Annotated in this window: 33 protein-coding genes and 1 pseudogene; 4 read left to right on the top strand and 30 right to left on the bottom strand. The window is 36.6% G+C overall.

Going from position 1 to position 44,991, the window contains the following annotated elements:
* Positions 1 to 352 precede the first annotated feature (352 nt).
* The 10 genes from CJ191_RS07030 to CJ191_RS06985 form a co-directional block, all read right to left on the bottom strand.
* Positions 353 to 7,291, bottom strand: coding sequence for a G5 domain-containing protein (locus CJ191_RS07030; protein WP_102199386.1), 6,939 nt, complete (start codon positions 7,289 to 7,291; stop codon positions 353 to 355).
* Positions 7,292 to 7,965: 674 nt separating this feature from the next.
* On the bottom strand, positions 7,966 to 9,705 hold the full coding sequence (locus CJ191_RS07025; protein WP_102199385.1) for an ABC transporter ATP-binding protein: 1,740 nt from the start codon (positions 9,703 to 9,705) through the stop codon (positions 7,966 to 7,968).
* 3 nt (positions 9,706 to 9,708) lie between these two features.
* On the bottom strand, positions 9,709 to 11,418 hold the full coding sequence (locus tag CJ191_RS07020) for an ABC transporter ATP-binding protein (protein WP_102199384.1): 1,710 nt from the start codon (positions 11,416 to 11,418) through the stop codon (positions 9,709 to 9,711).
* 290 nt (positions 11,419 to 11,708) lie between these two features.
* Entirely contained in the window at positions 11,709 to 13,619 is a 1,911-nt protein-coding gene (locus CJ191_RS07015) for a PTS fructose transporter subunit IIABC (RefSeq protein WP_102199383.1), read from the bottom strand.
* A gap of 30 nt (positions 13,620 to 13,649) precedes the next feature.
* Positions 13,650 to 14,567 (bottom strand): 1-phosphofructokinase, encoded by a 918-nt coding sequence (pfkB, locus tag CJ191_RS07010; RefSeq protein ID WP_102199382.1) that lies wholly within the window; start codon positions 14,565 to 14,567, stop codon positions 13,650 to 13,652.
* The gene (locus tag CJ191_RS07005; RefSeq protein WP_070467883.1) at positions 14,564 to 15,334 is read right to left on the bottom strand and encodes a DeoR/GlpR family DNA-binding transcription regulator; all 771 of its coding nucleotides are present in this window, start codon (positions 15,332 to 15,334) and stop codon (positions 14,564 to 14,566) included. The genes pfkB and CJ191_RS07005 overlap by 4 nt, the downstream gene beginning before the upstream one ends.
* Positions 15,335 to 15,491: 157 nt before the next feature.
* Positions 15,492 to 15,965, bottom strand: a complete 474-nt coding sequence (locus tag CJ191_RS07000; RefSeq protein WP_257994146.1) for an NUDIX hydrolase — start codon at positions 15,963 to 15,965, stop codon at positions 15,492 to 15,494.
* A gap of 10 nt (positions 15,966 to 15,975) precedes the next feature.
* Positions 15,976 to 16,857 carry an NAD(P)H-hydrate dehydratase gene (locus tag CJ191_RS06995; protein ID WP_070467881.1) on the bottom strand — a complete coding sequence of 294 codons (882 nt, stop codon included), beginning with the start codon at positions 16,855 to 16,857 and terminating at the stop codon, positions 15,976 to 15,978.
* A 203-nt stretch (positions 16,858 to 17,060) separates the two neighbouring features.
* Positions 17,061 to 18,404, bottom strand: coding sequence for an NADP-specific glutamate dehydrogenase (gene gdhA / locus CJ191_RS06990; protein ID WP_070467880.1), 1,344 nt, complete (start codon positions 18,402 to 18,404; stop codon positions 17,061 to 17,063).
* 167 nt (positions 18,405 to 18,571) lie between these two features.
* Positions 18,572 to 20,179 carry a peptide ABC transporter substrate-binding protein gene (locus tag CJ191_RS06985; protein ID WP_102199380.1) on the bottom strand — a complete coding sequence of 536 codons (1,608 nt, stop codon included), beginning with the start codon at positions 20,177 to 20,179 and terminating at the stop codon, positions 18,572 to 18,574.
* A 333-nt stretch (positions 20,180 to 20,512) separates the two neighbouring features.
* Here CJ191_RS06985 and nrdH point away from each other — a divergent pair, with 333 nt between their 5' ends.
* On the top strand, positions 20,513 to 20,734 hold the full coding sequence (gene nrdH / locus CJ191_RS06980; protein ID WP_070467879.1) for a glutaredoxin-like protein NrdH: 222 nt from the start codon (positions 20,513 to 20,515) through the stop codon (positions 20,732 to 20,734).
* Positions 20,735 to 20,849: 115 nt separating this feature from the next.
* On the opposite strand, the gene CJ191_RS06975 is transcribed toward nrdH, so the two are convergent.
* Genes CJ191_RS06975 through trpX form a run of 3 tightly spaced genes read right to left on the bottom strand, consistent with a single transcriptional unit; the run spans position 20,850 to position 23,608 of the window.
* Complete coding sequence (locus CJ191_RS06975; RefSeq protein ID WP_102199379.1) at positions 20,850 to 21,638, bottom strand: ABC transporter ATP-binding protein; 789 nt, start codon at positions 21,636 to 21,638, stop codon at positions 20,850 to 20,852.
* The gene (locus CJ191_RS06970; RefSeq protein WP_070467877.1) at positions 21,635 to 22,528 is read right to left on the bottom strand and encodes an ABC transporter permease; all 894 of its coding nucleotides are present in this window, start codon (positions 22,526 to 22,528) and stop codon (positions 21,635 to 21,637) included. The genes CJ191_RS06975 and CJ191_RS06970 overlap by 4 nt, the downstream gene beginning before the upstream one ends.
* Positions 22,529 to 22,540: 12 nt before the next feature.
* On the bottom strand, positions 22,541 to 23,608 hold the full coding sequence (gene trpX / locus CJ191_RS06965; RefSeq protein WP_102199378.1) for a tryptophan ABC transporter substrate-binding protein: 1,068 nt from the start codon (positions 23,606 to 23,608) through the stop codon (positions 22,541 to 22,543).
* 427 nt (positions 23,609 to 24,035) lie between these two features.
* Here trpX and CJ191_RS06960 point away from each other — a divergent pair, with 427 nt between their 5' ends.
* A complete protein-coding gene (locus CJ191_RS06960) occupies positions 24,036 to 25,700 on the top strand; it encodes an NFACT RNA binding domain-containing protein (protein WP_070467875.1) in 1,665 nt (554 codons plus the stop codon).
* A 98-nt stretch (positions 25,701 to 25,798) separates the two neighbouring features.
* On the opposite strand, the gene CJ191_RS06955 is transcribed toward CJ191_RS06960, so the two are convergent.
* Positions 25,799 to 26,722 carry a diacylglycerol/lipid kinase family protein gene (locus CJ191_RS06955; protein ID WP_070467874.1) on the bottom strand — a complete coding sequence of 308 codons (924 nt, stop codon included), beginning with the start codon at positions 26,720 to 26,722 and terminating at the stop codon, positions 25,799 to 25,801.
* Between the two features lie 200 nt (positions 26,723 to 26,922).
* On the opposite strand from CJ191_RS06955, the gene lexA reads away from it, so the two are divergent.
* Positions 26,923 to 27,534 (top strand): transcriptional repressor LexA, encoded by a 612-nt coding sequence (gene lexA, locus CJ191_RS06950; protein ID WP_070467873.1) that lies wholly within the window; start codon positions 26,923 to 26,925, stop codon positions 27,532 to 27,534.
* Positions 27,535 to 27,688: 154 nt separating this feature from the next.
* Here the strand turns inward: lexA and CJ191_RS06945 are convergent, their stop codons facing one another.
* From CJ191_RS06945 to CJ191_RS06890, 12 genes are all read right to left on the bottom strand, one after another.
* Positions 27,689 to 28,201: an adenine phosphoribosyltransferase gene (locus tag CJ191_RS06945; protein ID WP_070467872.1), complete on the bottom strand. Its 513-nt coding sequence runs from the start codon at positions 28,199 to 28,201 to the stop codon at positions 27,689 to 27,691.
* The gene (recJ, locus tag CJ191_RS06940; RefSeq protein ID WP_083272749.1) at positions 28,201 to 30,546 is read right to left on the bottom strand and encodes a single-stranded-DNA-specific exonuclease RecJ; all 2,346 of its coding nucleotides are present in this window, start codon (positions 30,544 to 30,546) and stop codon (positions 28,201 to 28,203) included. The genes CJ191_RS06945 and recJ overlap by 1 nt, the downstream gene beginning before the upstream one ends.
* 33 nt (positions 30,547 to 30,579) lie before the next feature.
* A complete protein-coding gene (locus tag CJ191_RS06935) occupies positions 30,580 to 31,377 on the bottom strand; it encodes an SDR family NAD(P)-dependent oxidoreductase (protein ID WP_102199377.1) in 798 nt (265 codons plus the stop codon).
* A gap of 23 nt (positions 31,378 to 31,400) precedes the next feature.
* Positions 31,401 to 32,324: a ribonuclease Z gene (rnz, locus tag CJ191_RS06930; RefSeq protein WP_070467870.1), complete on the bottom strand. Its 924-nt coding sequence runs from the start codon at positions 32,322 to 32,324 to the stop codon at positions 31,401 to 31,403.
* Positions 32,325 to 32,428: 104 nt separating this feature from the next.
* A complete protein-coding gene (obgE, locus tag CJ191_RS06925) occupies positions 32,429 to 33,754 on the bottom strand; it encodes a GTPase ObgE (RefSeq protein ID WP_070467869.1) in 1,326 nt (441 codons plus the stop codon).
* 35 nt (positions 33,755 to 33,789) lie between these two features.
* Complete coding sequence (glyS, locus tag CJ191_RS06920) at positions 33,790 to 35,868, bottom strand: glycine--tRNA ligase subunit beta (protein WP_070467868.1); 2,079 nt, start codon at positions 35,866 to 35,868, stop codon at positions 33,790 to 33,792.
* Complete coding sequence (gene glyQ / locus CJ191_RS06915; RefSeq protein ID WP_102199376.1) at positions 35,868 to 36,785, bottom strand: glycine--tRNA ligase subunit alpha; 918 nt, start codon at positions 36,783 to 36,785, stop codon at positions 35,868 to 35,870. Before glyQ ends, glyS begins: the two co-directional genes overlap by 1 nt.
* A gap of 261 nt (positions 36,786 to 37,046) precedes the next feature.
* Entirely contained in the window at positions 37,047 to 37,847 is an 801-nt protein-coding gene (gene recO / locus CJ191_RS06910) for a DNA repair protein RecO (RefSeq protein WP_070467866.1), read from the bottom strand.
* Between the two features lie 52 nt (positions 37,848 to 37,899).
* Positions 37,900 to 38,898, bottom strand: a complete 999-nt coding sequence (gene era, locus CJ191_RS06905; RefSeq protein WP_102199375.1) for a GTPase Era — start codon at positions 38,896 to 38,898, stop codon at positions 37,900 to 37,902.
* 22 nt (positions 38,899 to 38,920) lie between these two features.
* Positions 38,921 to 39,340 carry a diacylglycerol kinase family protein gene (locus CJ191_RS06900; protein WP_070467865.1) on the bottom strand — a complete coding sequence of 140 codons (420 nt, stop codon included), beginning with the start codon at positions 39,338 to 39,340 and terminating at the stop codon, positions 38,921 to 38,923.
* Entirely contained in the window at positions 39,315 to 39,734 is a 420-nt protein-coding gene (ybeY, locus tag CJ191_RS06895; RefSeq protein WP_257994147.1) for an rRNA maturation RNase YbeY, read from the bottom strand. Before ybeY ends, CJ191_RS06900 begins: the two co-directional genes overlap by 26 nt.
* A gap of 75 nt (positions 39,735 to 39,809) precedes the next feature.
* Positions 39,810 to 40,784 (bottom strand): PhoH family protein, encoded by a 975-nt coding sequence (locus CJ191_RS06890; protein WP_102199374.1) that lies wholly within the window; start codon positions 40,782 to 40,784, stop codon positions 39,810 to 39,812.
* Between the two features lie 173 nt (positions 40,785 to 40,957).
* On the opposite strand from CJ191_RS06890, the gene CJ191_RS06885 reads away from it, so the two are divergent.
* On the top strand, positions 40,958 to 41,908 hold the full coding sequence (locus tag CJ191_RS06885) for a phosphoglycerate dehydrogenase (protein WP_070467862.1): 951 nt from the start codon (positions 40,958 to 40,960) through the stop codon (positions 41,906 to 41,908).
* Positions 41,909 to 41,990: 82 nt separating this feature from the next.
* Here CJ191_RS06885 and CJ191_RS06880 read toward each other — a convergent pair whose 3' ends face one another.
* The 4 genes and pseudogenes from CJ191_RS06880 to rpsU form a co-directional block, all read right to left on the bottom strand.
* The gene (locus tag CJ191_RS06880) at positions 41,991 to 42,755 is read right to left on the bottom strand and encodes a 2-keto-4-pentenoate hydratase (RefSeq protein ID WP_102199373.1); all 765 of its coding nucleotides are present in this window, start codon (positions 42,753 to 42,755) and stop codon (positions 41,991 to 41,993) included.
* Positions 42,756 to 42,773: 18 nt separating this feature from the next.
* Positions 42,774 to 43,562 carry an SDR family NAD(P)-dependent oxidoreductase gene (locus CJ191_RS06875; RefSeq protein WP_070467860.1) on the bottom strand — a complete coding sequence of 263 codons (789 nt, stop codon included), beginning with the start codon at positions 43,560 to 43,562 and terminating at the stop codon, positions 42,774 to 42,776.
* Positions 43,563 to 44,018: 456 nt separating this feature from the next.
* Positions 44,019 to 44,459: pseudogene (locus CJ191_RS06870) on the bottom strand (GatB/YqeY domain-containing protein).
* 29 nt (positions 44,460 to 44,488) lie between these two features.
* Complete coding sequence (gene rpsU, locus CJ191_RS06865; protein ID WP_003142732.1) at positions 44,489 to 44,662, bottom strand: 30S ribosomal protein S21; 174 nt, start codon at positions 44,660 to 44,662, stop codon at positions 44,489 to 44,491.
* Positions 44,663 to 44,991 lie beyond the last annotated feature (329 nt).

Raw genomic sequence — 44,991 nt, 5'->3', positions numbered from 1 at the left:
GCTTAAATATTAGACGATAACTCTTATCAGCTTTTATGATTAATTATCCAACTCTTGATCCGACTTTCTCGCCTAAGGGCGAGAAAAAAGGTCATGCTTATTTTATAAATAAACATGACCCTCCGTTATTAAAATTTTTATTTAAATCTTAACAGTGATTATTTATTTTTGATCACTAACACTATTTGACACAGAACCTGACTTTTTTCATCAGTCCTATATATTATACAGCCATTTATTATAAACCCAGAATTTTATTCGTCAAGAATAAAATTCTGGGTCTTTTTGAGACTTATCATACAGCCTCTATATGTATTAACTGAATAACTCGTTAGTGCACAATCAATTACTCTTACTCTTCTTCTTTGCGACGTTTTGTAGTAACAAGACCTAATCCAGAAAGAATTGAAAGTACTGCAGCGCCAAATGTATGATTCTCCATCTTTTGACCTGTTTCAGGTAACGCACCTGCTTTATCTACATGAGTTGCTGAATCAGTGATTGGAGTATCAGATTTTTCGGTTAAGTTATTTGAACCTGGTTGATCAGCACCTGGTTTAGTTGGATTTTCTGGATCTTTTGGATCTTCTTCACCTGGGGTTTCTGGATCTTTTGGATCTTCTTCACCTGGGGTTTCTGGATCTTTTGGATCTTCTTCACCTGGGGTTTCTGGATCTTTCGGATCTTCTTCACCTGGAGTTTCTGGATCTTTTGGATCTTCTTCACCTGGGGTTTCTGGATCTTTCGGATCTTCTTCACCTGGGGTTTCTGGATCTTTCGGATCTTCTTCACCTGGGGTTTCTGGATCTTTCGGATCTTCTTCACCTGGGGTTTCTGGATCTTTCGGATCTTCCTCACCTGGGGTTTCTGGATCTTTCGGGTCTTCCTCACCTGACGTCTCTGGATCTTTCAGATCTTCCTCACCTGGCATCTCTGGATCTTTCAGATCTTCCTCACCTGGCATCTCTGGATCTTTTGGATTTTCTTCGCCTGGTGTCCCTGGTTCTTCCGGATTCAGTGGTGGGATTTCACATTTACATTTAGTTCCGATTTTTACAATCTTCTTAACTGATTCTTCTATAATATTTTCTTTCCTAGAAACTTCTTTACTATTTTCTATCGTAATTATAGTTTCTTTTTTACCAATTTTTCCTTCTTGAACTGTTTCAGACTTACCAGCTTCCATTTCTGGATCTTCAATAATTTCGACTTCGAAAGGAACTTCATTTTCAACCGTTACTTTACCATCAGTCTTAGAACCATATTCATAGACTGCATCAGTCGGTTCGGTTCTTTCAACTTTCGTTTCAAACTTACCAGTTGCTTTATTGAAACTAGTCGTGATGATTGCTTTTCCTGGAGTACCATCCTGGATTTTTCTTACCTCTCCAGCTTTAAGCTCAGGATTATGTTTGTACTCAGTATTATTAGGAATTGGTTCTTCCTTAACTACTGGTTTAACACCAACTTTTACGACTCTCTTAACTGGATCATTTGTTTCTTCCTTAGTAACAAGTTTACCTTGATCCTTATCGTAAGAAGTAGTGATGGTAACTTTTCCATTTTCACCTGGAGTTACTTCTTCTTTGCCCATTTCAACGTTCTCATCATAAATGTACTCCGTTTCAAATTGTTTTTCTACCACTTTAACAATTGGTTTAGTACCGATTTTAATAACTTTCTCTACTGGATCTTTAATGGTATTAAATTCACCTTCTTTGGTTTCAATAACTTTACCATCTTTGATTACAAGCGTATTGGTTCTTTCTTGCTCACCTGGTTCGCCACCAGTCTCTTCACGTTGTCCAGCTTCAAGATTGTCATCATACTCAACTCTAGTCTCGAAAGATAGCTCTTTCTTCTCTTTAATTTCATGAGTACCTTCGGAAGTTCCCTTACCTACTTGGATTAGGGCATCTTCTGCTTGAACGATTTCTTCTTTTGGATCACCATCTACTTTAGAGTCTTTAATTGTCCAAGTTGTCGTTTTTGTTCCAACTTTACCTGGTTTCACAATTCTGTATTCACCTTTTTGAAGGTCGTCGACTTCCTCTACTTTATAGCCAAATGGTAATTCTTCTGTGTGTGTTACTTCACCTGTGGAACTGTCTTCACCAACTAAAATAATAGCCTTCTTAGGTTCTCTCGTTGTCTTAAATTCAGACTCTTCAGTTACTTTTGAGTTCACAATTGTAAGAGTTCTTTCTTTAAGTCCACTTTCACCTGTTTGTTGTACACCATCAACTTCGGCATATTTCCACTCACCTTTGGCTAATGATGGGTCTTTTCTAACTTCAACTTCAAATGGAATTGTTTCAGTTTCTTTGTATTGGCCATCCGTCTTAGATCCAACTCTAATTTTCCGAGTAACAGGATCTTTTGTTACGTTTGTTTCACCACGGACTTCTTCACTAGCTTCGCCATTTGTGATAGTTCTAGAAACCTTGGTTTCTTGTTCTCCAAGCTCACCTTTTTGATCTTCTACAATTTCACCTGGTTTCAGACTTGGGTCAACTGTTACTTCTGTTTCATATGGAATTGGGTCCTTGTCAACATAATTAATCTCACCAGTGAAATCTTGGCTACCAACTTCAATAATCTCTTTAACTGGAGATTTTGTCATAGCAACTTCAGAAGTCTCAGTTACTTTAGAATTTTCTATCGTAATTGTGTATTTTTCTTCCCCGGTTTCACCTTTTTGGACGACTTTGTGTTCGCCCTTCTTAAGTTCTGGGTTTACTCTAACCTCTACTTCAAACGGAATCGTATTAGTGTATTCATGGGTTCCATCCGTCTTAGCAGGTCCTACTTTTACAATTCGCTTAACTGGCGCTTTTGTTTGGTAAGTCGCTCCTTCTGTTGATTCGATTACTTGACCATTCACAATTGTATGGGTAACTTTTGTTTCTACCTCACCTAGTGAACCTTCTTGTTCAACTTTTGTTGTCCCTGGTTCCATTGAATTATCTACAATGTATTCTGTTTCAAATTCAATTGGTTTCGTATTAGTTGTTTCAAACTCACCTGTGAAATCTTTACTTCCCACTTTGATAATTGCATCCACAGGTTTAGTTTCAATAGTAGTTGGTACTCCTACAATCTTAGAGTTATTAATCGTCCAAATCGTTACTCTTTCACCATTTTTACCGGGTGTTACTTCTTCATATGTTCCGGCTGGCATTTCAGGATCATATATCACAGTATATTTAAATGGAATTTCTTCCTTATGTTGATGCGTTCCGTCTGTTTTAGATCCTACTCTGACTATTCTCTTTTCTGGCTCTGTTCGTTCAAGTACTTTTTCTTCATTAGACACTTGGTTACCATTTTCAAATTTGGCAATCACCTCATTTTTGATATTCCCTAATTTACCTGGTTGATCAACTTTTATAGTCCCTGAAGCTAATGTATCATCGAAAATTATCTCAGTTTCATAAGGTATTTGTTGGTTATATTCGTACTCAAACTCACCAGTATACTGTTTCACGCCGATAATGATTTCTTGCTTAGCATTTGTTACCACTGTTTTTTTAACAGATTCGATTTCTCCTGTTTCCGGGTTGTATTTATTAGTTACCACTGTCTTAACTTCCCCAGGAATCAAGTCTCCTTTTCTGGCAGTAGTTACTTCCATGTCAGGATCGTATTTATACATAATATCTACCGGCACACTACTATTTTCTTCAATATAATTTGTCGCTGGCTTCTTACCAACTCTTATGACATGTTCAACTGGCTCAGTTCTCGTAGTTTCTTCAGATTTTAACTCTCCATCCGCTTGGCCATTTTTAATAGTTTGAGTATATTTAGTTGTCTTAGTTCCTGGTTGACCTTGAGTTACCACTTCACTCTTACCAGCTTCTAGAGTTTCATCTTCAATGACTCTAACTGTAAATGGAATCTCTTCTTTTACTTCGTGACTAAATTCACCAGTGAAGTCTTTTTGACCAACTCTAATTACTGCATTGATTGGATTAGTTGTTTCAACTTTTGCTTCTCCGACAATTTCAGAGTTTTTAATCGTCCAGGTTGTTTTCTTAGTACCTTCAGTTCCTTCAACATCAATGACATATTCACCTGATTTTAAGTTTTTGTCATACGAGATATCGTATTTGAAAGGAATCTTCTCTTCATAAATATGCGTACCTTCAGTATTTCTACCTACTTTAATAATTTTTTTAACAGGTTCTGTTGTTGTTTTAAAGTCGGCTGTTGTTGTATCTACAACTTCACCATCTTGGATAGTTAGAGTTGTCGTTCTAGTTTTTTCTCCTGGAACGCCTTCTTGAGCTACTTTTTGTTCTCCTGGTTTGAGACTATCATCAAATTGTACTTCTACTTCAAATGGTACTTCTACTTTTTCTTCAATCGTGTGAGTACCATCATTTGTACCTTCACCTACGTAGATAAGACGCTCTTTCGGTTCTGTTAGTTTCTCTTCCTTAGTATCTATGATAATTGAATCTTCTATAATGTAAGTTACTTTCTTAGAACCTTTTTCTCCTTCAGTTATAACTTTAATTTCGCCCTTTTTAAGTTTTGAATCTTTTTCTACTCTAGTTTCAAAAGGTATTTCTAAAATTTTTTCAACCGTACCATTTGTACCATAAGCCATAAATTGAACTTCTGTTCTCTTTGTTCCAACTTCTAACTTACCATCTTCTTCATAATAATGAGCTGTTACTGGTACATTTAGTAGGGCTCCGTCAACGGTCTTGCCTTCTTCAGCATTTGGTACCGTTGCAGTTACCTTACCTGTGGTTTCATCGATTGAAACATTCCAAACATTGCCCTTATCATCTGTATAGGTATCAGAATCTAGAGTATACTTACCTGGTCTTCGGTTATAATTATCTTCGGTATTTAGGATAACATCTGAAGATAGTTTGTCTCCTTCTTGACCAACTTTTGCATTATAGCGTGGGGTCATATTTGTTTTTTCTTCGATTACGAAGTAAGCATTTACTTCTTCAATGATGTCTTCACCTGGTTTTTGTTCGTCTACATAGTGAGCTATTACCGGTACAGTAAGTTTTTCACCACCATTAAAGGCTGTAGGATCTACTGGTTTTGCAGTCACTTGACCTGTTTTTTCATTAAGTTTTACAGTCCATTTATTTCCACTATCATCTGTAACTAGCTGGTTGCCAGACTCGTCAGTTTCTAAAGTACCGGGAAGAGTATAGCTACTTGGTGGAATTCTCTTTCCATCTTCTGTTACTGTTGCTGGTGATGTTTGTTCTTTAGCTGGGTAATTTACCTGGGTTTCATATTCCGGCTTGATGTAATCAGATTCTTGAACAACAAAATGGAACCAGTGGATGTCTTTTGAACCATTTGTATAAGTATACTCAATAGGGATTGCCATAAAGTCTCCAGCCTTGGCTGATTTTGGTGGAGTAACGGTGAAGTTTGAGATATCTCCATCCTTTAATTCAATCTTCCATTGGTCTTCTGGTGCCTTGCCCTTGTTTTCACGGTCTATAAAGTCCATGATTAGCCTACCAGAAGCTTCCCCATTGCTTTCGGCAGCGTTCATTTCTTCTGCAGACTTATCAGTTTCACCTGGATTTTCTGGCTCTACTATACCTACCTTAAATTCCTCACCTGGTTTTACAGCAGATGATGTGACCTTTGTGGTATCGTCGCCATTGCCATCAACAAATCTTTGGTCATAGTATCTTGTATCATCTAGGTTTAGCTTGAAGTCGCCAATTAGGTTGTAGTGGTCGTAGCGATCGATGCCTTGCTTATCGATAGTGACACTCTTGCCTTTATGGTTGATCTCAGCAGTACCTGCTCCTGTTTCTACATAAGTTCCACTTTCCCATTCATTCTCAGCCGCTCCTGCTATAGCTTTAAATTCATCCGCTGTTCTTGGACGGGCAAAGAATTTTACATCTAGGTTTTGTAGGCCTTTATATTCTTGTTGATTAAAGATGGAGTCTTCATTGATAATAGTCTTGCCATTTTCATCTTTCTTTAGAGCACCAACTGGCAATTTAACATAGATGTTGCCATTATCACCAATATAGGCACTTGCGCCTGGGACAATCTTTCCTGTTACAGGGTTATACACTTGACCAACAAGTCTTTCTTTGGCACTTTCATCAATATTATCTACCTTGATGAAAGTGTCGATGTCTTGACCTTGGACAAAGTATTTTTGGGTTGAGTCGTAGTTGTTTTTGTTGAGTTTTAATTCTTCAAGCTTATCATTTTCATTTGGCCACGGGTTAACCTTGTAGGTTATGGCGAAGCTATCTCCGAAAAACTTAGTATTAGGATTATTTTGAGTGTACTTATCCTTAAAACCAAAAGAAGTCGAGTTATTATCCTTATTATTGATATGCTTTAAGGTTTCTTCACTAGCACCATAGCCTAAGTTTGTTTGTCGCCCACCTTTAGTTACTTCTGTATTTTCATTTGGCTTATAGGTCACTTTAGGAGTATCAGAAGTTAATCCCTCTCCTTGACCCATCATTGACTTATTTCCAGGATTTACAGGAATAAGACCACTATCAGTTACATCAATCCTAGTATAGGTTCTTTGGCCAGTCTTCTTATCGATGGTGATTTGGTAACCATATTCTGTCTTACTAGGAGATGTTTCAGATGGGTTCGCAGTATTGAATTCCAAACCATCTTTCACTTCTCCTTGATCAGTTATTAAATTATATTGGTTTGTATCTCCTCGCTCAAGGTCTGTTTGTTTATAACGTTCAGACTCGCTATAGTCTTTAATTTTACCTTCATCTACTGAGTAGTTTTCCTCATTACTATTTTGGGTAGCTCTAGTATCTGCCACAGGAACTTCTACCCCATAGGCTACAGCTTGGCCTTTTTGTGGTTTTTCTTCTACTGGCTCTGCTGGCTCTACTATTTGATCAGCTAATAATGCATTATCAGTTGAATCAGATTGTTGCGCTTCAACAGGTTTTTCTTCTAGAATTTCATGTCCTGAATTTTGACTTGAACTATCGCTCTCTGTAGCAAATACATTATCAGCTGAATCAGACTGTTGAGCTTCAATTGGTTTTTCTTCTGGAATTTCAAGTCCTGAATTTTGACTTGAACTATCGCTCTCTGCAGCAAATACATTATCAGCTGAATCAGACTGTTGAGCTTCAATTGGTTTTTCTTCTGGAATTTCAAGTCCTGAATTTTGTCTTGGACTATCGATCTCTGCAGCATATACGGTTGGTGTTTGACCAGCGATGAACGCTGCGATTGCCACACTGGCTAATCCCAGTGTCGTTTTGCGTAATGCGTATCTGTATTGTTTGTCCATATGGCCCACCTCTTACTTAATTTTTTTATATATTTTCACTTATAAGTATAGCATCAAAATCCAAAGTTACAAGCTGTAATCTTCGATTTGGTTGCATCAAGTTACTGTTGGATTTTACTTCCCCGGTTAATTTTATGCTTTTCTCTGCCTTAGACCATATAAGCGGAAGTTCCGCCTATATGGTCTAAGGCAGAATGCTGCTATATAGCTAAAAGTATGATTCAATACACCTAACGTTAAAGAAGATGAACCATAATTCACTATTGAGCCATTATGACCAGCTATATATTCGGCTTTCTTAGCAACAGTGATACGGTCATCTAGTTGAATAATCTTTCGTTCTTTTTGTTTCTACTTATTTGTAAATAATATTAACTGATCAATTTGTCCACCATTTAATTTATAGACTCTTAACTTAGCAATATTTTCAGCACCTCTTATAGACCATCCTAGGCGTCTTGAACTCAATCTGCTACTAAGATATGCCTAACGTGTCCCTCAGCACTACATGAAATATAACCAGGTCTATACTGATTTCTGAAAAAGATACCATCCAAAAACCATCAGATATTATCGGCATCGTGACTCAGCCCGATATTACCACCATTTTGAATTATTTATAGCAAAAGAAGCTAGAGAAATATTTTCCCTAGCTTCTTTACTTTTCGGTAGAACTATTCTGCTTGGTGATCAAACTGCGATTGATATAAGTTATAATATTTACCTTTTTTCGCTAATAAAGTCTGATGGTTACCTTGCTCCAACACATGACCATCTTCCATATAGAGAATTTGGTCAGCATTTTCAATAGTCGATAAACGATGAGCTACGATAAATGTAGCATGGTTCTCCATCATCATATCAAATGTTTCTTGAATAGCCTTCTCTGTCATTGTATCGATAGAAGAAGTTGCCTCATCTAAGATCAACATATCCGGATCGGTTAACATGATCCGTGCTATACATATTAATTGTTGCTGTCCTTTTGAGATGTTACTGCCACTCTCGCTTAATTTAAATTGATAATCTTGGTCCATCTGCATGATCATGTCATGAATTTGTGCTTTTTTAGCCACTTCAATTACTTCTTCCAAGCTAGCTCCAGATTTACCATAGGCAATATTATCAAAAATTGTCCCTTCAAAAATCCAAGAGTCTTGTAAAACCATCCCAAATTTTTGTCTCAAATAACTGCGTTGCATATCTAAGGTGTTCACACCATCAATATAAATACCGCCTGACACTGGGTCATAGAAACGCATTAATATATTGATCAAGGTTGTCTTCCCTGCTCCAGTTGGGCCAACAACTGCTACTGTATCACCAGCATTTACATGAACATTTAAATCTTCTATCAATGGATGGTGACTGTCATAATGGAATGTTACATCCTTAAATGCTACAGTACCATCAATATTTGCTAGTTCCATTTGATCGTGGGATGGCGCTTCTTCCTCAGCACTCATTAATTCAAATACACGACTTGCAGCAGCTATAGATGTTTGCATTTCATTGATAATAGAAGAAATATCATTAAACGGCTTGTTGTATTGGTTAGCATAAGTTAGAAAAGAAGAGAATATACCTACACTTAACTGGCCACTTAGTACTGTAAATGCACCCACTACACCGACAACAGCATAGACAATTGAGTTTAATACCCGAGATGTGGGGTTAATTAAAGCACCGTAAAATTGCGACCATAGGCCCGATTCATGTACTTTCCCATTAATATCAGTAAATTGATTGATCGCTTGGTCTTCAAAAGTAAAAGCGCGGACGATCATTTGTCCTTGAGCCATTTCATCTACGTAGCCACCTAATTCTCCACGTAAGTTTACTTGTTCCGTAAAGCGATGGTAGGTTTTACTAGCAATAAAATAGGATACAACAACGGAAATTGGCGTTAAAATGATAACGATTAATCCTATCTTTACATCTAAAGATAACATCATCGCAATAACACCAACAATTAAAATGACTCCTGAAAATAAGTTATTAAAACTTTGGAGTAAGCCATTACCAACTAAATCCACATCATTTATCACACGACTGACTAAATCACCTAATGAGTGATTATCTACATATGATAGGGGTAATTTTTGAATCTTATTAAATGCATCGCTATGTAAGTCAGCAATAATATGATAAGTTAATCGGTTAGACATCTGGTTTTGAAAGTATTGGGCTAAGGCAGCGATTAAAGCAAAAATCCCTAACCAAATGATGGCTTGCCACAAGGCTTGGTAGTTTACCTTGCCTAGACCAACAATTTCATTGATTGCTCGTCCAATCTGGATGGGTATCAGTACTTGAAAGACGACAGTAATCGTTGAAAATAAAAATAAACTAATTGTCGTCCATCGATATTGTTTGATATAGTTCATCAACCAAGAGAAAGTCGTTTTATCCATATCCTATTCCTCCTTCTCTTCTTGCATTTGCGAAGCAACGATAGCTTGATAAATCTCACTAGATACCAATAATTCCTCATGAGTTCCAATACCCGCGCTCCGGCCCTTATTCATGACTAAAATTTGATCAGCATGTTGCACTGAGGAAACGCGCTGTGAAATCATAATAATAGTCGTATCTAATTTGGCCAAGGCTTGCCGCAGTTTTGATTCTGTTCTAAAGTCTAATGCACTAGATGAATCGTCAAGAATTAAAACTTGTGGTTTACCAACTAACGCTCGTGCAATTGTTAAACGTTGTTTTTGACCACCTGAAAAGTTTTTACCGCCTTGTCGAACTGGCATATCTAAACCTAATGTATTTTGTTCAACGAATTCTTTAGCTTGTGCTATTTCTAACGCTTGCCATAGATCTTGATCAGTAATATCCTGTTTACCCATGAGTAAATTTTCTCTCAATGTGCCGGTAAATAGGGATGCTGATTGAGGGACCAAACCAATTTTTTGACGATAATTATTTAGGTCTAAATCTTGTATCAACATATTATTAATCATTATTTTCCCCTGATTAACATCATCATTGCGTAATAACAAATTAACCAAAGTCGATTTTCCGGATGCCGTCCCTCCGATAATACCAAAGAAGGAACCAGGTTGAATATCCGCATTTATATCCTCTATAGTATTACGTTCACCATAGGCAAAAGAAACATTATCAAAGTGTATAGCAAGAGGTGTATGATCTAAAATTTGTTTATCACCACTTAAAATTTCTGGCTTAATTTCTAATACCTCATCAATTCGATGAATACCGGCAACGCCTCGACTAAATACCAATAAAATATTCACCAATACATTCAAAGCTAGCAAAATATTATTCATATATTGTATTAAGGCAACGACATCCCCTTGCATAAATTGACCGTTATTCACTAACCTTCCACCAAAGAATAGGATGAAGGCAATCGCTAAGTTTACTAACAACAAACTTGAAGGATTGGCCAAGGCTTGAACCCCTCCCATAGTTAATTGCTCAGCTCTAAGGATAATATTTTGTTTTTCAAAGCGATCAACTTCATGTTTTTCATTGGCAAAAGCGCGAATATCACGTATACCAGAAAAGTTTTCCCGTACAATTCGAGATAATTGATCCATTCGCCGTTGGATTTGTCCGTTTTGTTTATTGGTAAACATATTGATATACACTAAAATAACACCAATTATTAAGCCACCTATAATGAAAATAGGTGCTAAAGCCGGGCTAACATAGAAGGCCATGACAATAGATCCGATAAGTAATACGGGCACACGAGAACCTAGTCGAATCATTAAAGCAATCGCTAGTTGAAGGTTTTGTGTATCATTTTCAATTCTGACAACTACTGAAGAAGCTGTAATTTTATCCAATTGTTTTCTATCCATATGGTTTAATGTTTTGAACATCTCTAGGCGTACTTCTGTCCCAATATCTTGAGCAACCTTAGATGCTAAATATTGACATATTAATGCTGCAAAATAGCCTAATAGTGGTAAGACCACTAACAGCATACCTTGTCTCCTAATGACGGACTGATCATTTTGATTTATACCCATATTAATTAAAGTTGCCATGACAACAGGAACTAACAATTCTAATATTGCTTCTACTACCTTAGCGATAAAGGCTAAAAAAGCTACGCCTTTATTTTTAAGTATAATATCTTTAACCCGCATACATTCTCTCCTAACACCTTTTTTCATTCTAAAATATCATACCACTATTTTTTAAAAGTTGTCTTGATTCAATCTCAATAATTCTTATTAACCGTTCTTTATTTATGTAGATTTTTGATCAAATTGATAGGCTTCCTATAGACTAACTTAATCTTTTTACAAATTTTTTGAAATTTTGCATTTTTATACCTGTTTTTATGTTAAATCTACAATATTAATTTTTTAAATAAGAAAATGCACGAAACTGATTTTAATCAATTTCGTGCATTTGTTCTTTTATTCTCTTATCATTATCTTTCTTCTTCAGCAACTTCTTTTTTCCAGAAGCCTAAAACTAATGCTGAAATGAGTGAACCGATAATAACAGCTAAAATCAGTAGTAGCGGATGATTACCTAAAGCAACCATAGTGATAATACCACCGTGTGGTGCGGGTACATTAGTTGCCCAGAATTGTGTTAAACCACCGGCAACAGCAGCACCAATAACACTTGATGAAATTACCCGTAATGGATCAGCGGCAGCAAATGGAATAGCCCCTTCAGTAATAAAGGTTAGTCCCATAATAAAGTTAGTTAAAGCTGATTGTTTTTGTGTTTTTGTAAATTTATTTTTGAAAATGATGGAAGCTAAAGCAATTGCCAAAGGAGGAACCATACCACCAGCCATTACTGCAGCCATAAATTTACCGTCACCTGTATCCGTAAAGATACCAATAGAGAAAGCATAGGCAGCTTTATTGAATGGACCACCCATATCGATAGCCATCATACCACCTAATAAAGCACCTAATAATACTAGATTAGCAGTACCAAGACTTTCAAGGAAGTTTAACATACCCGTATTAATACCGGCAAAAATTGGTCCTAATATATAGAACATTATTATACCAGTGATAAGTAATGTTAGTACTGGGTAGAATAAGATAGTTCTTGTACCTGCTAATGATTTTGGTAAACCTTTTAGCAACTCAATTACTAATAGTGTTACATAACCAGCAAGGAAACCACCTACTAAACCACCTAAGAAACCAGCACCTGCTGTATTAGCCAAAGCCCCTGCTGAGAATCCTGCAACTAAGGCTGGTTGTCCACCGATAGATTTTGCAATGTTACCTGCTAATACTGGGATTAAGAAAGCAAAAGCTGCAGATCCTATACCATTAAATCCTAGGAAAAATGCTGATTCACTACCTGTAAATCGTTCAATTAGGAATGAAATAGCGATAATAATACCACCAGCAATTACGAATGGTAGCATTGCTGAGATACCGTTCATCAAATCTTTATATAGAGATTTAAAGTTAAAACGTCCAGATCCTGCGCCCTCTTCACTTGAAACCTCGTCCTCATCTTGACGATTCGTTGTATATACTGGAGCATCTCCAGATAGGGCTAGGTTTATTAATTCCTCTGTTTTATTAATACCATCTGCAACAGGGCGCTCTACGACCTTTTTACCTTTAAAGCGACCCATCGGAACATTTTTACTTACTGCGACAATGACACCGTCAGCACGTTCAATATCTTCCTTAGTTAAACCATGTTTGACGCCTTCAGAACCACGGGTTTCAACTTTAATCTGAACACCCATTTCTTGCGCTTTTTTCTTTAAGGCATCCTCTGCCATATATGTATGTGCAATTCCTGTTGGGCAGGCAGTTACAGCAACGATATATGGTTGTTTTTCATCAACTTCTGCTGCAGATACATCAGCAGAAGTTTCTTCTTTATTTTCCGCCTCTAATTGTGCTTGGGCTAAATTCAAGACGCCTTTAATTGCTGCAGTATCTTGAGCACCCTTTAGGGCAGCGATAAAATCTTCGTTCATTAGTAATTTAGAAAGCTCAGCAAGTACTTGTAAGTGTGTATCTGCAGATCCGCCTTCAGCAGCAATCATAAAGAACAATTCAGCTGGTTGACCGTCTAAAGATTCAAAATCTAATCCACCTGGTTTTTTAGCAAAAACAACTGATGTCTTTTTAACTGATTCATTTTTAGCATGAGGCATCGCAATACCGTTACCTAAACCAGTACTCATTGTATCTTCACGTTTTTGGATATCTGCACGAAAACTATCAAAATCGGTTACTGCACCAGTATCTAGTAATTTTTGTGTCATTTCGTCTAAAATAGCAGCTTTACTATCTGCTTTCACGTCAAGAATCATCAAATCTTCACGTAAAATATCCGTAATTTTCATATCTATCTCCTTCATTTATGACTATATTGATTATTTATGTAAGAATGTAAGTCCAACAACCCCGTTTAGACCGTCAATATCTTGCTTTTCAGCCAAATCTTCTTTAAAGGCTGTAGCACTCCCACTTTGTACCGCGAGCACGAAGGCTTGAGAAGCTGGCAAACCTTGTTGTAATCCAGCAATGAATCCAGCAATCATTGAATCACCAGACCCTACTGTATTGATTACTTGTCCTTTGGGTGCGTCTGCTTTCACAATACGTTCAGCATCAATAAACAATGCGCCATCTCCACCTAGAGATACAATGACATTTTCTGCACCCATTTCCTGTAACTTCTTACCGTACAACATAACATCTTCTAAAGAATGAATTTCAACACCGAATAAGTCTCCTAATTCATCTTGGTTAGGTTTTACTAATAGTGGTGACATTGGTAATGCTTCAATTAGTTCTTGGCTTGCAGTATCAAATATAAATGGTATGTCCCTTTCTTTCAATAATCTAATTAGGCTAAGATAGAAATCATCAGGTAACCCTTGTGCTTTACTTCCAGAAAGAACAATCAAATCTTCTGAAGTCATCGTTTGAATCTGTTGGCGTAACTGGTTAATCGCCGCTTCATCAATGATTGGACCTGCGCCATTTATTTCAGTTTCCTTAGATCCTTTTGTTTTTACATTGATACGGGTAGGACTAGAAATTTCAATAAATTGTGTCGAAGAGCCTTCTTTTTCTAACCATTCACGGATAAAATCTCCTGAAAAACCGCCTACAAAACCTAAAGCAATGTTTGGTACTTCAAATTGATTAAGTATACGAGATACATTTATCCCTTTTCCACCTGGTAACATTTGTTCACGCGTTGATCTATTTGTTTTGCCCAATTGAATCTCATCGATATACATTAGATAATCGATTGAGGGATTTAACGTTAATGTATAAATCAATTGTTAACCTCCTCTATTTCAAATACTTGAGTAAATTCTTCTTTTGCACTTCTAACTTTAAAGATATTCGTGATAATCTGGAAATTAGCATCTAGATTAACAGTAATTGGATAAGTTTTTTCAAACTTACTCTGATCAATCAATACATGTACATTAATACTTTGACTGCTAGCCTGCTCTTTCAAAAAAGCTTCTGCCTCATCTGTTGTTGTAAGACCATCATGCAAATCTATACCATTCATACCCAAAAAAACATGATGAAAATGATATTTACTTAATTGTTTGTGTGCACTTTGACCTACAATTGCTTGAGTATTAGCACGTAAAGTACCACCCAATAATTGAATATTTAGACCTTTACCCGCTGCGACCATCGCTTGATCAACACCATTGGTGACGATATTCAACTGCATTTCAGGGCTGATAAAATCAAGCATCAGTAACGATGTTGTCCCGGCATCTAGATAAATAGTTTCGCCGTTTTGAATCAGACTTACTGCATATTTGGCAATTAGTCTTTTTTCATTTGCGTTATCTAGTACTTTATCACTAAATCGTGGCTCATCTCCAATTACAGGATTCGTACTTTTTTTTAGTTTAGCACCACCATGAATCCGAACCAAAATCCCTTCATCTTCCATGCTATCTAGGTCCCGACGCAAAGTAGATTCACTTGCATTTGTCATTGCAACAAGAGTTTGCAAATCAACCATATGATGCTGTTTTAAGTAGTCTAAGATGATCGCCTTACGCTCTTCTAATAACACTTGTTTAGAACTCCTCTCACGAAAATATTCTGTAAGTTGATGCAAACGCTTACTCAATACCATAACTATTATACACGCAAAAACATCCAAAATCAATCATTTTCTGTCAATAAAAAAAGAACATCCAAAATGATGTTCTCTTTCTATCATAAAAATTTTACTCGAACCCTTCTTCTGAATAAAATGGTGGTCGTTCTAAATGTTGGATAGCCTGATACCTATTATTGATCATTTCATGAGCCATCGCAGGTAATGCATCCAAATTCACCCATTTTAAATCATCATGCTTATCTTTTTCCATGATTTTTGGTGTGCCCATAAATTTATCAGTCGTCAAAAAGATATTATAGTAAGTCGTTTCATCATCTAAGCGAAGATGCGTCATTCCTACAAATTCGATATCCTCCGCTTTTACAATGATGGATAACTCTTCATAAGCTTCTCTTACCATTGTTTGTCTGATTGTTTCTTGTTCTTCTACATGACCAGAAATACAATCCCACACATTTGGAAGCATTTCTGTTCGTCCTCTATGTTGCAAAAGTACCTGTTTTTTCCCATCTTGTACCCGAGTAAGAATTAAAATACCAGCTGAAGGGTTGGTGTAACGCGCCTTTTTACTTACCATCATTTCACACTTTCTATTTTATTTTGACTATTTCTTTCATTGCACGAGGGATTTCTTCGCTTAATCTACTTGGTAAAACAATATACTGATCCTCATAAAGTTTGTCACCAATATATGAGTGTAAGAATACTGCAAATTTAATAGCGTCATGACTTTCAGTTACCTGTCCAACCAATCCAGCAATCATACCAGCAAGTGTATCCCCCATACCACCGATTGCCATCCCCGGATTACCCAAAGTATTTTGCCAAATAATATTTTGATTAGGAAAATATATTTCTGTGGGTGCGCCCTTTAAAACAAGCGTAACGTTTTGTTGATCTACCCACGCTTGGACACTAACTTGGTCACCATTAGCTATTCTCCCATCAGTCAGCCGTCGCCATTCACCTATATGTGGCGTTAAAATAATTTGATGATGAATATTCGGTGATACTATTTCATGTACGGTAGCTTTATGTTTCAAATCGTACGCTAATAAATTTAGGGCGTCAGCATCCAGTATAATTTTCAGCTGTCTTTGTGATTGTTTCAAGAGACACTTTAAGTATAACCATAGACCTTTATTATCCATTCCAAAACCTGGACCTATCAGTATAACATCAGCCTTATCAATCATATTTTCAATAGCAGACTTATCCGTCCAATCAATGATCATCGCTTCTGGTAAAACGGTATGAATAGCTGGTAAGTTCACTTTATCTGTTGCAATAGTGGTTAATCCTGTACCGGAATTAACCACAGCCATTCCGGCCATTTGGGCAGCACCGCCCATCGCCTCATTTCCAGCAATGATCAATACATGTCCAAAAAGATTTTTATAAGCATCAGATGCACGCTCTGGTATCAGATGTTTTATTGCGGATAAATTTAAAGGTTTCTTTTCTTGCGCCATGAATCACCACTCCCTCTCATCCATTTTAACACCTCCTATGAAAAATACCTATCATTCACAAATTCATCCTAAATAGAAAAAAGGTGAGCCAAAAATCGTTTAGAATTGACGTACTGGACCAAAAGCCGATTATATAGCAAAAAGAGGCTGAGATATTTTTCCCAGCCTCTTTTCTTCGTATCATATGGTTGATATAATTTTAATTATATCAAGCCTTGAGATATCATCGCATCTGCTACTTTTTTAAAACCAGCAATATTTGCACCAGCGATTAAATTATCTTCTTTACCGTATGTACTTGCAGCTTCTTTTGACACACTAAAGATATTTTTCATGATGACTTGTAGCATGCCATCAACTTCTTCAAATGTCCAACTTTGACGTTGGCTATTTTGTGCCATTTCTAAGGCGGAAACAGCTACACCACCAGCATTTGCTGCTTTTGCTGGTCCAACGTAAACATCACTGCTTAGTAATGTTTCTGTTGCTGGCGCATCTAAAGGCATATTAGCACCCTCAGAAACGTATTGAATACCATTCCTAATCAACTGGTCAGCTTGAGGTTTTTTAATTTCATTCTGCGTTGCTGCTGGAATAGCTAAATCAGCTGCAATGTCATGATCCCAAACAGATCCCTCAAAGTAACTTGCCGTAGATTTTGCTTCAGCATAGGCCGTTAAACGTTCACGACGCACTTCTTTTACGTCACGTAAAAGATCAATATCAATACCAGTTTCATCAATGATATATCCAGTTGAATCAGATACTGAAATTACGATACCACCTAGTTCTTGTAATTTCTTAGCAGCATAAATAGCTACGTTTCCAGCACCAGAAATAATTGCTCGCTTACCTTCAATTGTTTCATTCTTAGCTTTCAACATTTCATTTAAGAAGTAAACAGCACCATATCCAGTGGCTTCTGTACGTGCTAATGAACCACCGTATAATAATGGTTTACCGGTTAAAACACCATTCTCAAAGCCACGTAATTTTTTATATTGACCGAATAAGAAACCGACTTCTCGTCCACCAACACCGATATCACCTGCAGGTATATCTTGGTCTGGGCCAATATATTTTTGTAATTCCGTCATGAAACTTTGACAGAATCTCATAATTTCATTGTCTGACTTACCTTTAGGATCAAAGTCAGATCCACCTTTACCACCACCGATTGGTTGTCCGGTAAGTGCATTTTTAAAGATTTGTTCAAAACCAAGGAATTTTAGGATACTTTGATTAACAGTAGGATGGAAACGAATCCCACCTTTATAAGGTCCAAGAGCTGAGTTAAATTGAACTCGATAACCAGTATTTACTTGTGCGTTTCCTTGATCATCTGTCCAAGGAACACGGAATGAAATGATTCTTTCTGGAATCGCTAGAATTTGTAGAATATTTTTTTCTACGTATTCAGGATGCTCTTCAATTACAGGCGCAACAGAATCTAGAAATTCATCTAAGACTTGGATAAATTCCGGCTCAGCCTCATATTGTTTGTGCCATTTTTCTTGAGTGACCTTAATATATTCTTGTGCATTCATGTTAATTCCTACTTTCTGTTCTTAATTATTACAATATAATGAGAACTGTCATTATTATATACAAAATGATCAGATAAGAAAAGTTTTTTTATGACAAAATGATAAACATGTTCACACAAATGTTTAGGTGCATCCCTTATCACGTTAGATTATCTATCATCATTCGTTTATTGTGTTTGAATATCTACCCATCTAAAGTTAATATACGACTGTCCAGGACGATTAATATCTGTAACTTTAGGATTCTGTAATATTGCTTGATAAGACTGATAAACAGGAATTTGTACCGCATATTCATCCAAGCCTACTTGTTCTAATTGAATTAAAGTTTGCCATCTATTCTCTGGTTCAAGTGCTTGTGTACGACTCTGGTTAACTAATGCATCTAGGTCATCATAGTGATAGTTTCCACGTGTGATACTTGAATCAAATCGTTCCAGATAATTAATTGGATCACCGAAGTCAGCTTGCCAAAAAGTCACACCCAAGTCGTACTCACCTTTTGATAAGGCTGCAAAACGAGCTGATGATGGCATAGTATGAATAGTCACTTCAATTCCAGGAAGATGTTCTGTTAATTGAGATTGAATATATTCTGCAAATAACTGACTTTCTTCATCGTCGGCAGCAACCATATCCAAGGATAAAGTTTCTAAATTACTTTCAGCAAGGCCTTCTTCCCAATTTTCTTGAGCTTCTTTCAAGTCATAATCTGTTTCGATTATAGCATCATCCCTAAAATCAACAGCTGTATCCGGATTCCATGCTACTTCACGTGACACAAATCCGTTAGTTGCGATCGAACCATTCTGTAGTATGTTATCTACAAAAGCTTCACGGTCAATGGCTTGGTAAAGTGCTTGTCGAATATTCAAATTGTCCAATCCTGGCGTTTCGTGGTTGACTTCAATATAATTCGTTCGAGGCGTCGGATAGGTTTGGAAATCTTTATTACTTTGATTTTGAACTGCAAAATTACCGGTTAACTCTATCACATCTAATTCACCTGAATCATACAAGTTTAAAGCAGTTGCAGTTTCTGGAAGATATTGGAAATTTACAGTGTCAAGATGAACATTATCAGCATCCCAGTATTGTTCATTTTTCTCAAAGGTCCAGGTGTTACCACTAGCAGCATCCCAATTCGTTAACACAAAAGGACCATTATAAACTGCGCTATCACTTGTAGAGCCATATTGATCACCTGCTGCTTCAACTACCTCTTTGTTTTGGGGATAGTAGGCAGGTATAGTTAATAAATCAGTAAAATAAGTACTTGGGTTTTCTAAACTAATTTCTAGCGTATGATCATCTATCGCTCGAACACCTAAGTCATTTATTGCCATATCTCCTGCCATAATTTCACTGGCATTTTTAATAATACCATCAAACATATAAGCGTAAGGTGCACCCAGATTCGGATCAACCATCCGTCGCCAAGCGTAAACGTAATCTTCAGCTGTTACCGCATCTCCATTAGACCACTTTGCCGTTTCTTTTATCTTTATGGTATACACTAAACCATCTTCCGACACTTCTGGTACATTTTCTGCATCTGCAGCAATTAGCTGATTATCTAAATCATAAGTATATAAACCATTGTAAAAATTCATATTAGCAGTGATTGTAGCAATATTAGAGGCTGCAAAAGCCGTGTCTACAGATTGAATCTCATCCGTAGATTGCATATTTAACACCTTATCATTTAAAGTATTGGTATTACCACAAGCTGCTAACAGTATTGCAGTAGCTAAACCTAGAGCTGCTTTCTTCATTACTTTATTCCTCCCAAAAAAAACTGTTTCATTTCATTATTATACATTTGTCTATTTTATTTACAAAATATAAGTGACAAGACTTCAAATTTCTGATAAAGTTATATTTTGTGCGTTTGATAAATATACCTTACGAAGTACTATATTTGCACTAAAAAAATAAATATTATTTTTGCATTATGTAGAAAATTTGACACATCAAGCTTTTGAACCAGTCATAAAAGTCTGGACAAATAATTTCAGTTAAACAACTTGACTCTTGCTCATAAACTCTATATATTGTGCTTATAAGAAAACCCATAACAATATATGGAATTTTTAGGAGGAAATATAATGGTAACTGTATATACTAAACCAAATTGCATGCAATGCAATTTCACAAAAAAATATTTAACTGAAAAAGAAATTGATTTTCAAACGATCGATATAACAGAGTCTGAAGAAGCATTAGCGAAAGTTAAAGACATGGGCTTCCAAGCTGTTCCTGTAATTGTTGCGGAAAATGAAGAAGCTTTCTACGGTTTCCAACCGGACCGTTTGGCTAAATTAGCATAAGTTTGTTAATGACGCAACTTAAGTATATCTAAGTCGTTTTTATATAAAAAGAGCCATGAACAGGCACGCTGTCAATTTGACAAGCATTGTTCATGGCTCTTTATTTTTAAGTACTTTATCGTTCCATATAGTCTGATTCAGCCAAATCAGCCATCATTTGATATAAATCTCCAGCTGTTAACGCATCTTTTTCTGCCTTACTGAAATCTTTAATAATTTTGCCGTGATGTAATAAAATCATTCGATTGCCATATAACAAAGCATCTTGTAAATTATGTGTAATCATTAAAGCGGTTAAATTATGATCTTTCACTTGATCAGAAGAGATTTCTAAAATACGTTTAGAAGTCTTAGCATCTAAAGCAGCTGTGTGCTCATCTAATAATAGAATTTCTGGTCTTGTGAGGGTTGCCATCAATAACGCAATGGCTTGTCTTTGCCCACCAGAAAGGAGCCCTATTTCTGTATCCAAACGATTTTCTAAGCCCAGGTGTAGTTGACTCAACGCTTGTTGGAATTGCTTTCGGTTCTCCTCTTTAATAGCTAGTTTAAACCCTCTCTTTTGCCCACGTTTCAAAGCTAAGGAGAGATTTTCTTCAACAGTCATCCGTGGCGCTGTACCCATAGATGGGTTTTGAAAAACACGAGAAACTGATTTCGCACGCTCTTCCTCTGCAAGACGTGTAATATCTTTTCCATTTAACGTAATGTTACCTGAGTCTAGTAAAAAGGTGCCTGCAATTGCATTTAATAAGGTTGATTTTCCAGCACCATTTCCCCCGACAATTGTAATGAAATCCCCTTTTTCTACTTTAAGAGATAAGTCATCTAAAGCTGCGAAGGCATCTGGCGTTCGTTTATTAAATATTTTTCTAGCTTGATAAATCTCTAATAAAGTCGTCATGATTTAGTCACCTTTCTATATTCACGATAATCTGCTAGTCTGTTTTGGATAGTAGGAATGGCTAAACATAAAGCCACAATTATTGCTGAGAATAAACGGAAGTCATTTGCTTCAAAGTTCAACATTAACACGATTGTTAAAAGTAAACGATAGATTATTGAACCAATTAAAATTGTCATAAAACGAACTCCTAATTTAACATTACGGAATAAAACTTCTCCAATAATGATAGAAGCTAAGCCAATCACAACCGTACCAACTCCCATTTGAATATCTGCATATCCATTGTCTGTAGATACAATATATCCTGAGATTGCGATCAAACCATTTGCTAACATATAGCCCAACATTGTCATTTCAGAAGTTTCAATACCTAAAGACTTAGCCATTTGTATATTATCACCAGTCGCAATTAGCGCTTGACCCATTTCAGTTTTAAAGAAATAAGTTAATAAAAGGATGATCGTAGCAATAATCACTAAGCCAATCACAATAGTATCAACATTTCGTGGCAAGGATAAATTTGCAATAGCTGACTTTAATGTAGTGACTGTAGATAAAGACATATTAGCCTTACCCATGATTTTCAAGTTAATTGAATAAATACCTGTCATTGTAATGATTCCGGCTAACAAAGGATTTATACTGACACGTGTGACTAAAAATCCTGTAATCGCTCCCGCTGCCATACCAGCTAAAAAAGATATCAGTAGGGTTGTGAAAGGATCGATATTAAAGTAAAGCATTTGCGCACCAATCGCACCTCCAAGTACAAAAGAACCTTCAGTTGTCATATCAGGTGCATTTAAAATTCTAAACGTGATATAAATGCCCAGACCCATCACCGCCCAGATTGTTCCCTGAGAAATAGCACTAATCATCATATCCATTTTATCCCCTCCTTATTCACCAACTAATTCAGCATACGCTTCACTATTGACATCAATTGCATCACTAACGACTTCTTTTGGTAACTCAATACCTAAATCAGCTGCCTTTGTTGTATTAATATAAGTATCCGTTTTATCATTATAAATAATTGGATACGTTTCAGTATTTGCACCCTCAATCACATCAGCAACGACTGTTGCCGTATCTAACCCAAATTGATATTGATTAATGCCAACAGTCGCTAAACCACCATCAGCAACCATAGCATCAACTACAGGTATTACAGGAATGTCCTTTGCATCAGTTACCTGTATTAATGTATCCATGGCACTCGCGATTGTGTTGTCATTTGGCACCCAAATAGCATCTACCTGACCAGCCAATTGTTCAGCCACGGAAGCTAAATCATTGGTTGAGGTAATCGTTGCTTCAATAACTGTTAATCCTCTGCTTTCTGCTTCCGTTTTTGCGTCATTGACTGTTCTTGTAACGTTTGACTCAGATGAATTATATATAATACCTACACTCTCTATATCAGGTAAAATTTCCTGCATTAGATCAAACTGCTCTGCAACTGGCGCTGTATCTGTTACTCCAGTAATATTAGCACCAGGTTCTTCATCAGAAGCAATGAAACCATTATTAGAGGGATCTGATACTGCAGAAAGAATTACAGGACGGTCTCCATTAGAAGCATTAGCTAAAGCTTGTGCAGCTGGAGTAGCAATACCAACTAAAATATCTGCATCTTCAGCTATAAAAGCATCAGAAATCATGGCTAAATCGGATTGATTTCCCTGACCATTTTGATAATCAATGGTGATGTTTTCACCTTCTACATAACCTCGCTCAGCCATACCATCATAAAACCCTTCTCTAATTTGATCTAATGATGGGTGTTGGATAAACTGCAATAAGCCAACAGTGATATCCTCTTCAGTAACTACTAATTGAGACTCACCTGCTTCTTTTGTGGGAATTTCTAATCCCTCTCTTTTAGCAATAAGCGTCGGCATTGCTAAATATAATGCAAAAAGTGCAACGACTAACCCCGAAGCAATACTTGAAATTTTCTTCATGTTTCTCCTCCTAATCTATACAAAAAAACGCCCCACTCTAAACTGTAGGACGTTAAGTTCCCACATAGTTGATTCTAGTAATCATTACTACATGTCTATGTGGGGGTTATTTTGAAAGGCTCAAATATGTTCTCCACATAAATACAGTCCAGAAAACTGAAGTTGTATCTATGCGCACTCGTGCAGATACAACTAATTTATGTGGCTTTGCCAGTTTTTCATTGTTTGCACAGTAGTTAACATTTGAGTGGCTCCCTTCATCTTTGATATCTTGTTAATCAAATATTAGCAAATCATGAGAAAAAAGACAAGCATAATATCAGGAAAAAGGATAATTCATTTTGGATTCGATATGTTAAAATGATCCACTTTTTTGCCAAAAGAAATAAAAACCCTTATAATAGTGTGTTAGGAAGGTGGTGCTTACATGTCTTTTGACGGTATGTTTACCCATGCACTAATTAAAGAATTAAACACAACGTTAGCAGGTGGTCGGATTCATAAAATCCAACAACCTTATGAGATGGAACTGGTATTAACTATCCGTGCTAACCGCAAAAACCACAAATTATTAATTTCAGCCCATCCGAGTTTCGGGCGTATACAAATAACAGAGCAAGCCTATAATAATCCTGAAACACCACCAAACTTTACTATGGTATTACGGAAATATGTTGAAGGAAATATTATTGAAGGTATTGAACAGTATGATAATGATAGAATAATCATTTTTAATTTAACTAGAAGAGATGAGTTAGGTGACGCTAGTCAACAACAATTAATTGTCGAAATCATGGGACGTCATTCCAATATCTTTTTATTAGACAAAGATAAGAAGATTATCGATGCGATTAAACATGTGCCAATGTATCAAAATACTTTTAGAACAATCTTACCTGGTGCAACTTATCAACTTCCTCCACATCAAAATCAAGTGAATCCTTTTAAAGTTGGCGAAAATTTTGAAGCGGATAAATCTTTAATGACAACAAAGTTCTTACAGAGTCAATTGATGGGGTTGGGTCGTGATTCGGCTATTGAATTAGCACACCTAATTGAAATAGATAGTCGTAAACCATATGAAGTCATTCGAGATTTCTGTATCAGATTTGACCATCCTACGCCAACACTAGTGATACAAGAGAATAAGCAACACTTTTTAGCGTTCCCTTATGCTACTATTTCTGGTGAGAAACACCAATATCATAATTTAAGTGAACTATTAACAGCATACTATGCAGAAAAAAGTAAGCATGACTATGTGCGCCAAGTTGGTAATGCGATTATTCAAGCAGTAGATAAGAATCTTAAGCACCAACACAAACGTTTGGCCAATCTAAATCAAGATATAGAAAAGTCGTCTAAAGCAGATATCTTCCAATTAAAAGGTGAATTATTGACCACCTTTTTATACCAGATTGAAAAAGGTCAAACAGAGGTTACCTTAGCGAACTACCACGATAATGACCAACCGATTACAATCAGCTTAGATCCCGCCCTATCGCCATCGCAAAATGCACAGAAATATTATCACAAATATAATAAGTTGCGTAATGCGATTAATCATATTGAGAAACAAAAACAAGTTGCTGAAGCTGAAATCCAATATCTAGAATCTATTCAAACACAATTAAATTTTGCTGAACCAAATGAATTAGCAGATATTCGGGAAGAATTAATTGATCAAGGTTATCTAAAAAAACAAAAGCAAGATAAGAAAAAGAGATCAAATAATGCTTCAGCTAAGCCTCGGGAATTCCAAACTCAAGAAGGGAATCGTATTTTAGTTGGACGTAATAACAAACAAAATGATCAATTGACCATGCGTCAAGCCAACAAAAACCACTATTGGTTCCACACAAAGGATATTCCCGGTTCACACGTTATTTTAGAATCTAGTAATCCTAGTGAGGCTGAAATTACTCAAGCTGCACAATTAGCGGCTGCATATTCAAAATACAGGCAATCTAATAATGTACCTGTTGATTACACACAAGTAAAACATGTAAAAAAACCAAATGGTAGTAAACCTGGTTTTGTAAATTATTTTGAACAAAAGACTATATTTGTAACACCAGCCAAATTGAACTAACATTTCTATATAAAGAGGTCGAACGAAAAGCTATTCTTTACCAGCCATATGGCTAACCAACCTAGCGTATACTCGTTCGACCTTTTTAGATATTTATACTAACGAATACGTTTATAAGCATGTTTTTTTACTTGGCAAGTAAATACAGGCAACTGATAGATCTCGCCATCACAGTTTAAGTTCATTGGCAATCCGTTCTCACTTATATATACTACTTCATCACAAGTTAGATGATGCAACTCTTTAACACCACCATGGTTTCCTGAGAAAAATTTATATATTAAGCCCCATATTTTGCGTGTTGGAAGCGTTTGCGCATAGACCAATTCTAGCAATCCATCATCCATTTGACCATTAAGATTCACCTTAAAACCACCACCGTACATGATTCCATTACACAAAGCGGCAAGTATATAAGGGCCAGGTTCAATTTGCTGATCCACTCCCGCTAACCGGGCTTTTAATATAATATCAAAAGCTGTACCATTTGTTAATGCCTTAGGAATAGAAGCCATATAGACATATTTTTGAAATATTTTGTTCTTTTTCTTGAAATGATTAGCCTGGTACACGACATTTGCATCTAAGCCAACACTCAAAATATTCATGACATATAAATCTAACTCAGGAATAAAGATAGCATCAGTCGCACTAGTTGCCCCTTTAAAAATTTGATCAACTTGATCTTTAATTGATCGCTTACCATATAAACTTCCGTAAAAGTCATTTCCCGTACCAAAAGGTAAAATAGCAAAAGTAAAATTTGTATCGATAACTATATTCCCAATTGAGTGTACAGTGCCATCTCCACCACAAGCGATCACTACACCGTCAGCGTATTTTTTGGCAAAACGGTCGATTAAAAATTGACTAGATGTTTTTGAAGTTGAATAAACTAAAAATATATTATCTTTATCTATACCAAATATAGACGCTCGCTCTTGTATTAATGCATTAATATCAGCTTTTTTCTTCTTTCCGGCTGACTTATTGAATATAAATAAAAAGCCCTTATCACTCATGTTTGTCACCCTTTGTCTAAATTATAAAAGCGTTTCATCATCACCTTCATTATAGCAAACAATTTATTATTCAATGTTATATGGTTTTTTGTTTAGTTTATCGAATGTACGTTTGTATTGACCGAACATACGTGCTATACTAGATTCAAATAAAAGCGAATAGTTAGAACTCATAACCTATATCAAAAGGAGTACAGCTAATGAAAGAACGTCATCTGCAAATACTTAAATGTATTTATTCTAATATACAAAGTCAAGGATTCCCTCCCACTGTAAGAGAAATCTGTGAAGCAGTAAATTTATCCTCAACATCAACCGTACATGGCCATTTATCACAATTAGAGAAACAAGGTTATCTTCTACGTAATGCGACAAAACCTCGTGCCATGGAGATTACTGACAAAGGGTTGACATTGTTAGGTGTATCTAACCAAGGTATCCCAATGATCGGTACAGTAACAGCTGGTCAGCCAATTACAGCAATTGAAGAAATTGAAGATTATTTTCCAATTCCACCTACTCTGCAAAATCAGTCCGAATCATTATTTATGTTAAAAATTCGTGGCGATTCGATGATTGAAGCCGGTATCTTAGACGGGGATTATGTGATTGTTCGGCAAGAATCAACTGCTAAAAACGGCGATATCGTTATTGCAATGACAGATGAAGGGGAAGCTACCTGTAAACGTTTCTTTAAAGAAGATGGATATATTCGCCTGCAACCTGAAAATCATAGTTTAGAACCGATCATTTTAACAGATGTTCAAATTTTGGGTCGCGTTATTAGTCTATTTAGAGAACATACATACTAAACTCAGTATAGCTATATAGTGTGCACATTTTGTTTGCCCTATATATAAAGAAACTGCCTCGAGCACACGTCCATAATACCCTATATCAAAAAAACATGACGCCCTACTGTCTAGTCTACTTAACTGACGAGGGTTAGTCATGTTTTTTTTAGAATTAATAATGCATCAATGAAAAGACATCTGTTCCAGCAATTTTTTCTCTAGCCTTAAATTCATCTAATTCAACTAAGAAGGCAGCGCCAACTACTTCGCCACCCAATTTCTCGATTAACGAAACACATGCTTCGATTGTGCCTCCCGTAGCTAATAAATCATCAGCGATAAGGACTTTGTCACCTGGTTTGATAGCATCTTTATGGATTTGTAAAGTTGACTTTCCGTACTCTAAACCGTAATCAATAGATTCGATTTCACGAGGTAGTTTGCCTTTCTTACGAGCTGGTACAAAACCGATGTTTAATGCATAAGCAACCGGACAACCTACAATAAAACCACGAGCTTCTGGTCCGACAACGACATCAACATCTTTTTCTCGTGCAAATGCCACAATTTCATCGATTGCTTCGTGGAAAGCTGGACCATTCCCCATCAGAGGTGTAATATCTCTAAATAAAATATCTTTCTCTGGGAAGTCCTGTACATCTGCAATATATTGTTTAAAATCCATTATTTTCCTCCTGAATAGAAATAATCTTTAATCATAGTAACATCATTATACCGCAATAATCGTTCATTATTGATTTGGGACGCCCAATCAGCCATAGTTTTAGTGGCTAGTAAGTCAACTTTCTCACTGACCGGTATGGTCACTAAATCTGTATTATGCCATTTGACTAGCTCAGCTTCTTCTAGAACTTTCACCATTAATTCTAGTTTTACCTTGGAAATTTTAAAGTAGTCTGCCAGTACTTGCTCATTACCTGCAAGTGGTACAGTCCCATGCCCTTGTAAATATTTATATAATTGAGCGAATTCTTGACGTGTTGGTTTTCCTACCAAATAAGCATTAATAGAGGAGTATGCATAGACATAAATATTATCAATCGCCTTACTAATTATCAAGTCTTTTATAGCTGATAAGTCTTTTGGAATATCAAAAATTACTAAGCTTTTATAAGCAACAAGGGTCGTGCCCTTTTCTATAATTTGACCAATATCACTAGTCATAATTGCCTCACTGGTGAAAGGAATATCATCCTTATAAGCTTGGAAAAATGGCTCATTTTCAAAAACATAAATGGCATTTTCTATCGACATAATTTGATTACGCTCGCGCAAATTCCGTAAATCAAAAATACTCTTACTTGCTTGACGAATATCTTTGATTTGTGCTTGTGGTGATTGATTACCATTCCATGCATTAACAGACAAACTAAATACCACATCAATTGGTTCATTCGCTACTAGTTGTTTCGCTAAGTCACCCGACTTGAAAGCAATCATACTTATTTTGACATCACCGTCTGTTACCATTAGCTTTAAGGTATTTTTATCTTTTCCAATTAACTGAATTTGTGATAATTGAATATCTCTCATTAGAAATAAAGGCTGTCTATTATCGGTTCCAAATGGCTTTATCGGATCAAGTGCCTTAATATTTTCAAGGGTAATATCAGAAATATCAATAACCCCATCAATTCTTAAGGGTGTTTTCTGATTAAATACCGATGCAAATTCAATCATTCGATCAAGTAAAGTTGTTTTCCAATCTTCAAATTGATCAATAGGAACTGTCATCCCGGCAGCCATTTCATGACCACCAAATTTATCTGTATAATCTTTTCCAGCTTGTAATACTTGGAAAAGGTCAATTCCTTCAACGGAACGTCCAGACCCTTTATAAGTACCCTTTTCGCTATTCTTACTTAATAAAATAGTTGGGCGATGGTACTTTTCAACCAAACGACTAGCTACAATACCAAGCACCCCTTCGTGCCAACCTTCCTGACCTAAAATAATCATCTGTGGTAAATGATTTTCGCCATCAACGAGAGCTTCAGCTTCTTTCACCATCTCATCTACAATTGCTTTACGAGCGTTATTCTCTGAATCTAATAGTTCAACCAATTCTGCTACTTCTTGGTCATCAAATGAAGTTAAAAATTGTACTCCAGGATTTGGATCACCTAGACGACCTAATGCATTTAATCTAGGCCCCAGAATAAAACTAATTGTTTGTTCATCGATTTGGTCAGGTTGAATATTTTCTTTTTCAAAGAACATTTGTAATCCTAACCGTTCAGTATGCTTCATTTGGTCTATACCAGACGAAACAATGACCCGGTTTTCATCAGTTAATGAGACTGAGTCAGCAACTGTTCCAATCGCAGCAACATCTAGTAAATCACTAGGTGTTTCACCAAGTAGCGCTGTAGCCAATTTTAAGGCCACACCAGCCCCCGCTAGATCACCAAAAGGATATTGCCCTTCTGGGTGACGTGGGTGGACGATGGCATAAGCATCCGGCAAGCTATCGCCAATTTCATGATGGTCTGTGATAATCACATCAATCCCTTGCTCTTTAGCATAAGCAACTGCCTCATGACCAGCGACACCATTATCACAAGTGAGTATTAATTGGGTGCCTTTCTTGATGTAATAGGCATAGACATCTTTGTTTGGCCCATATCCATCTTCAAATCGATTAGGTAAATAAAAAGATACATTCGCCCCAAGCATCTCTAGTGTCTCATAGAGAATAGTTGTTGATGTAATCCCATCTGCATCATAATCCCCATAAATTAAAATTTCTTCATAGTTTTCAACGGCTTGCTGGAGTCTTGAAACGGCCTTATCCATATCTTTTAACAGGAATGGATCGTGAAATATGGGCTCTTTAGCAATAAAAGCTCGGATAGCTGCTGTCGTTTGATAGCCTTTATCATAAATAACTTGTACAACCATTTTGGGTAAGGATAAGTCTTCAGCTAGTTGTTGGATAAAGGCTGTAGATTGGTCATCCTCTTTCGTTAAATATTCAGGTTCTATCCATTCATAAACTGATTGCAACAAAATTGGTCCTCATTTCTAAATACTGTAGAAAAATCAGTCTCTAAACTGACCTTTTTTAAAAGTTAAATGTATTAAACGATAAGCTACGTTTGGTGCCAATCGCATCAAGCGATTCATGATATCATAGTAGAATGGTACAACTAGCTCAAACTGGCCACGTTCGATTGCGGTTGCCATTTTGTCCGCCACAATCTCTGGTGTTGTAGCAAAAGTTTGGACATTTTCAAAATATGACCCATCTTTATCTGCGATATCAAAGAAAGCTGTGTCAACCGGTCCTGGTAGAATGCAAGTAACCTTAATCTTAGTCGACCATAAATCTTGTCTTAGTCCATTGGCAAAGGCATGAACACCTGCTTTACTAGCTGCATAAACGGCTGACTTAGGTGTTTGGATTAAACCAGCTACTGAAGAAATTAAAGTAATATTATTTGTTTTAGTATCTTGGTCTAACATTCCAGCTGCAAAGCGTTTTGAAAGAAACATAGTCAATAGTAAGTTTGTATGCGTTAACTTGGCAATTTGAGTATAATCTTGGTCTTCAATCGTTGAAAAATCACCGAAACCTAAACAATGTACGAAGTTTTCAATCTGACCTTTATCAAAACAGTATTTGGCGAAATTTTCAGCTTCATCTCCCGTAACTAAATCCGCCGTATAGGATAACACTTGACCGGCACCTAGTTCAAGAGCATGCTTTTTTGTTTCATTTAGTCGCTTTTTATTACGACCATTGATAATGATATTTCTACCTTTGCTAGCCATCTTGTAGGCAAAAGCTTGACCGATTCCTGAAGATGCACCTGTAATGACTGTATATGTTTGAGACATTTTCATCACTCCTATAAATTTCGCTACTTACCTAGATTAATTGAATCAAAATCTTTTACAATGTGACTATTATGAAATATCTTTTTAGCGTCTGCTTCTAATTGTTGTGATGTCTTCCCTACATATCTTGCTGAGATATGCGTTAATAGTAATTGTTTAACATTCGCCTCCTTGGCTACTAGACCCGCTTGCTTGGCAGTTGAATGATAGTAATTACGCGCCATACGTTCCTCACCTTCTGCAAAAGTAGCTTCATGAACTAATATATCCGCATCTTTCGCTAGTGCAACAGCATTACGATGATAACGCGTATCTCCTAAAATAGTAATAATACGACCTTTTATATCTGGTCCAATGAAATCCTGACCATTCAACTGTCGTCCATCATCTAGTGTGATGGTTTTTCCTTGTTTTAATTGACCTAATAACGGACCATTTGGTACACCGGCTGCTCTTGCTTTATCAATCAATAATTCACCTACCTGATCTGCTTCAATTACCCTATAACCATATGACTGGATAGCGTGGTCTAAAGTCTTGTAAATGACTTGATATTGGTCATTTTGAAAAACAATACCTTCATCTGCTAACTCATGAATGATTAAATCATAGCCTAAGCTAGTACGGGTAACCTGAAGAAAATTTTCTATATATGCTTTTATCCCTTTAGGTCCGTATATCGTGACCGCTGATTCTCCGCCTTGATGACTTCTTGAAGATAGAAAACCTGGTAAACCAAAAATATGGTCGCCATGTAGATGCGTAATAAAAATTTTAGTGACTTTTCGGGGTTTTAACGTGGTTTTCATGATTTGATGCTGGGTTGCTTCGCCACAATCAAACATCCACATTTCATTACTCTCGTCTAATAATTTTAACATGATACTAGTTACATTCCGACTTCTACTCGGTACGCCAGCACCTGTTCCTAAAAAAGTTATCTCCACTTTCTTTCGCTCATTTCTATTTATAAATTCGTAAAAACCAAGAGCGCACATTAAATCCAAGTTTCCCTGTTCAATGTGCGCTCCTGTTTCAATGCCTAGAAAATCTATTCTTGGAATTCAAACTCGTAATCCAATATTCGGATAATATCCCCTTGCTTAGCACCACGTGCAGCCAAGGCTTTATCAACACCCATATTCTTCAATTGACGAGCAAATCGTAATGCTGACTCATCATATTCCAAATTAGCCATTTTAAATAATTTCTCAATTTTATCCCCATATAGATAGAAAGTACCATCTGATTCTCGTCCTACATAGAATGGCGGTTCTTCATCTTCAGGCATTTCATAAACAACTGTTTCTGTAGAAGCTTGTTTACCTTCTTCAGCAATCCGCTCTTCTTCCAAGCGAATCAATTCGGCAGTATGGTCCATTAAAGGTTCCAATCCTTCTCTAGTATAAGCAGAGATTGGGAATATCTCTGGCAGTGCTAAATCTGGATAATTTTCAGCAAAATAGCTTGCAAGTTTCTCCTTAAACTCTTCAATATATAATTCAGCTTCAGGAATATCCATCTTGTTCGCTACGATAATCGTTGGTCGTGACATTAGTTGATCATCATAATGATGTAGTTCCTTATTAATAGCAACGTAATCCTCAAAAGGATCTCGATTTTCAAAACCACCCATATCAATTACATGTAAAATTACCTTAGTTCGTTCAACATGACGTAAAAATTGGAAACCTAGCCCTATACCGTCAGCTGCTCCCTCAATTAAACCTGGTAAATCCGCTAGTACGAATGATTCGTTTGAACGTGTATTCACTACACCTAAGTTGGGCGTAATTGTTGTAAAGTGATAGTCCCCTATTTTTGGTGTTGCTGCCGTCACAACAGATAATAACGTTGATTTCCCAACTGAAGGGAAACCTACTAATCCTGCATCAGCAATTAATTTTAATTCTAGTTGCAGGGTAATTTCCTCTCCTGGTTCACCATTCTCCGCGATTTCCGGTGCAGGATTGTTATGAGTGGCGAATTTCATATTCCCACGACCACCACGACCTCCGTGAGCAACAACAAGTTCTTCACCATCTTTTACTAAATCACCAATAATTTGACCAGTGTCAAAGTTTTTAACTACTGTTCCAGGGGGTACAGCGACATACATATCTTCTGCACCACGTCCATACATTCCTTTAGGCATACCATTTTCGCCTGGTTTCGCTTTGAAGTGACGGTTGTAGCGGAAGTCCATCAAAGTTCTCAATCCTTCATCTACTTTGAAGATAACGTCACCACCACGGCCACCATCTCCTCCAGCTGGACCACCATCTGGACGATATTTTTCTCGTAAAAAGGCAACCATACCGTCGCCACCCTTACCTGCTTTTACCCAGATTTTAGCATAATCAAAAAATGTTGACATATGTTCCCCCCTCCTTTCAATTACGATTACTATACTTATTTAGTGTTAATACGGTTTGTATCAGCAAGTATTAAAATCGCTTGTGCAATCAAACTCAAAATTGCCAAACGGTTATTTTGCACCGTTTGTTCTTCTGCAAACACCATATTGTGATCAAAAAATTCAGTGATTATTGGTGTTAAGGCCTCAAGTTGATTATAGTTGTCTTGCATGTCATTTGTCATCTCTAAGCCTTTAGCACTATTAAATAATGCTACTTCAGATTCAGTTTCAAAACGGCTCTCATCTATTATAGCATTCTCCACGTTTAATTCGCGGGCTTTCTTACCTAAATTCAAGATACGATTCCACGCTTCGAGTGTTTCTTTAAATGAAGATTTACTACTTGCTTCTTGTAAGACCTTACTTGCTGCTAATTTCGTTAAAATATCATTTGAACGACTTTGTAAGACAGCATCCGCAATATCATAACGAATTTCTTGATCATTCAATATCGCTTTCAAACGGTCATTTACAAATTGACTCAATGCCGTTTGTAATTGAAGTAGACGATCTTGATCTTGAATATCATAAACAGTTTGCAAGATACTTATAATATCAGTTTTCCAGTCAAAAGTTAACTCATTTTCGATTAGAATGCGCACAATTCCAGAAGTTTGACGACGTAAAGCAAACGGATCGTTTGATCCAGAAGGAATACGGTTGATATTAAAGAATGAGATAACAGAATCTAATTTATCTGAGACTGCAAATAATTTTCCTAATTGGCTAGCTGGTAATTCTCCATCTGCAGAAATAGGCATATAATGTTCACGAATAGCGGTAGCAACAGCAGGAGTTTCACCAAATTCTAAGGCATATTTTTCACCCATAACACCCTGTAATTCAGAGAATTCATCTACAATACCTGTTACTAAATCAAATTTATAGATTTCAGCAGTACGTATAATATCTTCCGCTTGTGCATCGGCAAATTCATCTGACCATTTTTCAGCAAGGTATTGCGCAATTTGACCTGTACGTGTCATTTTTTCTTGTAATGTACCAATTTCAGCGTGGAAAGTCACCTTAGCCAAACGATCCTGGAAGTCTTGAATGGTTTTAGTTTTATCTTCATTTACAAAGAAGAAGCCATCTTCTAAACGAGCAGTTAGCACTTTTTGATTCCCTTTTCGAACATTATCCAGATATTCAGCATTTCCATTACGAACTGCTAGGAATAAAGGTAACAAGTTACCAGCTTGATCTTTAACATAGAAGTAACGTTGATGGTTCTTCATTGAAGTAATAAGTACTTCATCTGGTAATTCTAGGTATTTCTCATCGAAATTACCAATAAAGGCTGTTGGATATTCAACAATCTGTGTAACTTCTTCAAGTAAATCTTCATCAATATCAATTTGATAGTCATTTTCACTCGCTAATTGGTTGATTTGTTGTTCAATCAATGCTTTTCGTTCATCTTGATTAACAATGACAAACTCTTTTGCTAATGCTGCTTCATAAGCATCTGCATCAGCAATCGTTACAGCTTGGTCACCTAAATAGCGATGTCCACGAGAAACATTTGAAGCTGTTAAATTTAAGAAAGTTAATGGTAAGACTTGATCATCCAGTAATGCTACCATCCAGTGAATTGGGCGAATATATTTGACATCATATGAAGCCCAGTGCATAGAAACAGGAAATGACATATGATCAATAACAGTTACAATATTTTGTAAAATATCTGCTGCAGGACTTCCTGGGTTAGATATTTCAATGAAAACATACTCTTCCCCTTTTACTTCCTCAAAGTAAATATCTTCAACAGATGCGCCTTTTCCGCGAGCAAAACCTTGCGCAGCTTTGGTCCAGTTACCTTCTTCATCTTGGGCAATACGTTTAGCTGGTCCCTTAGCAACTTCAGAAAAATCTGTTTGTTTATCTGCTAGACCATTCACACGAACTGTTAAACGACGTGGGGTCGCAAATGTTTCAACATTTTCAAAAGTTAAACGGTTTTCTGTTAAAAAGTTTTCAACTAAAGCTTTTAATTGGTTAACGGCATTACGCACGTATTGGGCAGGTACCTCTTCTAAACCAATTTCAAATAAAAATTTATGTTGGCTCATTATTTTGCCTCCTTCAATAACGCTTCTGCTGTTTCGCGGTCTAATAATGGGTAACCCAAATCAGCACGTTTTTTCACAAACATTTTAGCTACGCGACGCGCCATATTACGGATACGTGCTAGATAAGCAGCACGGTCAGTAACAGAGATGACCCCACGTGCATCCAATAAGTTAAATGTATGTGAGCATTTTAAAATGTAGTCATAAGCCGGGTGAACTAATTCATTATCGATCTGTTTTAGCGCTTCAGTTTCATATTTATTGAAGACAGAGAACAACATATCTACATCTGATTCTTCAAATGAATAAACTGAGTGCTCATACTCAGCTTGGCCAAAAATTTCACCATATTTGACCCCTTCAACCCATTCAATATCATAAACTGAGTCAACCTCTTGGATGTAAGAAGCTAAACGTTCTAAACCGTAAGTTAATTCAGATGTTACAGGCTTACATTCCAATCCACCAACTTGTTGGAAATAAGTAAATTGGGTAACTTCCATCCCGTCTAACCAAACTTCCCAACCCAAACCAGCACAACCTAATGAAGGATTTTCCCAGTTATCTTCTACAAAACGAATATCATGTTGTAATGGATCAATACCTAATTGTTTTAGGCTTTCAATATAAAGCTCTTGAATATTTTCTGGATTTGGCTTCATCACGACTTGGAATTGGTGATGTTGGTATAAACGGTTTGGATTTTCACCATAACGACCGTCAGCTGGACGACGAGATGGCTCTACGTAACAAGCATTCCACGGTTCAGGTCCGATTGCTCGCAAGAAGGTATAAGGTGACATAGTACCCGCACCTTTTTCAGTATCATAGGCATTTAAAACTAAGCAGCCTTGCTCTGCCCAGTAATTTTGTAAAGTTAAAATAATATCTTGAAATGTTTTATGATTCGTTGCCAAGATGTTCACTTCCTCATTCTTAATCTTTAGTGGTCAAATACATCAGAAGACACAAAAAAGCCCCTATGTATTTGAAAAACAAACACATAGGGACGATTATATCGCGGTTCCACCCTACTTCTAATGCATAAACTCATTAGCGCTTTATTGCTAAGTGCTCCAATATGCCTTCACATGAGTTCAATTCGGCCGCTTTCACCATCCGACCTCGCTTTAGAATCTACCTCTAGTTACTTAGTATTTTCATTGCACTTCTTATATTCAGCTATTATCATACTTTTTTTCTCTTTTATCGTCAAGTGGATTGATAAAAGTTTCTAACTGACTAATAAAGTGTCTACTCTTCAAATGAATGCCAACGTACTCCTCATATAGGTCATCTAAAGCCTGTCTAATTTCAGCTTTGGTACTAACCTGTAAGTTCACTTCTCCTAACCTATCGTAGGAAATTTGGCTGAACATTCGAATAAAATGACTAGCTCTAGGTGACCAATGCAAACGGCGTTCATCCATATGAAAATGATCCGCACATAATACCCCAGCATATGCCATAGAATAATCAAATCTTCCACTGTCCTGGCCACATATTGCACAATATAGAAAATTCGGTGCTACACCAAATTTAGGTAGCAACTGAATTTCAAATATATTCGCCACAACAGACGGATCAACACCTGCTTCAATTTTACCTAAACCTTGCCACAACAAATCAAAAACCTTGTCTTCTTGAATAAAATCTTCAAAAGCAGCATCCGTTAATCCTGTCATATAAGCAGCATAAGCATTGGCTTGGATATCATCAATCGTCGTCTTAGGAAATTGAATATTGCCAGTATCATTCAAGAAGGAAAAGCCTTGATCATTTATAGTCCCAACAAAAGAGGCGCGCATATATGGAAAGGCAATCTCTTTTAGACTATTATTTTGTCGTTGAATATTTTTAACAAAAAACATACGCTTTCCATATTCTTTTGTAAATATCTTAATTAGTAAATCATTTTCTTTATACTTACGCGTAAAAAGGACAATCCCATCGAATCGCGCATAATGATCCTTCCGCATGGTCTTGCCCTCCTTTTCATACACATTTGCATATACCTACTTCGTTTGTGGATTAGCCTTTGTAATTTTTATAGTTATAACCTAAATCACCTAAGTTTGATTTATTATTACGCCAGTTCTTTATGATCTTCACCCATAGTTCCAAATATATTTTTGAACCTAATAGATTTTCAATTTCTTTGCGCACATCAACACCTATTTTCTTGATCATTTTACCACCTTTGCCGATAATGATGCCTTTTTGGCTTTTTTGATCAACTATGATAGTGGCATATACATGGACGCGGTCTAATTCATCTTTTTGCATAGAATCAACTTGAACAGCTACCGAATGTGGAATTTCTTCATAGGTATTTAATAGAATCTGTTCACGAATTAATTCAGATACCACAAAATATTCTGGGTGGTCTGTAATAAAATCAGATGGATAATACTGTGGTCCTGTTGGTAAAAGATTCACCAAGGTATCCATTAGGGTTCCAACATTATTCCCGTTTAAAGCAGATAAAGGAATAATGCCATCAAAACTATCTGGGTTTGGAATCGTTTCTATAAAATCAGCTAAAGTATCTGGTGAAACTTTATCAATTTTATTTATCCCTAAAAACTTGCGTGTTTTATAATTTTTAATTTTTTCAAAGACAAATTTATCACCAGGTCCAATGGGTTCTTCAGCATTTACAAGCATTAAGATAACATCTACTTCCTCAAGAGATTGGTAAGCAGACTTATTCATAAATTCACCTAACTCATTATGTGGTTTATGAATACCAGGTGTGTCAATAAAGACAATCTGTGCTTCTTCTGAAGTGTAAACAGCTTGAATCTTATTACGTGTCGTCTGAGCTTTATCAGACATGATCGCTACTTTTTGACCAACAACACGGTTTAAAAATGTTGACTTTCCAACATTAGGACGACCAACGATTGCTACAAAACCGGATTTATAACCATCAAAATTATCTTCTGCCTGGGCACCATCATCTTCTAGTAACTTTTCTAAGTCCTCAATATTATCAAAATCGTTTATATTAAAATCTTCTATATTCAAAAATAGTCTCCCTTATTCAGTATTAATGGAAAAAAAGTAAAATTTCAGGAACAAAAATGAGTAAACCAACAATGACGGCCATCATAGAAGAAATTAAGACACCTCCAGCGGCTACATCTTTCACATTTTTAGCAATTGGATGATATTGTTGGTCGGTAACTAAATCAATAATCCACTCAGCTATGGTGTTGGTAATCTCCATACAAATGACAATAGCACACGTTAATATGAGAATTAACCATTTCTCAATAGACAAATTGAAATAATAGGCTGCTAACATCACTAATACTAAGCCTAGTAGTTGATATCGAATGTTACGCTCATGAACAAATGCAAATCGAATACCACTCAAAGCATAGCCCATAGATTCAAAAAAATTATGATTTTTATCCACCTTGGGCAATTCTGGTGTTTGCTTACGCTCTTTTAAGTCCATAAGCATCTAAAATCTCTTTCTGTAGACTAAACATTTCCTTCTCATCCGTTTCATTCATATGGTCATATCCATTCAAATGTAAAAAGCCATGGATAGCTAAAAAACCTAACTCGCGTTCAAAAGAGTGTCCATATTCCTCAGCTTGTGCTCGGGTTTTATCAATTGAAATGAAAAGATCCCCCAGTTCTCGTGGCATGTCTTCTGGTAGACCAACAATTGATAGTTCATCTTCACCTAGATCTTCAATCGCAAAAGAAATCACATCGGTTGGACTGTCAATATTACGGTAAGTTCTATTGATTTCATGAATTTCTGCATCATTCACAATAGTTAATGATAAATCAATTTCTCCTGTTAATTCTAAATAATCAGCTGCAAACTCTAGCAATTCATGTAACATTTTTTCATCTTCAGCAGAAACTTCCTTTGTTTTATCTTCATAAATTAAATCTAACACATCTTCACCTTTTTTCTCCTAGCCTTGACCTTCACTATCTTCATTCGCATAAGCATCAATAATTGCTGATACTACAGGATGACGCACAACATCAGTTGCAGTAAAGTGAACAAAGTCTATATCTTTAATACCTCTTAAGTATCGTTCAGCATCAATCAAACCAGATTTAGCACCTCTTGGTAAATCGATTTGTGTTTTATCACCATTGACAATCATCTTAGAGCCGAATCCAAGACGGGTTAAGAACATCTTCATTTGAGCAACGGTGGTATTTTGTGCTTCATCTAAGATAACAAAAGCATCTTCTAAAGTACGCCCACGCATATAAGCTAATGGTGCTATTTCAATCACTCCACGCTCTAATAAACGCTCCGTATGTTCACGACCATAAATCGTATACAAAGCATCATAAATTGGACGTAAGTACGGATCTACCTTTTCTTTCAAGTCCCCTGGTAAAAATCCCAAACTTTCTCCCGCCTCAACCGCTGGGCGTGTCAATACAATGCGTTTCACTCGTCCTTGTTTGAGTGCCTGAACGGCCATCATCACTGCTAAGAAAGTTTTCCCAGTACCAGCTGGTCCAATTCCAAACGTTATGGCATGTTTATTGACAGCATGTAAATATTGACGTTGACCTACAGATTTTGTGCGAATGGCTTTTCCTTCAAATGTTCGACCAATTTCTTCTTCATATAAACTCACGAAATGGTTCAGTGTTCCATTTCTCGCCATCTTAATAGCAGTAACCACATCACGTTCACCAATTGTAATGCCCGATTGTAGAATAACTTGTAATTCGGTTAATAAATCAATTGTTTGTATAACACTCGCTTCAGGTCCACTCACTTCAATATGCTCATCCCTAGCAAATATTTGAACCTCAAAAGCTTGTTCAATCAAAGAAAGATTACGGTCCTCAGTACCAAAAAGTTGTACAGCTAACGCTGGATCCATCAAGGCTACACTTTTGCTAATTGTAGATTCTGTCAAATGAAAACTTCCTCCTTTTCGTATTAAGTAAATTATAGCAAAAATGTAAGATAAATACGAATAACAGATCATACATTATCAAATGCTTTGTCCTTTTTCGAAAAGGACATTTACTTTCGAAAGTGAATGGATCAATGATATAATGGAGAAAACGCTTTATGGAGGCATAAAAATTGCAAAAAATTATAGCCATCGCTAATCTAGTAAAAGATTGGCAATTTAAAGATATTCAAGATATTGCGAGTAATTATCAAGTGAAACGAGCAGACGAATTAACAGACGTAGACTATCCCAACATTGAAATTCAATATGGTTGGAACGCTGATTTAGCCGAGAAATATAAAATGAATGGTTATGATAGCCTACGCTGGATTCAAGTCCAATTTGCTGGAATTAATCAATTACCTAAAGAGATTGTTACTGATCAAAATATTCAAATTACTAACATGAGCGGTATCCATGCAACACCAATAGCTGAAACGGTATTTGGTTATATTTTAAATTACTATCGCAGTTTACACATTTATAAAGCGCGTGAACAAGAAAAGCACTGGGCATACGCAAAACATATGTCATTACCTGAGAAAAAAATGTTGATTTTTGGTGCTGGTAATGTGGGGAAAGAAATAGCCCGTATCGGCCAAGCATTCGGTTTAGAAACAGTCGGTGTGAATACGTCAGGTCGCAATGTAGACCACTTTGATCAAACAGTGAAAACAGCGGACGGATTTAAGCAAGTGACTGACGCCAATATCATCGTCAACGTCTTACCAGAAACAGACGCCACACAAGCTGTTTTCAATACCGATTTCTTTAATCGTCAAGAGAATCAACCACTATTTATTAACGTTGGTCGTGGGTCTGCTGTGGTCGACGAAGACCTGATTAATGCTCTAGAAAATGACCGCATTGCTTACGCTGCTTTAGACGTCTTTAATGAGGAACCACTGCCTAGAGACCATCCTTTCTGGACTCATGAAAAAATTGATGTTACACCACATATGACTGGTCAAGTAGAACACTTTGCCATCGAAACATATAAGATATTCCATGCTAACTTAAAAGCTTACGCAGAAAAGGGCGACTTAGCCGTCAATGTTGTTTCAAAAGAAAAAGGCTATTAAATCACAATAAGTCAAATAGATAAAAAAGCATCGGCTTTTCTAAATTTCGGAATAGCCAATGCTTTTTCCGATATTTTTTTGTTTATTTTGCAAATAAGATTACTGGGGGAAGACCTTCAAATTGGCCAACATAAACACCTGGTTCAATGACTTTAGGCATATTAACGGCACCTGAAGCTACAAACATGCCTGGTTCAATAGCTTGACCAATTTCAGCTAATTTTTGTGCCAACCATTGGACTGAATATGCTGGGTGACCCATCACCTCTTTTGAAGAACCCTGAGTGTATGGTTGACCATCTAGTGTTACTGTCCCTATCACGTCATCAATTTCTTGATAAGTTCGTTTGACATATTCACCAGCTACTACACCTGCATTGGCTGCGCCATCGGCAATCAATTCAAATTTTGAAATATTCCCGTACCAGTTGTCATAACGGCAATCAGGAATTTCATATCCTGTCGCCACCTTACATTTAGACATGATCGTCTCAACAGAATCGTCAGGCGAAATCCTTTCTTCAGCCTTGAATATCATTTCAAATTCTAACAATGGCCCCATAAATTTGCTTAGATCTATATCCGAACCCCAAACGCCTTTATCTGTCATGACACCATATAAAGGAGTTGAAGTCTTAAAGAAGGACTGTTGAATTTTTGCTGACAAAGAAATTTTATATCCCGCAACTTGTTCACCAGCCTCTTTTCGTAAATCTAAAACGGCTTGTTGAACACGGTATCCGTCTTCCTCATTCAATATCCCGAACTTCCCATATTTTACGGGGATTTTATGATTATCTGCTTGATAAAGTGCTTGACTTGCGAAAATAATTTCTTGATCCATCATAAACTGTTATCCTCCATTTTACATGGCGTCAGATGCGCCACCGTCAATATTCACTGCTGTACCACTAACATAAGAAGCAGCATCTGAAGCAAGAAAACTAATCACTTTAGCAGCTTCTGCTGTTTCACCAACACGGCCCATTGGCGTATGCGTATCCTTGGCTTTTTGTTTTGAAAACTCTTCCCAAGTGGGTTTTTCCGGGTCATTTTGCCACATATTTTCAACCTGCTCACTTCGGATATAACCAATACATACCGCATTTGCACGAATATTGTATTCACCGTACTCCTTACTCAATTCCTTGATGACGGCAAGTCCTGCTGAGCGGGCTGGTGAGGTTGGAACTGATTTTGGACCTGGCGTCTTTCCTGAATTTGATAAAACACTAATAATAGACCCTGACGCTTGCTTTCGCATATAGGGGAGTACTTCACGTGTAAAATTCGCCACACCAATAATTTTGATTTCTAAATCAAATCGCCAGGCATCATTATCTACTTCTTCAAATGAGCCCGCTCTGTGGCCACCCGCATTATTGACTAAGATATCGATAGTCCCGTATTTGGATGCAGTATCCGCAATTGCCTTTTGGACAGCGGATAAATCTGTAACGTCAGCTACTGCGTAATCTACTTCAACCCCCGTAGCTTCTTTAATGGCTGTTTGTGCCTCAATTAATCTTTCCTCGTGGCGGGCTGTAATCACAACGTGTGCACCCTCCTCAGCCAGTGTTTTTGCTGTTTCAAATCCGATACCTCTACTTGCCCCGGTTATGACTGCTACTTTACCTTTTAGTCCTAAATCCATCAAAATCGCTCCTTCATCTTTATAGATCTTATTGATTTGAAAAAAGTTTCCACTCAAGTTCCAGATTTTTACCATTCTTTATAGCTTTCGGCCTCAACTAATAAAAAAACGACGACCGTCAACAGGCCGCCGTTTCATTAGCTAGAGCCCGTTTCACGTGGAAAAGGACTCTCCTAGAGAAGAATCCTACTTAGCTAATGATAATAATTCTTGTTTTGAATTAAATGGAGACGCAACAAATACGTCAGCATGCATCATATATATGGAGGATATTCTAAATTGACGCATTGTTGTCACCCCTTTCAAATTACTAAATACAATTTATCAAAAAAAAGAAGTGATTTCAAGCTATTTTTTAATTTTATTTTAATGAATTTCTCATTTATAATATTAAAACTCAATTTTTTGACCAATAAAAAAGGAAGTCAAATGACTTCCTTTTTATATTCAAATAAATTAACTTAAATATTTTTTGGCTACTGTTTGCATTGCATTACCTTCAACTCGGCCTTTAAATTTAGCCACAGCAGTTTGCATTACTTTACCAAAATCTTTCATAGATGTTGCGCCACCTTCATCAATAACTTGATTAACGCCTTCATCAAATTCAGATTCTGATAATTGTGCTGGCAAATATTCTCGATAATGCAATTACAGCAACCGCGCTATCTGCTAATTCTACATGATCTGCTTGACGGAATCCTACTTCCAACTCTTTTCCTTGCTTCAACTCGCGAGCCAAAAGTTCAATTTCTTCATCCACAGACAAGGTATCACTTTGTTAATTTCAGCATTTTGAACTGCTGTCTTTAACATCCGGATAACAGATAACTTACATTTATCTTTAGCTTTCATGGCTACCTTCATATCGGTATTTAGTTGGTCTAATAACGCCATGAGCTGTCTCTTTTAAGTGAGGTAAACAATTAGAATTTACGTTTACGAGCCGCTTCAGATTTCTTCTTACGTTTTACTGAAGGTTTTTCGTAGAATTCACGTTTACGTGCTTCTTGTATTGTACCAGATTTTGAAACTGAACGTTTGAAGCGACGAAGAGCGTCGTCAAGTGATTCGTTTTTACGAACTACAGTTTTTGACATGACATTTCCCTCCCCTCGTTACTACAAATCGTTCTTTCATACTTGAAAAAACGTTCTAGTGAATTATACGTCATTAAATAAATAAAGTCAATTATCCCTACGTCATTTTATTGGTTAATCGAATAATCATTGAATTTTTTTACACGTTGTTACAGTAGAAATAGAAGCTAAATGGGGACTTTATATTAATTCAATTTGGTTTCTTTATAATAAAGAGCGGAAATATCTCCTAAACTTTTTAAAAGCCAGCTATAAAGATGTCAAGGAATAAATTGAAAGTTTAGGACGTGATTCTGAAGTGTGATTTTGAAGGAATTTATGTTATTGCT

The organism is Aerococcus viridans, from assembly GCF_002871935.1.
GTDB lineage: Bacteria > Bacillota > Bacilli > Lactobacillales > Aerococcaceae > Aerococcus > Aerococcus viridans_B.
Note: the sequence above shows the minus strand (reverse complement) of the source record. Positions and strands in the feature narration are given on the sequence as shown.

What these genes read in the sequence shown, in the direction of transcription:
- CJ191_RS07030 (WP_102199386.1), bottom strand. Translation starts at nt 7,291, where the DNA reads ATGGACAAACAATACAGATACGCATTACGCAAAACGACACTGGGATTA.
- CJ191_RS07025 (WP_102199385.1), bottom strand. Translation starts at nt 9,705, where the DNA reads ATGGATAAAACGACTTTCTCTTGGTTGATGAACTATATCAAACAATAT.
- CJ191_RS07020 (WP_102199384.1), bottom strand. Translation starts at nt 11,418, where the DNA reads ATGCGGGTTAAAGATATTATACTTAAAAATAAAGGCGTAGCTTTTTTA.
- CJ191_RS07015 (WP_102199383.1), bottom strand. Translation starts at nt 13,619, where the DNA reads ATGAAAATTACGGATATTTTACGTGAAGATTTGATGATTCTTGACGTG.
- CJ191_RS07000 (WP_257994146.1), bottom strand. Translation starts at nt 15,965, where the DNA reads ATGATGGTAAGTAAAAAGGCGCGTTACACCAACCCTTCAGCTGGTATT.
- CJ191_RS06995 (WP_070467881.1), bottom strand. Translation starts at nt 16,857, where the DNA reads ATGGCGCAAGAAAAGAAACCTTTAAATTTATCCGCAATAAAACATCTG.
- gdhA (WP_070467880.1), bottom strand. Translation starts at nt 18,404, where the DNA reads ATGAATGCACAAGAATATATTAAGGTCACTCAAGAAAAATGGCACAAA.
- CJ191_RS06985 (WP_102199380.1), bottom strand. Translation starts at nt 20,179, where the DNA reads ATGAAGAAAGCAGCTCTAGGTTTAGCTACTGCAATACTGTTAGCAGCT.
- nrdH (WP_070467879.1), top strand. Translation starts at nt 20,513, where the DNA reads ATGGTAACTGTATATACTAAACCAAATTGCATGCAATGCAATTTCACA.
- CJ191_RS06975 (WP_102199379.1), bottom strand. Translation starts at nt 21,638, where the DNA reads ATGACGACTTTATTAGAGATTTATCAAGCTAGAAAAATATTTAATAAA.
- CJ191_RS06970 (WP_070467877.1), bottom strand. Translation starts at nt 22,528, where the DNA reads ATGGATATGATGATTAGTGCTATTTCTCAGGGAACAATCTGGGCGGTG.
- trpX (WP_102199378.1), bottom strand. Translation starts at nt 23,608, where the DNA reads ATGAAGAAAATTTCAAGTATTGCTTCGGGGTTAGTCGTTGCACTTTTT.
- CJ191_RS06960 (WP_070467875.1), top strand. Translation starts at nt 24,036, where the DNA reads ATGTCTTTTGACGGTATGTTTACCCATGCACTAATTAAAGAATTAAAC.
- CJ191_RS06955 (WP_070467874.1), bottom strand. Translation starts at nt 26,722, where the DNA reads ATGAGTGATAAGGGCTTTTTATTTATATTCAATAAGTCAGCCGGAAAG.
- lexA (WP_070467873.1), top strand. Translation starts at nt 26,923, where the DNA reads ATGAAAGAACGTCATCTGCAAATACTTAAATGTATTTATTCTAATATA.
- CJ191_RS06945 (WP_070467872.1), bottom strand. Translation starts at nt 28,201, where the DNA reads ATGGATTTTAAACAATATATTGCAGATGTACAGGACTTCCCAGAGAAA.
- CJ191_RS06935 (WP_102199377.1), bottom strand. Translation starts at nt 31,377, where the DNA reads ATGTCTCAAACATATACAGTCATTACAGGTGCATCTTCAGGAATCGGT.
- obgE (WP_070467869.1), bottom strand. Translation starts at nt 33,754, where the DNA reads ATGTCAACATTTTTTGATTATGCTAAAATCTGGGTAAAAGCAGGTAAG.
- glyS (WP_070467868.1), bottom strand. Translation starts at nt 35,868, where the DNA reads ATGAGCCAACATAAATTTTTATTTGAAATTGGTTTAGAAGAGGTACCT.
- recO (WP_070467866.1), bottom strand. Translation starts at nt 37,847, where the DNA reads ATGCGGAAGGATCATTATGCGCGATTCGATGGGATTGTCCTTTTTACG.
- CJ191_RS06900 (WP_070467865.1), bottom strand. Translation starts at nt 39,340, where the DNA reads ATGCTTATGGACTTAAAAGAGCGTAAGCAAACACCAGAATTGCCCAAG.
- ybeY (WP_257994147.1), bottom strand. Translation starts at nt 39,734, where the DNA reads ATGTTACATGAATTGCTAGAGTTTGCAGCTGATTATTTAGAATTAACA.
- CJ191_RS06880 (WP_102199373.1), bottom strand. Translation starts at nt 42,755, where the DNA reads ATGATGGATCAAGAAATTATTTTCGCAAGTCAAGCACTTTATCAAGCA.
- CJ191_RS06875 (WP_070467860.1), bottom strand. Translation starts at nt 43,562, where the DNA reads ATGGATTTAGGACTAAAAGGTAAAGTAGCAGTCATAACCGGGGCAAGT.
- rpsU (WP_003142732.1), bottom strand. Translation starts at nt 44,662, where the DNA reads ATGTCAAAAACTGTAGTTCGTAAAAACGAATCACTTGACGACGCTCTT.